This is a genomic window from Microbacterium sp. MTN4-26, from assembly GCF_042846595.1.
Classification (GTDB): Bacteria; Actinomycetota; Actinomycetes; order Actinomycetales; family Microbacteriaceae; genus Microbacterium; species Microbacterium luteum.
Window position 1 is genome coordinate 1 of the sequence record NZ_BTGO01000019.1, and the last position, 55,465, is coordinate 55,465.

Annotated in this window: 54 protein-coding genes and 1 pseudogene (1 of these 55 cut by a window edge); 24 read left to right on the forward strand and 31 right to left on the reverse strand. The window is 69.6% G+C overall.

Features of this window, described 5'->3' with window-relative positions:
* Positions 1–191: pseudogene (locus tag ACGG9C_RS14370) on the forward strand (HNH endonuclease); the annotation flags it as partial.
* 87 nt (positions 192–278) lie between these two features.
* On the opposite strand, the gene ACGG9C_RS14375 reads toward ACGG9C_RS14370, so the two are convergent.
* The 4 genes from ACGG9C_RS14375 to ACGG9C_RS14390 form a co-directional block, all read right to left on the reverse strand.
* Positions 279–677 carry a type II toxin-antitoxin system VapC family toxin gene (locus ACGG9C_RS14375; RefSeq protein WP_228480811.1) on the reverse strand — a complete coding sequence of 133 codons (399 nt, stop codon included), beginning with the start codon at positions 675–677 and terminating at the stop codon, positions 279–281.
* The gene (locus ACGG9C_RS14380) at positions 674–928 is read right to left on the reverse strand and encodes a type II toxin-antitoxin system VapB family antitoxin (protein ID WP_071045522.1); all 255 of its coding nucleotides are present in this window, start codon (positions 926–928) and stop codon (positions 674–676) included. Before ACGG9C_RS14380 ends, ACGG9C_RS14375 begins: the two co-directional genes overlap by 4 nt.
* Before the next feature lie 127 nt (positions 929–1,055).
* On the reverse strand, positions 1,056–1,634 hold the full coding sequence (locus tag ACGG9C_RS14385) for a hypothetical protein (RefSeq protein ID WP_071045523.1): 579 nt from the start codon (positions 1,632–1,634) through the stop codon (positions 1,056–1,058).
* Positions 1,631–1,951, reverse strand: coding sequence for a hypothetical protein (locus tag ACGG9C_RS14390; protein ID WP_194383702.1), 321 nt, complete (start codon positions 1,949–1,951; stop codon positions 1,631–1,633). The genes ACGG9C_RS14385 and ACGG9C_RS14390 overlap by 4 nt, the downstream gene beginning before the upstream one ends.
* 79 nt (positions 1,952–2,030) lie before the next feature.
* Here ACGG9C_RS14390 and ACGG9C_RS14395 point away from each other — a divergent pair, with 79 nt between their 5' ends.
* Positions 2,031–3,902 (forward strand): hypothetical protein, encoded by a 1,872-nt coding sequence (locus tag ACGG9C_RS14395; protein WP_194383701.1) that lies wholly within the window; start codon positions 2,031–2,033, stop codon positions 3,900–3,902.
* A gap of 237 nt (positions 3,903–4,139) precedes the next feature.
* Here the strand turns inward: ACGG9C_RS14395 and ACGG9C_RS14400 are convergent, their stop codons facing one another.
* From ACGG9C_RS14400 to ACGG9C_RS14410, 3 genes are all read right to left on the reverse strand, one after another.
* On the reverse strand, positions 4,140–4,607 hold the full coding sequence (locus ACGG9C_RS14400; protein WP_194383700.1) for a DUF805 domain-containing protein: 468 nt from the start codon (positions 4,605–4,607) through the stop codon (positions 4,140–4,142).
* Between the two features lie 291 nt (positions 4,608–4,898).
* Positions 4,899–6,002 (reverse strand): type II toxin-antitoxin system HipA family toxin, encoded by a 1,104-nt coding sequence (locus tag ACGG9C_RS14405; RefSeq protein WP_390178779.1) that lies wholly within the window; start codon positions 6,000–6,002, stop codon positions 4,899–4,901.
* Entirely contained in the window at positions 5,999–6,235 is a 237-nt protein-coding gene (locus ACGG9C_RS14410; protein ID WP_071045529.1) for a helix-turn-helix domain-containing protein, read from the reverse strand. Before ACGG9C_RS14410 ends, ACGG9C_RS14405 begins: the two co-directional genes overlap by 4 nt.
* Before the next feature lie 296 nt (positions 6,236–6,531).
* Between ACGG9C_RS14410 and ACGG9C_RS14415 the strand changes: the two genes are divergently transcribed.
* On the forward strand, positions 6,532–8,016 hold the full coding sequence (locus tag ACGG9C_RS14415; protein WP_194383699.1) for an HNH endonuclease signature motif containing protein: 1,485 nt from the start codon (positions 6,532–6,534) through the stop codon (positions 8,014–8,016).
* Between the two features lie 14 nt (positions 8,017–8,030).
* On the opposite strand, the gene ACGG9C_RS14420 is transcribed toward ACGG9C_RS14415, so the two are convergent.
* Together ACGG9C_RS14420 and ACGG9C_RS14425 are read right to left on the reverse strand one after the other, a co-directional pair.
* Positions 8,031–9,326 carry a cellulase-like family protein gene (locus ACGG9C_RS14420; protein WP_194383698.1) on the reverse strand — a complete coding sequence of 432 codons (1,296 nt, stop codon included), beginning with the start codon at positions 9,324–9,326 and terminating at the stop codon, positions 8,031–8,033.
* A complete protein-coding gene (locus tag ACGG9C_RS14425; protein WP_194383697.1) occupies positions 9,323–12,655 on the reverse strand; it encodes a DUF5107 domain-containing protein in 3,333 nt (1,110 codons plus the stop codon). Before ACGG9C_RS14425 ends, ACGG9C_RS14420 begins: the two co-directional genes overlap by 4 nt.
* A gap of 133 nt (positions 12,656–12,788) precedes the next feature.
* On the opposite strand from ACGG9C_RS14425, the gene ACGG9C_RS14430 reads away from it, so the two are divergent.
* Complete coding sequence (locus ACGG9C_RS14430; RefSeq protein WP_194383696.1) at positions 12,789–13,667, forward strand: AraC family transcriptional regulator; 879 nt, start codon at positions 12,789–12,791, stop codon at positions 13,665–13,667.
* A 386-nt stretch (positions 13,668–14,053) separates the two neighbouring features.
* Here ACGG9C_RS14430 and ACGG9C_RS14435 read toward each other — a convergent pair whose 3' ends face one another.
* The 4 genes from ACGG9C_RS14435 to ACGG9C_RS14450 form a co-directional block, all read right to left on the reverse strand.
* A complete protein-coding gene (locus tag ACGG9C_RS14435; RefSeq protein WP_071045534.1) occupies positions 14,054–14,944 on the reverse strand; it encodes a carbohydrate ABC transporter permease in 891 nt (296 codons plus the stop codon).
* Positions 14,938–15,855, reverse strand: a complete 918-nt coding sequence (locus tag ACGG9C_RS14440) for a carbohydrate ABC transporter permease (protein WP_228480810.1) — start codon at positions 15,853–15,855, stop codon at positions 14,938–14,940. The genes ACGG9C_RS14435 and ACGG9C_RS14440 overlap by 7 nt, the downstream gene beginning before the upstream one ends.
* An 82-nt stretch (positions 15,856–15,937) precedes the next feature.
* Positions 15,938–17,263: an ABC transporter substrate-binding protein gene (locus tag ACGG9C_RS14445; RefSeq protein WP_194383694.1), complete on the reverse strand. Its 1,326-nt coding sequence runs from the start codon at positions 17,261–17,263 to the stop codon at positions 15,938–15,940.
* 317 nt (positions 17,264–17,580) lie between these two features.
* The gene (locus tag ACGG9C_RS14450) at positions 17,581–18,327 is read right to left on the reverse strand and encodes a carboxypeptidase-like regulatory domain-containing protein (protein WP_071045537.1); all 747 of its coding nucleotides are present in this window, start codon (positions 18,325–18,327) and stop codon (positions 17,581–17,583) included.
* A 204-nt stretch (positions 18,328–18,531) separates the two neighbouring features.
* Between ACGG9C_RS14450 and ACGG9C_RS14455 the strand changes: the two genes are divergently transcribed.
* Positions 18,532–20,979 (forward strand): LuxR C-terminal-related transcriptional regulator, encoded by a 2,448-nt coding sequence (locus ACGG9C_RS14455; RefSeq protein WP_194383693.1) that lies wholly within the window; start codon positions 18,532–18,534, stop codon positions 20,977–20,979.
* A gap of 187 nt (positions 20,980–21,166) precedes the next feature.
* Here the strand turns inward: ACGG9C_RS14455 and ACGG9C_RS14460 are convergent, their stop codons facing one another.
* Positions 21,167–22,396, reverse strand: a complete 1,230-nt coding sequence (locus ACGG9C_RS14460) for an ROK family protein (RefSeq protein ID WP_071045540.1) — start codon at positions 22,394–22,396, stop codon at positions 21,167–21,169.
* A gap of 108 nt (positions 22,397–22,504) precedes the next feature.
* Between ACGG9C_RS14460 and ACGG9C_RS14465 the strand changes: the two genes are divergently transcribed.
* Genes ACGG9C_RS14465 through ACGG9C_RS14480 form a run of 4 tightly spaced genes read left to right on the forward strand, consistent with a single transcriptional unit; the run spans position 22,505 to position 27,412 of the window.
* Entirely contained in the window at positions 22,505–23,836 is a 1,332-nt protein-coding gene (locus tag ACGG9C_RS14465; RefSeq protein WP_390178780.1) for an ABC transporter substrate-binding protein, read from the forward strand.
* Positions 23,833–24,747, forward strand: coding sequence for a carbohydrate ABC transporter permease (locus tag ACGG9C_RS14470; protein WP_071045542.1), 915 nt, complete (start codon positions 23,833–23,835; stop codon positions 24,745–24,747). The genes ACGG9C_RS14465 and ACGG9C_RS14470 overlap by 4 nt, the downstream gene beginning before the upstream one ends.
* Complete coding sequence (locus ACGG9C_RS14475; protein ID WP_194383691.1) at positions 24,744–25,664, forward strand: carbohydrate ABC transporter permease; 921 nt, start codon at positions 24,744–24,746, stop codon at positions 25,662–25,664. The genes ACGG9C_RS14470 and ACGG9C_RS14475 overlap by 4 nt, the downstream gene beginning before the upstream one ends.
* Positions 25,665–25,711: 47 nt before the next feature.
* A complete protein-coding gene (locus ACGG9C_RS14480) occupies positions 25,712–27,412 on the forward strand; it encodes a glycoside hydrolase family 13 protein (RefSeq protein WP_228480809.1) in 1,701 nt (566 codons plus the stop codon).
* Between the two features lie 27 nt (positions 27,413–27,439).
* Here ACGG9C_RS14480 and ACGG9C_RS14485 read toward each other — a convergent pair whose 3' ends face one another.
* Positions 27,440–27,925, reverse strand: a complete 486-nt coding sequence (locus ACGG9C_RS14485) for a BLUF domain-containing protein (RefSeq protein ID WP_071045543.1) — start codon at positions 27,923–27,925, stop codon at positions 27,440–27,442.
* Positions 27,922–28,197 (reverse strand): hypothetical protein, encoded by a 276-nt coding sequence (locus ACGG9C_RS14490; RefSeq protein WP_071045544.1) that lies wholly within the window; start codon positions 28,195–28,197, stop codon positions 27,922–27,924. The genes ACGG9C_RS14485 and ACGG9C_RS14490 overlap by 4 nt, the downstream gene beginning before the upstream one ends.
* 107 nt (positions 28,198–28,304) lie before the next feature.
* Here ACGG9C_RS14490 and ACGG9C_RS14495 point away from each other — a divergent pair, with 107 nt between their 5' ends.
* The 3 genes from ACGG9C_RS14495 to ACGG9C_RS14505 all read left to right on the forward strand — a co-directional run bounded on the left by ACGG9C_RS14495 (position 28,305) and on the right by ACGG9C_RS14505 (position 29,461).
* Entirely contained in the window at positions 28,305–28,559 is a 255-nt protein-coding gene (locus tag ACGG9C_RS14495) for a hypothetical protein (RefSeq protein WP_194383689.1), read from the forward strand.
* 75 nt (positions 28,560–28,634) lie between these two features.
* Positions 28,635–29,138: a tryptophan-rich sensory protein gene (locus tag ACGG9C_RS14500; RefSeq protein WP_336510677.1), complete on the forward strand. Its 504-nt coding sequence runs from the start codon at positions 28,635–28,637 to the stop codon at positions 29,136–29,138.
* The gene (locus ACGG9C_RS14505; protein ID WP_336510676.1) at positions 29,135–29,461 is read left to right on the forward strand and encodes a hypothetical protein; all 327 of its coding nucleotides are present in this window, start codon (positions 29,135–29,137) and stop codon (positions 29,459–29,461) included. The genes ACGG9C_RS14500 and ACGG9C_RS14505 overlap by 4 nt, the downstream gene beginning before the upstream one ends.
* 59 nt (positions 29,462–29,520) lie before the next feature.
* Here the strand turns inward: ACGG9C_RS14505 and ACGG9C_RS14510 are convergent, their stop codons facing one another.
* The 3 genes from ACGG9C_RS14510 to ACGG9C_RS14520 all read right to left on the reverse strand — a co-directional run bounded on the left by ACGG9C_RS14510 (position 29,521) and on the right by ACGG9C_RS14520 (position 31,306).
* On the reverse strand, positions 29,521–30,462 hold the full coding sequence (locus ACGG9C_RS14510; protein WP_194383688.1) for a diacylglycerol kinase family protein: 942 nt from the start codon (positions 30,460–30,462) through the stop codon (positions 29,521–29,523).
* A gap of 90 nt (positions 30,463–30,552) precedes the next feature.
* Positions 30,553–30,723: a CsbD family protein gene (locus ACGG9C_RS14515; protein WP_194383687.1), complete on the reverse strand. Its 171-nt coding sequence runs from the start codon at positions 30,721–30,723 to the stop codon at positions 30,553–30,555.
* Between the two features lie 271 nt (positions 30,724–30,994).
* Positions 30,995–31,306 carry a hypothetical protein gene (locus ACGG9C_RS14520; RefSeq protein WP_194383686.1) on the reverse strand — a complete coding sequence of 104 codons (312 nt, stop codon included), beginning with the start codon at positions 31,304–31,306 and terminating at the stop codon, positions 30,995–30,997.
* 104 nt (positions 31,307–31,410) lie between these two features.
* Between ACGG9C_RS14520 and ACGG9C_RS14525 the strand changes: the two genes are divergently transcribed.
* Entirely contained in the window at positions 31,411–31,806 is a 396-nt protein-coding gene (locus ACGG9C_RS14525) for an ester cyclase (RefSeq protein ID WP_194383685.1), read from the forward strand.
* Positions 31,807–31,838: 32 nt separating this feature from the next.
* Entirely contained in the window at positions 31,839–33,662 is a 1,824-nt protein-coding gene (locus ACGG9C_RS14530) for a hypothetical protein (RefSeq protein WP_194383684.1), read from the forward strand.
* Here the strand turns inward: ACGG9C_RS14530 and ACGG9C_RS14535 are convergent.
* The 6 genes from ACGG9C_RS14535 to ACGG9C_RS14560 form a co-directional block, all read right to left on the reverse strand.
* On the reverse strand, positions 33,619–34,890 hold the full coding sequence (locus ACGG9C_RS14535; protein WP_237673306.1) for an MFS transporter: 1,272 nt from the start codon (positions 34,888–34,890) through the stop codon (positions 33,619–33,621). The genes ACGG9C_RS14530 and ACGG9C_RS14535 overlap by 44 nt on opposite strands.
* Positions 34,891–34,928: 38 nt before the next feature.
* Complete coding sequence (locus ACGG9C_RS14540; protein WP_194383682.1) at positions 34,929–35,396, reverse strand: VanZ family protein; 468 nt, start codon at positions 35,394–35,396, stop codon at positions 34,929–34,931.
* A 64-nt stretch (positions 35,397–35,460) separates the two neighbouring features.
* The gene (locus tag ACGG9C_RS14545) at positions 35,461–36,795 is read right to left on the reverse strand and encodes a HupE/UreJ family protein (RefSeq protein ID WP_194383681.1); all 1,335 of its coding nucleotides are present in this window, start codon (positions 36,793–36,795) and stop codon (positions 35,461–35,463) included.
* 65 nt (positions 36,796–36,860) lie between these two features.
* Positions 36,861–37,115, reverse strand: coding sequence for a DUF3500 domain-containing protein (locus tag ACGG9C_RS14550; RefSeq protein WP_194383680.1), 255 nt, complete (start codon positions 37,113–37,115; stop codon positions 36,861–36,863).
* Positions 37,060–37,629, reverse strand: coding sequence for a DUF3500 domain-containing protein (locus ACGG9C_RS14555; protein ID WP_194383679.1), 570 nt, complete (start codon positions 37,627–37,629; stop codon positions 37,060–37,062). The genes ACGG9C_RS14550 and ACGG9C_RS14555 overlap by 56 nt, the downstream gene beginning before the upstream one ends.
* A gap of 84 nt (positions 37,630–37,713) precedes the next feature.
* The gene (locus ACGG9C_RS14560; RefSeq protein ID WP_194383678.1) at positions 37,714–38,118 is read right to left on the reverse strand and encodes a four-helix bundle copper-binding protein; all 405 of its coding nucleotides are present in this window, start codon (positions 38,116–38,118) and stop codon (positions 37,714–37,716) included.
* Positions 38,119–38,228: 110 nt separating this feature from the next.
* Between ACGG9C_RS14560 and ACGG9C_RS14565 the strand changes: the two genes are divergently transcribed.
* Positions 38,229–38,531, forward strand: a complete 303-nt coding sequence (locus ACGG9C_RS14565) for a YrhK family protein (protein WP_194383677.1) — start codon at positions 38,229–38,231, stop codon at positions 38,529–38,531.
* Between the two features lie 48 nt (positions 38,532–38,579).
* Here the strand turns inward: ACGG9C_RS14565 and ACGG9C_RS14570 are convergent, their stop codons facing one another.
* Complete coding sequence (locus ACGG9C_RS14570; protein WP_194383676.1) at positions 38,580–39,470, reverse strand: SDR family oxidoreductase; 891 nt, start codon at positions 39,468–39,470, stop codon at positions 38,580–38,582.
* Between the two features lie 11 nt (positions 39,471–39,481).
* The gene (locus ACGG9C_RS14575; RefSeq protein ID WP_071045554.1) at positions 39,482–40,033 is read right to left on the reverse strand and encodes a Dps family protein; all 552 of its coding nucleotides are present in this window, start codon (positions 40,031–40,033) and stop codon (positions 39,482–39,484) included.
* Between the two features lie 192 nt (positions 40,034–40,225).
* On the opposite strand from ACGG9C_RS14575, the gene ACGG9C_RS14580 reads away from it, so the two are divergent.
* The 5 genes from ACGG9C_RS14580 to ACGG9C_RS14600 all read left to right on the forward strand — a co-directional run bounded on the left by ACGG9C_RS14580 (position 40,226) and on the right by ACGG9C_RS14600 (position 46,956).
* On the forward strand, positions 40,226–42,049 hold the full coding sequence (locus ACGG9C_RS14580; RefSeq protein ID WP_390178781.1) for a glycoside hydrolase family 15 protein: 1,824 nt from the start codon (positions 40,226–40,228) through the stop codon (positions 42,047–42,049).
* Complete coding sequence (locus tag ACGG9C_RS14585; RefSeq protein WP_390178782.1) at positions 42,039–43,052, forward strand: SMP-30/gluconolactonase/LRE family protein; 1,014 nt, start codon at positions 42,039–42,041, stop codon at positions 43,050–43,052. The genes ACGG9C_RS14580 and ACGG9C_RS14585 overlap by 11 nt, the downstream gene beginning before the upstream one ends.
* 32 nt (positions 43,053–43,084) lie before the next feature.
* A complete protein-coding gene (locus ACGG9C_RS14590) occupies positions 43,085–43,885 on the forward strand; it encodes an SDR family NAD(P)-dependent oxidoreductase (protein ID WP_286720513.1) in 801 nt (266 codons plus the stop codon).
* Between the two features lie 10 nt (positions 43,886–43,895).
* Positions 43,896–45,092 carry an NAD(P)/FAD-dependent oxidoreductase gene (locus ACGG9C_RS14595; RefSeq protein WP_390178783.1) on the forward strand — a complete coding sequence of 399 codons (1,197 nt, stop codon included), beginning with the start codon at positions 43,896–43,898 and terminating at the stop codon, positions 45,090–45,092.
* 241 nt (positions 45,093–45,333) lie between these two features.
* On the forward strand, positions 45,334–46,956 hold the full coding sequence (locus ACGG9C_RS14600; protein ID WP_390178784.1) for a sensor histidine kinase: 1,623 nt from the start codon (positions 45,334–45,336) through the stop codon (positions 46,954–46,956).
* 635 nt (positions 46,957–47,591) lie between these two features.
* Here ACGG9C_RS14600 and ACGG9C_RS14605 read toward each other — a convergent pair.
* Complete coding sequence (locus ACGG9C_RS14605) at positions 47,592–47,981, reverse strand: hypothetical protein (RefSeq protein WP_286720518.1); 390 nt, start codon at positions 47,979–47,981, stop codon at positions 47,592–47,594.
* A gap of 118 nt (positions 47,982–48,099) precedes the next feature.
* Here ACGG9C_RS14605 and ACGG9C_RS14610 point away from each other — a divergent pair, with 118 nt between their 5' ends.
* From ACGG9C_RS14610 to ACGG9C_RS14620, 3 genes are all read left to right on the forward strand, one after another.
* Entirely contained in the window at positions 48,100–48,657 is a 558-nt protein-coding gene (locus ACGG9C_RS14610; protein WP_336510675.1) for a MarR family transcriptional regulator, read from the forward strand.
* Positions 48,654–48,836, forward strand: coding sequence for a hypothetical protein (locus ACGG9C_RS14615; protein ID WP_286720519.1), 183 nt, complete (start codon positions 48,654–48,656; stop codon positions 48,834–48,836). The genes ACGG9C_RS14610 and ACGG9C_RS14615 overlap by 4 nt, the downstream gene beginning before the upstream one ends.
* Positions 48,837–48,927: 91 nt before the next feature.
* Positions 48,928–50,739, forward strand: a complete 1,812-nt coding sequence (locus ACGG9C_RS14620; protein ID WP_390178785.1) for a beta-galactosidase — start codon at positions 48,928–48,930, stop codon at positions 50,737–50,739.
* Positions 50,740–50,757: 18 nt separating this feature from the next.
* Here the strand turns inward: ACGG9C_RS14620 and ACGG9C_RS14625 are convergent, their stop codons facing one another.
* Positions 50,758–51,744, reverse strand: coding sequence for a TerC family protein (locus ACGG9C_RS14625; protein ID WP_286720523.1), 987 nt, complete (start codon positions 51,742–51,744; stop codon positions 50,758–50,760).
* A gap of 195 nt (positions 51,745–51,939) precedes the next feature.
* Between ACGG9C_RS14625 and ACGG9C_RS14630 the strand changes: the two genes are divergently transcribed.
* Positions 51,940–52,938 carry an NADP-dependent oxidoreductase gene (locus tag ACGG9C_RS14630; protein WP_390178786.1) on the forward strand — a complete coding sequence of 333 codons (999 nt, stop codon included), beginning with the start codon at positions 51,940–51,942 and terminating at the stop codon, positions 52,936–52,938.
* Between the two features lie 20 nt (positions 52,939–52,958).
* Here ACGG9C_RS14630 and ACGG9C_RS14635 read toward each other — a convergent pair whose 3' ends face one another.
* Together ACGG9C_RS14635 and ACGG9C_RS14640 are read right to left on the reverse strand one after the other, a co-directional pair.
* Positions 52,959–53,879 (reverse strand): hypothetical protein, encoded by a 921-nt coding sequence (locus ACGG9C_RS14635; RefSeq protein ID WP_390178787.1) that lies wholly within the window; start codon positions 53,877–53,879, stop codon positions 52,959–52,961.
* A 6-nt stretch (positions 53,880–53,885) separates the two neighbouring features.
* Positions 53,886–55,465: the 3' portion of a polysaccharide biosynthesis tyrosine autokinase gene (locus ACGG9C_RS14640; RefSeq protein WP_083336627.1), read on the reverse strand. 55 nt of this gene lie beyond the right edge of the window; the window shows 1,580 of its 1,635 coding nt (coding positions 56–1,635); its start codon lies off the right edge, out of view; it ends in the stop codon at positions 53,886–53,888.

Here is a 55,465-nt window from a genome sequence, read left to right on the forward strand (position 1 = left end):
CGTTCTGCAAACGACACCACACGATGAAACAGGCAGCCGGGTGGACGGTCGTGCAAGAACCGGGTGGCAGGTTGCGGTTCACCGCGCCCTCCGGGTTGAAGTACACCGACGATCCACCACCGCGCGTCGTGTTCATGCCCGACCCGCCACCGGCTCAGGACCCAGCCGATGAGGTCGTCGCGCCGTTCTGACCCGGGAGGTCAGCGGGTAGATGCGCGACCGGACGTTTCGTCTCACTCCGCTCGCTCGACGACCCGGCTAGGCGGGTTCGAGTCCGGTCAGAGGACCGGCGCGATATCGGTCTGCCTGAAGCCGTCGCCCTTGAAAAGCAGCGGGGCGCCCAAGTGTCGAGCGAGCGCGTAGGAGTAGCAGTCGCCAAGGTTGAGTGCGGCGGTATGGCGCCCTTTGCCGAAGCGGCGCCACGCGGCCGACGCGATCGACGCCTGCGTGGCATCGAGCGGAACGATGCGGATGCGCGTCTCCCGCAGCACGGCCGCGAGGTCTTGCGCGGCAGCACTGCCCTGGCGTGCTTCGGCGACGATCGTGGCCTCGACCAGCGTCGCAGCGCTGACACACGCGTCGCCGGTGTTCGCAGCGAGTGCGCGGGCGAAGGGGAGGGCGTCGCGCTCGCCGAGCACGATCGCCATGAGCGCCGAGGTGTCGACGGCGATGGTCACGTGGGCAGTCCGGCTTCGTCGTAGCCGAGGATCTCATCCGTGGTTCGGTCGTCGAGCGTCTCGCGTTCTCGCGCTCGCGCGATGATGCTCTCGAGCTCGGCGAGCACCTCGGGCGCGGTGTCTCGCGCCTGTACCCGTGCAAGGCGCTCGGCGAACGCGGCGCGTGCGGCGACGGTGATGCTCTCACCGGTGGCGGCGGCGAGCGCCCGGGCGAGGCGGTCGGCCTCCGGGTCTTTGATGTTGAGCGCCATATCCGCATACTATCTCGCGAGGAAGAAAGGTGGACGTAAAGGAAGAAAGCCTCGCCGCTCCGACGTCCTCGCCGTCGTGACGCATAGGCCACGACGCCCGGCTGATCGCATCACGCGGCAGCCGTCGTCACGTGGCGGCGCACGGCACGATGCGCAGCTCGCCGTCGACCACGACCGGTGCCGTGCCCTCGATGCGCACGAGACCGTCATCGGTGACGAGGCACGTGGTGGCGCCGGAACCGGTCGCCGGCGCGAACCACGTCACCACCACCGCCGTCCCAAGGCTCGCCGTGCCGACAAGTGTGGCGATGACCGCCGCAGTGAGCAATCGACGTGCGCGCGAGACCTCTGCGCGCACTGCCGCGTTCCAGTCCTCGTACGCGCCATCCACCTTCTGCTGATCGGCGCGACGCGACAGCTCGTCGTCGCCGAACGGATTTCCGTGCGCCGCAGCGTAGGCGCAGAAGACGCCGGTGCCCACGGCCACAGCACCGACGATCATCAGCGCGATGATCGTGAACTGGGTGGACGCGGGAGCCTTCGTGAAGGTCTCGGCACCCTTCACGACCACGGCCGTGGTCAGCACCCCGGTGACCGCAGCGAGACCCGGGATCCACTTCTCGGCGCGCGTGCGCACACGCGCCAGCTCGCCGGCGCGGTGGTCCTGCAGCTGCTTGAGGGCAGCGAGATCATGCGGGGCGGTCACGGCGCCCCCTCTCGAGGGACACGCACGAGGAAGGTGCGACCGCACGTCGGCTGGTGGTCCTTGCCGTGCGGACCACCGCAGCTGCACGCCGCGATGAACTCCCTCGTCGTCGGCCCGCTGTCTGTGTCGGCGTCGCTGTCGGCTGTATCGCTATCGGCACCGAGGAGCGGTGGGCCATACGCGGGCCCGAGACACCACGGACAGGGGCCGCTTCCGGCGACGTGGCCGGCAGCATCCGCGGTGAAGGTCCATCCGGAGGGGAGGTCGACCTCGAGAGGCGGCCCGGGCACGTAGGGCGTCGTCAGGTCGTGCGCCATGGGAACCCTCCGCTCCGCGTGTGCTGGAACCATAGCGGAGGCCGGCGCGTTCGCGACAGAGGCGCGATACCGTCGTCGGGTGAGCAGCCGTCGCCCGAAGAACCGTCGTCCGCAGCAGCGGCGCAGCCCGCGCCCTCCGTCGCCCGCCGGCGCATCCTTCGGGCTCGGTCGGCCGCCGGAGCCGCTCGAGCCGCCGGAGCCCGCGGCCGACACCGGAATGCTCGTGCTTGAGACCGAGGTCGCCAAGACGCTCGCCTCGCCGCATCCGGTCGACCTGCTGATCTACGCCAGCACGTTGCTGGCGGGCATCCCGTCGGCGGACGAGCCTTCGCCGTTCGAGAAGCGACCCGACGACGACGTCGACCTGCCGAGCGTGGACGAGCTGATCGTCATGTTCCGCGAGGCGGCGCGGATGCCGACCGACGCGCTCCTGCTCGTGCTGACACGGCTCGCCGGCGACGAGGTGAGGCAGCGCCGTGTCGATCGGGAGGTCGCCGCGCGGCGGCATCCCTTCCCGTCCTGGCTGACGCGGCTGGATGAGATCCGCCCGGTGCGGGCCGTGCAGATGGGGCACGTGCTGGGTGACGGCGAGAACGTCGCGCTCGGAGTGCACCTGCCGGCGGGCGATATGACGGTGCTCGTCTACGTCGACCACAACATGGGCACGGTGGTCAAAGACGCGTTTGTCATCGACGCGCCGATCGCCGAAGTCGTCGCCCACCTCGACAGCCTGCTGGGCGCGGAGTCGCCGGGCGAGACCTTCACGCGTGAGATCACGCTGGCCGACGCGCGGGCGAAGATCGACGACGCGGTGCGGTTCGGGCGCATCACGTATCCACCGTTCGAGACCGAGACGTGGCCGGCGGTGCGTCCGCTCGTCGAGTGGATGCTGCGCCTTCTGCCCGCCGGTGGCAGTGGGTACGCAACGGAGGAGATCGAGAGCGACCAGATCGAGGCGCTCGCCGAGCGGATCATGGCCTCTCCGCACGGGCGCGGCCTGCGCAGGAGGAAGGGCTCGGACGATGCCGACATCGTCGAGACGCTGCTGTGGCTCGGGGCGCAGCAGCTGGGCGGAGACCCGCTGCGGTGGTCGCCGGTCACGGTTGAGATCGCGCTGCTCGACCTGGTGCCGCGCAAGATCGTCGCCGACGCGGCTTATCTGCGGCGGGTGCCCGAGGTGATGCGGCACGTGGTGACGTTCGCGCACGCTGAGCGCAGCATCCCCGAGCACCTGACCACCGCCACCATTGCAGCCGTCGACGAGTTCGAGCCGCAGTACCTCGACGCGATCTCGTCGCCGCGACGACAGGGGCCCGAAGCGCTTCTCGAGCAGATGGGGATGCTGCCGCCGCTCGACGGCGCTGCCGACGACGATGCGGAGTTCCCCTCGTTCGACGACGCGGACGTGTCGTTCTTCATCGAGCTCGTCGAGAGCGCCGTCGGCGGACCCGAGGCCATGGAGGCGCTGGATGACACACCGCTGCCCGACGAGCCGCTCGACCTCACGGGCACTGCCGACGACGTGGGCGAGCGGGTGCGCGGCGTGGGCGCACTCGCGGACGACGCCGTGGCGAATCTCTTCGCGGATGACGCGAGGCGAACGGAGCTGCGCACGGCCGCGCGGCGGATCCTCGCGCGGATCGCGGCCGCCGACCCAGCGATCTTTCGCCGCAGATCCAGCGATGCGGCAGCCGCGGCCGCCGTGCTGTGGATCGCCGGATCGGTCAACGACGCCTTTCGGGCCTCGCGCGGAGGGGTGACCGTGAGCGCGATGATGTCCGCGTTGGGCTTGAAGGGGTCGCCGTCGCAGCGGGCGCAGCCGATGCTCCGGGCCCTGGGCGTGCCGGTGCCCGAGGACTGGAGCAGGTCGCTCGGAGACCCGCTGCTCCTCGTCTCGGACAGGCGCCGCACACTGCGCGAACGGTGGGAGTCGCTGCAGGCGATGAGCTGAGGGCACTTGCCGGGAAGGGGCATCGGTGCGACGGCGATAGAACTCATCCGTCGCGACCGCTCTCCTGGCTCGTCCCGGCCATTTTCTCGTCGACGCCGCCAGCGCACTGCGCGGCCGCGCGCATTCCCGGCGCCACCTGCGTCATGCGGGTGCTCTGATACCGGCTGGCTCGGGACCCGCGGCCCCCGCCACGCGAGGCTGACCACCCCACCGATCTCCTGATACTCCGGCGGGCGATCAAGCTGGCTGCGGGTTCGCGTCGAAACGCGATCCTCCGGGACGTTGCGAGAGCAGGGTGAAGACAAGCAGAACCATGGCACCGGCGAGCGGGATGAAGACAATGAAGAACCATGCCCCGGATCGGTCGACGTCGTGGAGCCGGCGCCAGGTGAGGGCGAGAGCCGGCAAGAGTGTGCCGAGGGTGTAGATGAGGAAGAGGGCTCCGGTGACAGTCGTGATCGGGGATGTCGGGCCGGGTGAGAACGGCGAGAGAAGGTTCACGGAGACCGTGTCGAATTCCTCGCCGGCGAGACTGCCTGTGAGGTTGAAGGCGACAACGACCAGGAAGTTCGCCAGAACCCACCACCAGTACTCGCTTCGGCTCGCCCGGCCACTGAAGGTGGCGTACTTGGCGAAGAACCGCATGACGGCTTGGGGAAAGGTTGCGCCGTACAGCGGCGCTGCGAGGGCCTTCTTGTCGGTCATCTCGGGTCCTCTCGTCGGCACGCCAGTCGCCCACGATAGTTCCCAGCGCACGAGAGAGACATGTCATCTGAGCGGCGAGCGAAGACCGACTCCCACCTGCATCGCTTTCTCCGCCGGCGGTGACGCATCGCATCGTGACGCCCCGGTGCTCCGCCGCGCGTGGGCCGCGGTCAGGGTGCCTCGCCGACGCGATGACCCGTGATGAGGTTCCCGACGTACGTCCGAACGCGGTCGTGCAGATGAGATGCCGCACCGTCGAGCGGGGTCTCCGCATCGATCAGGGCACGGAGCTCATCGAGCGTGGATTCGACCACGCGGTCGGCGCGGCGGACGCCCCACGTCGATGCTTCGGCGACGAGGTCGGCCGCCGTCAGTCGCGCGTGCACGTACTGACCGTTGACGGCCAGCGCGACGCGCCCATCCACATCCATCCGGTGGGCCATCGGAACGACGTCGTACGCCGGTGCCAGCGTCACGTCGCCGTCTCTTGCGTGCAGCAGGGCGAGGTTCTTCGTGCAGGTCGAGGTTGCCGACCGCGACGGTGAGCACCAGCATCCGTGCGAGCGTGTGAAGATTGTCGGAGCGCGCATGTCGCGCCAGCACGTCCGCCACGCGGGCAAGGCTGACGACGCCGCCGATCTCCTGATACTTCTGGTTCCCGGCCGCTCCGAGCGCCTGGCTGAAGTCCTCCTGGTGGATGCGGGTGCCGGTCGCTCGATCGAAGCGTTCGACGACAAGGGTCGGCAGGCCATCGAACGACGTGACGTGTGTGTCGAACGCGGCGAGCTGCAGCCCGCGAGCCAGGCGCGCTCCATACTCCTCGTCGAAGATGACGGTCGGCAGCTGGGAAAGCTGCGGTTTGAGAATGTGCGTCGAGGGGAAGCCGCCGGTGACGCGGGCCCAGCCGTCGTCGGTCCGCGCGAGTACGACCTTCGGTTGAACGCCTCCGAGCGACGACTTTCCGGCGAGGGGGTCGTTGCCGAGCGGTGCGGAGATCGGGTCTTCGAGCAGTCGCCTGATCTGCGCCGCATCGACCGGGATGGCGCGCCCGGTAGGGGGCTCGGTCGGGTCATCGACATCCCAGATCTGGAGGGCTCCTGCGACGTCGCGGCCGTATGCCGCGAGGAAGGCCGGCACATCGCCACGCCGGAGCCCGCGGCGAGAGAGCATGTGCTCGAGCTGGTCGCCCTCGGGCAGCAGCTCGGCGAACCAGTTGCGACGGCGGCCCGCATGATGACGGGGCGGGCGAGGCGATAGGGGCACCGCCGTCGACAGAACGCGGCTGTTCGTGCCGAACCGGGCCATCGCGTCGCGGGAGATCTCGATGTCGAAGGTCCGCGCGTCGCCGACGAGGTGTCCGATCACCTCGTCGTACAGCTCGACGGCGAGTCTCATTCGTCTTCGGGGGGCAGCTCGGCGGACAGTTCGACACCGGTCGCGCGGAGGAGATCGAACACCTTGCGCATGTATATCGTCGGCTTGCCCGATTCGATCTCGCTCACGGATCGCTGCGACAGCCCGAGCTGGTCGGCGAGAGCGGTCTGCGAGAGGCCCCGCGCAAGGCGCGCCTGCTGAATCACGAGGCCGATGTCGCTCGGCGATTGGATGCGGGTTCGTGCCGTCGACATGGCGCCTTCCTTGCTTCGGGTGATGCTGTCTGCGGCCCCGCGCTATGCGGATTTCCGGATACCTTCGGCCTATTACATTTTCCGGATAGGAAGCGGGTATGTCAATATCCGGATAAGGGTGGCGGCGGAGCGGGGTGGCTTTCGGCGCTCGCTGGTGGGGAAAGGGGTGGCTCGGCGGGAAACGGGCTGGCTCGAGAAGAAGTTTGTCGATTTCCCGTACGGTCGGCGGTTTTTCGGGTGGAATGTCGGTGGCCCTCCCTAGTCTCGAAGTAGTCAGAGATCGAACCGGGGGCGTGATGAGCGACGAGAAGCAGCGGGAGGCAGATGCCCTCCGCACGCGGGAACTCGTCGCCGAGGCACGTCGGCTCCGGGTGATGATTGCTGCTGCGGAGGCGGAGTTGGCGCGGACGCATGCTGACGCGTATGCGTTGACCCAGGAGCAGATGGCGCGGTTGCGTGATGCGTCGACGCGGGAGCGGGAGATGCCGTTGCGGTCGATGGCGGCGGAGCTCGCGGTCGACGCTCGGGTGAGTGATCGCACGCTGCAGACGCAGCTGTTCGAAGCGCACCGTACGATGACGGAGTTTCAGGCGTCGTGGGAGGCGTGGCGTGAGGGGCGGGTGTCTCGCGCGCATGTGCGGGTGATCGTCGATGCCGGAGCGGATCTTTCCGACGATGAGGCGCGTGCCGCGTATGAGGCTGAGGTGCTCGCTTACGCGGAGAAGACGTCTGCTGGGCGTGTGAGGTCGTTTGCGGAGCAGGTGGTGGAGAAGCACAACCCGAAGACCATGCAGGAGCGCCACGATGTAGCGGTCCTGGACCGGCGGGTGTGGGTCGAGGATCTCCGTGACGGGATGTCGATGCTGGGTGTGATTGGGCCGTCGGTGGAGGTGCGCGGGGTGCATGATCGGCTCACCCGGCAGGGGAAGGCCATCAAGGCCGCCGACCGTGCGGTCCGGCGCGAAGCAGCCGCGCGTGCCGCTGCCGACACCGCCGCCGCCGCCGGACGCGACGCCAAGCAGCCGGACCCTCCGCAAGGCGACGGCGAGATAGCGGCGACGGACGTGGGCGTGAGTTTCGGACTGGCCGAGCCAGGGGAGTCGTGCGCGGCGGGCGGAAGCGACGCGACGGAGAACCTGTGGTTCGATGAGCGGACGCTGGATCAGATCCGCACCGACGTGCTGTTGGACATGATGCTGACCTCCTCACCGTCGGTTGACCCGACCGCGGTCGAGGGTGGGTTGGGTGCGATCCGAGCTCACGTGCAGGTGACGGTGCCGGCGACAACGCTCGCGGGAACCACGACCGGTGGGGCGGAGCTGGACGGGAAGTGCGCGGTGGACCCCGAAACGGCGAAGATCCTTGCGGGCAATGTCCCCAGCTTCGACCGGGTGTTCCTCGACCCCGTCACCGGTGCCGTGCTCGCGGTTGATCGCCGGTTCGTGACGGCGGAGCAGAAGCGGTACCTGGTGGCGCGGGATATCCGGTGCCGGTTCCCCGGGTGCCGACGGCCCGCGCGGGATTGCGACTGGGATCACCGGGAAGACTGGGCGCTGGGTGGAAAGACCGACGTCGACAATGTCGGGGCGTTCTGCAAACGACACCACACGATGAAACAGGCAGCCGGGTGGACGGTCGTGCAGGAACCCGGCGGAAGGTTGCGGTTCACCGCGCCCTCCGGGTTGGAATACATCGACGGTCCACCACCGCGGGTGGTGTTCATGCCCGACCCACCACCACCGGGCTTTGATCCGACCGGTGAGGCCGTCGCACCGTTCTGACCCTGGAATCGGGGTCAGGCGGTGAGGATGCGCTCGTTCACCTCGCGCTGCCAGTCGCGCAGCTGCCACATCGGGTGATGCGGGGCCGCGTTCGAGCAGAGCACCAGGCCCCACACGCCGTGCTCCAACGCGGTGTCGATGCCGTGCTCGGCGAGAGAGCGACCAATCGGCCCCTCTTCGAACGTGCCGTGCAGGGGCGTATACCCGACCCACCCCTCGCCCACGACCGCCGGCACATCCTGCCAGCGCGCCCACGCGGCGATCGCGATCGTGCGTGACTCGATCTCGCGTCGCATCACCTCGTCGAACCGCGGATAGTGCTTCTCGAGCCATGCATCCCACAGCGCGGGATCCAGTTGGTCATACCCGTAGAACATCTGATCGGTCACGACCGTCGCGCGGTATTTCCACTCGGCTGCCCGCCCGTACGCTGCGACCGACGGGGCGTCGGAACGCAGCATCCGCTCGAACGCCTCGTTCGGAAAGACCGCACTGCCCTCGGAGCGGATATCGACCAGCCTCTGCAGCTCGTCGAGTACCCCGTAGCTGTACACGTGGAACTGTGCCGCACCGAGTCCGGCGGGCACGCGGTGCATCGCCAGGTGGGGAGGCTTGCCGTAGCTGGCTGTGACGAGCAGATCAGGATGCGCCGCGCGCAGGCGCGCGACCTCGGCGGCGCCGCCGTCTTCGAGCGCTGGGAGGATCGAGAAGTCCACCTCGTTGTGCAGCTCGACCATCGCGATGCGGTCGCGGTGACCGGCGTCGGTGAGCTCTCCCAGGAGGCGATCCCACGCATCGGCCAGCAAGCGGTAGCGGTCGGCGAGACGAACGGCGTCGATGGCGTCGAACCACGCCGACGACGCCGCGAAGGCTGGGGACTGCTGGTACTCCCAGCTCGCGAGGAGCACCACAAGGCCGTGCCGCTCGGCCGCATCGAACAGCTCGAGCAGGCGTGCGCGTACATCAATCTCGTAGCCGCCTGGGGCGTCATACCACCGGGTGCGCTGTCCGAAGAAGCCTCCGGCGGGTGAGACGCCCATTCCCTCGATGGTGATCGTGCTGTCCAGACCCAGCCCGCCGGCGATGAGCAGCGGTGCCGCACAGATGCGCACGGCGTTGTAACCGAGGGAGGCGGCGTCGGCCATGGCTGCGTCGATGTCGGCGTACGGCTCACCCCCTCCGGCGCGGGTGTACCAGGAGAAATCCCACAGGGTGATCGTCAGCCGCTGGGGGAGGTGGGCGGGAACGGGTCCGGTCAGCGCCGTCTCGTCGCGGGCGACGGATCCTGCGCCGAGATAGCGCTCGGTCATGCGGATGCCTCCTGTCGATTCGTCTCGAGTGCGGCGGCCCGCGTGAGGGCGCGACCGCGGGTGGCCAGCTCGTCGAGCTCGTCGGCAGTACGCCGTCGCGCGGCGGCGGTGCCGGTGTCGAAGACCGTCAGCTCGGGCAGGGAGGTCGCGAAGTAGTCGACCGCGTCGGGGGCCTCGTGCAGCGCCTGTGCGCGCTCGCCGAGCACACGCCATGCGGCCTCTGCCGCATCGGCATCACCAAGGCGAAGGTGCGCGATCCCGCGCCAGAACGTGAGCGCATCGGCTGGCCGCTCGGCGACCGCGAGCGGCGTCGGCGCTACCGCGCTCGCCCACGTGGCGCGCGCGGCATCCGCGGCGCCCTGGGCCGCACGCACATCGCCGAGAAGCACGATGCGCTCGAGCGCCGGTTCCGCGGGGTGGCGACCCTCGCCGAGATGCGCCGGCACGGAGAGCGTGAGCAGCTGTGCAGCCTCGACGAGCGCGTCGGGGGTGCCGTCGGCGAGGAGCGCACGCGCCTGGGCGCAGATCGCCCGGTCGAAGGCTGCGATCACGCGACCCTCGCCGCCTTCGAACGGGCGGAACTCGCGCGAGGTGAGCACCCGCCACGCCTCCCAGATGCGGTCGAGGTCGAGCAGCAGGGACACGTGCCGCAGCGCGAGGTCATCCCGAGTGCCGATGAGAGGGGCGTGCTCGTTGAGCAGGGCGAGGCGGGCACCCGCATCGAGGCCGCGTCGCTCCGCCAGCAGGTCGCGTTCGAGCACGAGGCGGGCATCGGCGCGCAGATGCAGGGCGTGACGCAGCGCCGCGTCGGCGCCTTCGTCGTCGCCGGTCGCGGCGACCCGCGCCAGCGCAAGGTTCCGCCACATGACAGGGTCGGTCGAACCCGCATCTGCGGCGGTCTGCAGTGCTGTGACCGCGTCGGTGTGTCGCCCGGCGTCGAGGAGCCACATGCCGAGCAGTCCCGCGGCGGTCGCGTCCGTGCTGTCAGCGCGTACGGCTGCGCGGAGCGCGTCGTACTGCTCTAGTCCGGCGGGGAACGCCAGCGATGCGTCGGCGGCCGCTCCCGCGCGCCGCTCGGCGCTCGCGGCTGCAGGCTCTCCGGCACGGTCGAGCCAAAGCGCGCGCAGGTAATGACGCAGCGGGCCCGCCCGTCCGGCCGCCGGTGTGCTCGACGCGGGCGCCTCGGTTGCCGCCAGCGCGACATCCAGGCGCGCCGCGCGTTCGAACTCCGCCCCGACGTCGAGCGCGGTGCGCTCATCGAGCGGGGTGAGGGAGTCGGCCTCCGGCGCCTCGTCGGCGGTGCCGGGCGCCGGCGCGGCGAGTGCGCGCACCAGCGCAGCGGATGCGGCATCGAGCGGGTCGTCCCGGTGCAGGTGCCTCGCGAGCGCGAGCGCGCCCATGGCGTCCGGATCCGCCAGGGCGACGAGGCGCCGCGCCTCGGGCACAGCGCCGGCCGTCTCGGCAAGGTAGCGCGCGTCGACGGAGCGCCCGGCGCGCAGCGCGATGCGGGCCCGCGCGAGAGCAGAGGGAACGGACCACGCCGCGTTCCACCCGGCGCGGGCGAACGCGCGGTCGGCGGCAGCGTCATCGCCGAGGCGCTCGTGCACGAGGCCGAGCAGGTACAGCGGCTCGCCGTCGCGCGGGCTGAGGTTACGCGCGGTCGCCCGGCTGACGGCGGTCTGGAGTGCCTCGAGCGCAAGCGCGTACTCGCCGCGGCGGAGGTGCCATGCGCCGAGAGCGGTGGCGGCGCGGGTGTCACCCGGGTCACGCCGGAGCGCCTCGCGCAGGTAGGGGAGGGCATCGCGCGTCGGGTGCCGATACTGCTGCAGGTGCGTCGCGGTGACCAGAAGCTCATCGGTCGAGGCGATCTCGGTAGGCGCCGAGGGCTCGGTCGCCACCCACGGCTCCCCGTGGGTCGAGTCACGCGCCCGCCACTCGACCAGCACGACGTCGCCGTGGCGCAGCGTCACACGATCGACGTCGGCGGAGCACGCCGATCGTGCATCGACCACCTGCACGAGGGGCGTGGCGGGGGAGAGCGTGCCGCTCCACTGCCACACCTCGTCTTCGCCGATGGCGGCCGACACCGTGAGCCCGTCGTAGGCGCGGGTGACTGCGACGCCGATCCGCGTGCCGCCGGGCTTCGCATCCACGGAGATCGCCGCATCCGTCGTCGCCTGTCGCACGGGGCCCGTTCGATGGATCGGGTACCAGTACTGACGGAAGCGCTTGGTCTCACCGGGCAGCAGCCAGGCGAAGTCGGGCTGATTGTCGGTGAAGACACCGGCCATGAGCTCGACGTAAGGACCGTCGGTGTCGGTCAGCTGCGCATCCCATGCGCGGCCGATCTCGCCGTCCCCCCAGGTCCACTGCTTCTTGCCGGGCGAGATCGCCGGATCGGCCCAGTGCACGAAGCCGGCGTCGGCGGCGTGATCGTATCCGCCGAAGAACGCGTCGTCGGTGTCGGTGATCATGTACGACGTGGGCACGGGAATGTTGCTGTACACATCGATGCGGTCGGCGTCGGCGCGCTGCGCGGCCAGCGCCGGGTAGTCCACGCCGTAGTACGGCCGATCCGCTCGCGGGAACGCCGATATCGCGCGTCGCGCGTGATCTGCGACGTAGGCCACGTCGTCGGGGAAGAATGACTGGTACCGCTCGTGGGAGGCCGCGGCGACGTTCGCCCACCACAGGAAGGTCTGCGTCCCATCGGTGCGGTTGTGCAGGTGCACGTCGGCTTCGATGAGGGACGAGCCCGGCCGCACGCGGATGCCGTGCGTTCCGCGCATCCGCTGCAGGGGATCGAGATCGCTGTGCCAGACCACGACCGCGCCGTCGTCTTCGCGCTCGATGCGTGCATCCACCGGCAGGAACGTCGCCGGGCGATGGTGCTGCGGCCAGTTAAACTCCACGCCGCCCGAGATCCACGGGCCGGCGAGGCCCACCAAGGCCGGTTTGATGACGTTGTTGCGGTAGAAGAAGTCGTAGCCGGCGACCTTGTCGAACCCGATGTGGATGCGCCCGCCGATCTCGGGGAGCAGCATCAGCCGCACGTAGGCGTTCTCGAGGTGGATCGCGTTCCACCGCCGCGGCTTCTTCTCCGCCGAGACCGCGTCGATCATCGGCAGCGGGTACACCCGCCCGCTCGAGCCCTGATAGACCCTGCGATCCAGGAACAGTGGGTAGGGGTCGGGGTCGCCCGGTTCGTACGTGTCAATCCACACCGGCTCACTCCAGCAGGCGACGCCGCCGTCGGCGAGGATCGCGGCCTGGTCGGCGGGGGCGTCGGGCAGCAGGATGCGGCTCGGGGCGTCGTCGTTCCGTGTCACCCGTGAACGCTAACCCGCCTGGAACGGGTGCCACCATGGTCGAAGGGCGCTCCGACCTGGACGATCCGCTGGCCCGGATCCGTTGCGGCCTCCATCTGCCCCGGGCTTGGCGCGTCGGTGCGACAATGGCGCGATGGACGCGGGACACGTCGAACGGCCCGACGGGTTCGAGCACCAGATGCTCAGCGTGGTGCCTCGCCCGCTGGTGGAAGCGTCGCTCGCGCGTGGGGTCACCCGCCGCATGACAGTGACCGATGCCGGGTACTTTCCCCGCGCGGAGCATCACGGTCGCCATCGCCCGAGCGGTATTCCCGAGACGATCGTCATCGTGTGTGTCGCCGGCGCGGGATGGGTCGACGTCTCGGGCGTTCGCACGCGGGTGGGGAGTTCGACGGCGATCGTCATCCCGGCGGGCACTCCGCACGCCTACGGCGCGGCGGGCGACGACCCCTGGACCATCTGGTGGTGTCACGCACGGGGAACCGATGTCGCGGAGCTCGTCGACGCGTGCGGCGTCGACGGCGGACACGTCACTCTGTCGCTGCGGAGCGTGGAGAGGGCGACCGCGCTGCTGGATGAGATCTCCCGCTCTCTCGCGCGCGACACCACCCCCGCGCGGCTCGTGGCGACATCCGGCATGGCCTGGCGCCTGTTCACGCAGCTCGCCGTCGACCGGCGCCTGGCCGTCGATGGCACGCCGCTCGAACGCGCGATGCGCTACCTCGAGGAGCGGATCGACGGGCGGGTGCAGGTTCCGGAGCTGGCGGCGATGGTGGGGCTGTCGCCCTCGCACCTGGCCGCGCTGTTCCGCGACGCCACCGGGGGAGGAGTGCTTGCCCACCACAATGCGCTGAAGATGGCGCGGGCACGCGTGCTGTTGGACACGACCGACATGACGGTCGCCGAAGTCGGTCGCGCGACGGGCTTCGACGACGCCTTCTACTTCTCCCGGCAGTTCCGGCGCGTGCACGGCGTAAGCCCCCGCGCCTACCGCGAGCACCGCAAGGGCTGATCCATCGCGTCTCGTCCCGCGCGATGGCTTGCCCGCGCCGCCGCGTCGCTCCGCCCCGCCCGGCCCGCGCCGCCGCCCCACTCTGCCGCGTCGCTCCGCCCCGTGATGCCTTTCCCGCTCCGCCCCGTGATGCCTTTCCCGCTTCGCCCCGCTCTGCCCCCCTCTGCCCCGTGATGCCTTTCCCGCTCCGCAGTCACTTTTTGTGGGTTCTCGTGGAGATGACCCGCGGAAAGTGACTGCGAAACAGACCCGACCCGCGGAACGGACCAGACCGGCGTGACTGCGGGACGGACCAGACCGGCGTGACTGCGGAACGGGCGAGTGCGGAACAGACCCGACCCGCAAAGAGTGACTGCGGAACGGGCGAGTGCGGGACGGCAGCGAGGTCAGCCCTTCGTGGCGCCAGCGGTGAGGTCGGCCCGCCAGAACCTCTGCATCGCGACCATGAGGACCACCAGGAGCACCGCCGACACCGCGGATCCGGTCACCACGAGCTGATAGAACATCGGATCGCGCTGGGTCTGAGAGTTCCAGAGGGTCAAGCCCAGGGTGACGGGGAACGTCTTCGTATCGTTGAGCATCACAAGAGGCAGCAGGTAGTTGTTCCAGATGGTCACGAACTGGAACAGGAAGATCGTCACCAGTGCCGGGCTCATCATGCGCACGGCCATCGTCGCGAAGATGCGCAGGTCGCCGGCACCGTCAATGCGCGCGGCTTCGATGATCTCGTCGGGCACGCTCGCATTGGCGTGGATGCGCGCGAGATACACCCCGAACGGGCTCACCATGCTCGGCAGCAGCACGGCCCAGTACGTACCGGTGAGACCCACGGTGTTCAAGAGGAAGTACAGAGGAAGGGCGATCACGGTCGCCGGCACGAGCACGCCGCCGAGGATCGTCGAGAAGAGGGCCTCTCGGCCCCAGAAGGAGTATTTCGCGATCGCGTATCCGCATGCCGCCGACAGCACCATCGCCACCAGCGCGCCGGCGCCCGAGTAGAGGATGCTGTTGAGCACCCAGCGCGTGAAGATGCCGCCGTCCTGTGTGAACAGCGTCACGAGGTTCTCCCACGCCTGCGGGCTATCGGAGAACCACAGGCCGAACGAGCTGAAGAGGTCGCCCGGCGATTTCGTGGCCGCCACCAGCACCCATACCAGCGGCAGCAGGAAGTAGATCGTCGCGACGACGAGGACGACGTTGACGGCAGTCGCACCGCTGACGGTGCCCTCCCGACCGCCACGACGGCGGCGCGGTGCCGACACTTGCGTGGTCACCATGCGCGGTTCCCCTTCCGGTTGACCAGGCGGAGGAATCCGAACGAGAACACGAACCCGATGAGTGCGACGATGACCGCCATCGCCGCCGCGAGATTCGGGTTGCCCTGTGCGAACGCCTGGTTGTAGGCCGCCATGTTGGGGGTGAAGGTAGAGTTGATCGCCGTCGTGAGTGGAGCGAGCACGAGGGGCTCGACGAACAGCTGCAGCGTGCCGATGATCGTGAAGACGGTCACGAGGATGATCGAGGGCCGTACCAGCGGCAGCTTGATGTTCCATATGATCGACCAGGCCGACGCGCCGTCCATTCGGGCCGCTTCATAGAGCTCGGTGGGGATCGCATCGAGCGCGGCGAGCAGAATGACCATGTTGTAGCCGGCGAAACCCCACAGGGCGATGTTCGCGATCGCGAACAGCACGTTGCCGCTGGACAGCGGATCGACGTCGAGGCCGAGGCTCGACAGCACCTGCAGCACGGGGCTCGTGGCCGGCACGTACAGGAAGCCCCACAGCAGGGTGGCGATGACGCCCGGCACTCCGTAGGGCGCGAAGTAAAGCACGCGGAAGAAGCGCGGTGCACGTGCGCGGCCGCTGTCGATCAGCAGGGCGAGTGAGAGGGCGGTGAACACCATGAGTGGTACTTCGATGACCGAGAACACCAGCAGGCGACCCAGGCTCGCGAGAAACGCGGGATCGTCGAACGCGCGAGCGTAATTCTCGACGAAGACGAACACCGTCTCCGGCGCCCCGAGTCCGAGCCCGGAGTTGCGGGTGGCGAACATGCTCTGGACGAGCGCGAAGACGATGGGCGCGACGAAGAACAGTACGAACATGACGACGAACGGGAGAACGAGAACCCACAGCGCCGTGCGTGGACGCGCGCGGCGGCGGGTGATTGAGGGTGCCGTGGTCACGGAGAGCCCTTCGATCGGAGGGGTCGGGGAGGGATGGCGGGAGGGGCGGGCGCCGGGGAAGCGCCCGCCCCTCCCGGCGGTGTCAGTCGATGGCGATGCCGCGCTCTTCGAGCGCATTCACCATGTCGAGTTGCGTCTGCTCGTACGCCTCCGGCAGCGGTGTGCCGGCATCGACGGCGGCCTTGACGTTGTCGGTGAGCGAGGCGAACAGCGTTGACGACAGCGGCGGCCACACCCACGACGTGTCGACGTTCGCGTCGGACTCGGCGAAGACATCCCAGATGTCCTGGCCGCCGTAGAAGTCGAACACCTCCGGGTCGTCCTGGAGCGCCTCGATTTGGCTCGTGTCGGCGATCGCGGGCCATCCGGCGCCCACGTTGGTGAGGATGTTCACGCTCTCCGGGTCGGAGTTCAGCCACAGGGCGAACTCCGCGGCCGCCTCTGGGTTGTCCGATCCCTTGAGCACTGCACTCGCCGAGCCTCCGGCCCACGTGGCCGAGACGCTCTCGCCGGCCTCCCACTGCGGCATCGCGCCCACACGCCAGTCGCCGGCGGTGTCGGGGGCGGTGCCGCGCAGGATCGCGTCGGCCCACGAACCCGAGATCCATGTGACGACGTTGCCGTTCTGCATGTCGGCGTTCCACTCGTTGGAGAAGTCCGCCTCGATCTTCACGAGGTCTTCGTCAAGGAGCTTCTGCCAGAACTCCGCGACGGTCATCGTGTCTTCGCCGTCGATGTCGACCGTCCATGCGTCGCCCTCGATGCCGAACCACGTCGCGCCGCCCTGCTGGGCAAGGCCGATCAGCCACGGCGCCTGGTTGAAGGCGAAGGCGGTGATGTAGCGGTCCGGGTTGGACGCGCGGATGACCTTCGCGGCCTCGTAATACTCGTCCCACGTCTCGGGGTAGGCGATCCCGAGCTCGTCGAAGATGTCGGCGCGGTAGAACTGGCCGAGCGGGCCGGAGGCCTGCGGCACGGCGTAGACACGGTCGTTGAACTCGCCGGTCTGCCACTGCCACGGCACGAACAGGTCCTCCGAGTCGCTCACGTAGTCGGTGATGTCTTCGAGCGCGTCGTTGATGAGGAAGTCGGGGATGGCGTCGTAGCCGAGCTGGACCACATCCGCGGGGTTGCCCGCCTGAACGGCGGACAGCATGGTGGCGTAACCGCCGTCCGGGCCAGCGGTGATCGTCTCGAGCGTCACTTCGATGTCGTCGTGCGACGCGTTGAACGCGTCGACGGCACGATCGATGTTCGGCACCCACGACTGGAAGGTGATCTGCGCGGGATCGTCGGCGGTGTCGCCGCCATTCCCCGATCCCGAGCAGCCGGCGACCGCCAGCGAGAGCACCGCGGCGCCGGCGACGATGCCTGCGACGCGTTGTCGGGAATGAGAAGTGATGGACATACATGCTCCCTTGCGATGCGGACGAGACGTCCTCGTCTGTTCTGGTGCGCACCGAGACTATGGGCGTGAAGGGGGCCTGCCACATGGGCGAACCTGTGTCAGACCTGGACGATTCCGCGGGTCTGGAGAGGAGGTGAGTGGGTCGGGCTGTCGCTCGCACGACTCGCTCGACGATCGGGGCGGTGCGATGGGGCTTGCGTGCCGGTTTGACGAGCCCATGCGGTGAACAACGCAGGAGATTCGGGGACTCCGAGGCTCCCGCCGCGGGTCTGCGACGGTTTCGTCGGCAGATCTCCTGCGTTGTTGACGGGGTCGTGTCAGCCGGTGGCGACCAGGGGCGGCGCTGCGACGACAGTGACAGTGATCGATGCGGTGCGGCCGCTCTCGCCGATGAGGACAACCTCGTGGCTGCCCGGGGTCGTGTCGGAGGGCACGGCGATCGTGCCGGAGAGGGCGCCCGCGTCATCGGCGGCGAGGGTGCCGAGGCTCACCGGCGTCGAGTGCAGTTCGACCTCGACCTGCTCTTTCCCGAGGAAGCCTTCGGCGTCGAGCTGCAGGCTCTCGCCGGCGGTCACCGTCTGTCGATCCAGGCGGAGGCTCACGTTCGACAGCGACATCTCGACGTCGACGGTCGTGGTCAGCCCGATCCGCACCTGGGCGGTTCGCGTCACGGTTTCGAATCCCGCCAGCGAGAAGGTGAAGGTGTACTGGCCGGGAGCAAGCTCACGCAGGTGAAAGGCGCCGTTGGCTTGCGTGACGGTTTCCTGTCTCACGCCCGGCTGCGTCGGCTCGGCGACCACGGCCACTCCGGGCAGCGCGGCTCCGGATGCGGCGATCACGACCGACCCGCGCACGTCTCCCGTCTGAAGGTTCTCGTCCGAGGGTGCGGAGGTGGCGGACGGTGCCGGGGTCGTCGCGGGGGAGGAGCTCGACCCCGGGCTGGGGACGGTCTCGGCCGAGGCCACCGAGGTGCCGATGAGCGCCGCGAATGCGGCGGTGACAAGGGCGGCGATCAGTGCCGTGAAGCGGGAGCGGAGTGGTGTTCGACGCGCGGGCGTGGCCACAGGCGGATCCTTCAGTCGGGTGCGGAGAAGTTCCCCAACGCTATCGCCTCACCCTCGTGTCGGCCCCGGCGAGGGTGAGGCGCGCGCTTCGGGGATCACCCTCGCGGTGTTCGACGCGGGCTTCCCCCACGTGGAGCGCAATAGAGTGTCAGCAAGGTCCGCGGCACCCGAATCCGTGGGAATCCACTCCAGCGGAGGATGTCGTTGACGAACACCGTTCCGGGGCTCGACGCCCGGCCGCTTCGCCACGCACCGCCCCGCCGCCGGCCGCACACGCTGCAGCGGCCACGCGTGGAGGACGCGATCGAGCGCAGCGTTCATGCGAACCGCATCACCGTGGTGTGCGCCCCCAGCGGATTCGGCAAGACATCCGCGGTCGGCGGGTGGAGCGCGCAGCACCCCGGCCGGGTCGCGTGGCTGTCCCTCGGGTCATGGGATGACGAGCCCGCGCGTCTGGGTGGGCGGGTCGTCCGCGCCCTCCACGCGCTCGCCGCATCCGAACCGCGGCTCGGTGCCGTCGCCGGCGTCGACCCCGCCGAGATCGACAAGCCCGTCGTCTTCGACGCCCTCCAGGATGCGCTGGACGCCCTCGACGAGCCGGTGCACCTCGTCATCGACGATGCTCACCGCGCGGGTGACGCCCTCGCCGAGGGGCTGCTCGGTGCGCTCATCGAGTCCGGTTCCGACCGGCTGCGGCTGATCGTCGTCGGCACCGGCGGCGTCGACGCGAGACTGTCCCGGTGGATCGCGGGAGTACCGGACGCCCTCATCGGCGACGATCAGCTCGCCTTCGACGTCGACGAGATCGCCCGCGTGCTGGCCGACGACGACGGTAGGGAAGCCCCCGACGCGCAGGCGGTGTTCGCCTCGACCCGCGGATGGCCGATCGCGGTGCAGTTCATCCGCTTCGCCGGCCGGGCTGGTCGTGACGGCGACGGCATGGGGGTCGAGGCCTTTCTGCGCGACTACGTTCGCGACAACGTCTTCCGCGACCTTCCGGACGAGCTGCGCCAGCTCATTCTGGAGACGGCCGTGTGCAAGGAGCTCACCGTGCCACTCGCGGAGGCGGTGACCGGCCGCGCGGACGCGGGAGCGCTGCTGTCGCGCGCGTTGCGAATGGGCCTGTTCCTCGACGCCTTCGACGGTGGAGAGGCCACGATCTATCGGTGGCATCCCCTGTTCGCGCGGCTGTGTCGAGCCATCTCGGACGAAGAGGATCCCGGGCGCAACGAACGATCGCACCGCGCCGCCGCACGTCATCTCGAGCAGGATGACGCGTTCGCGGCGATCTTCCACTGGCGGCTGGCCGATGATCCGCGCGCCATCGTTCGGGTGATCACCGAACGGTGGGTGCGCATCGTGATCGGAGCCGACGCGGCAGCGCTCGACCGCATCTGCGCGGCCCTCCCCGCACCCCACCAGAACGACCCCGCGATCCTCCTGGTGCGCGCGTGCGTGCACGACGTGCTGGGGGCACCTCATGCTGCCCGGACCTTCCTCGCGCAGGCGGTCGCCGTCGCCGGCGACGAACCCGACCGGCGTGGGCGGGCCGCCTTGCTGTTCCTGGTGGGCTGGGCGGGCATGCGGCACCGGCTCACTCCGCGCAAGACCATCGACCATCTGCGCACCGCGGCACGCGAAGCGGATGCGCTCGGCGACGACGTACTGGCCGCTCGCGCGCGCCGGCTGCTGGCATTCGTGCTGGCCTGGGCCGGTGCCCTTCGCGACGCCCGCGGTGTGCTCGAGGAGCTCGGCGAGGCCGCCGACGATACCCGACCTTGGCTGGCTTCCGGCGGCGGCGCCGTGACGGTCGCTGCGGGGATGATCGCGTACTGGGCCGATGACCACGAGGCGGCGGTGCGCGATCTGCGTCGGGCGCTCGCGGGAGAGCGGGCGGCGTCGTCGTTTCGCGGCGTCGCCGGCGTCATGCTCGCCCTCGTCGCCGCGCGCTCGGGCGACGACGTCGCGACCGCACGGGCGGTGCTCGAGCTCGACGCGCTCCCGGGTGGCGACCGCCAGGGGGTGTCGTGGGGAGCCTTCCGGGCGATGGCCGACGCGGCGCTCGCCGACGCCGAGGGGCGCGCGTCCGAGGCGCTGGCGATCGCGCGCAGCCATCGGTCGGGCGATCTACCCCTGGTCAGCGTGGTCTTCGCGGAGCTCATCCGGCGTTCGGGCGACGCGCCGCGCGCACTGGAGATGCTGCGTTCGCTGGGGCCCTATCGCGAGGTGTCGTACGTGCGCTGCGCGACGCTTCTGACGGCGGCGCTCGTGCACGCCGAACGAGGCGCTCACCGGCTCGCCCACGAGTACGGCGAGCAGGCGCTGGAGATCGGCACGAGAGAAGGGCTGGCGCGACTGTTCGTGGGCGCGGAGCCCGCCATGCGCGACCTGCTCCGTGCGCACCTCGCACGGGGGACCGACTACGAGGATCTCGCCGCCCGAGGGGCGCGCGATGTCTCGGCGTCGGGCCCCGTTGCGACCCTGTCGCCGCGTGAGCGCGCGGTTCTGGACCTCTTGGGCACGAGCCGGTCGGCGAGTGAGATCGCCGACGCGCTGCAGCTGAGTGTCAACACGCTGAAGACGCACACCCGCTCCATCTACCGCAAGCTCGGGGTCAACTCCCGGCGGGAGGCGGTGCGCGCCGCGCGCTGAGCCGCCGCGCCTCGGTCTCACCCCGCCGCCGCCCGCGCCTCACCCCACGACGCGAGCGGGCCGCGGGTCGCCCCCTTAGTGTCGACGACGGTCGCCTTCGAGGGACGGCCGCGGCCGTCTCACCCGCGTTGGGGGCTGGTGAGCCCGCCGCGGCCGCCGCTGGATCGGCCGGGACGCCGACGCCAGGTCAGGCGTGAGCGCGAAGAGGCCACACGTCGAGTGCGTGCCGGCGCGCCGACGCCGACGCGGCGGCGACGGCGCCGCGGGCGACGACCTCGGCACCCAGGCTCGAGACCACGAGGTCGGGCGCGGGGAGATCCAGTCCCGTCGGCAATGCTCGCCGGGCGGAGGCCACCACCGTCTCGATTCCCGAGGCGATGGCACCCGACACGAGAACACGCTGGGGATCGAACATGCTCCCCAGCACGCTGACGATCTCGGCGAGGATCGTGCCGACCTGCTCGGCGATCGACACGGCGGCGGGATCCCCGTCTGCGGCGAGGGCGAGCACCGTTCGCGCGTCAAGCTGGTTCGGATCGACGGCGGCCAGGGCGCTGCCTTCCGCCGCCTCGCCGCGCTCGATCGCGTCGGCGGCGAGGCGAGCGATTCGCACGCCGAGCCCGTCGGCACCGCCCACGCCGAGCACGTGGTCGAACGCCACCATCTCGCCGACCCCGCCGTGGGCGCCGCGCAGCAGCCGGCCGTCGACGACGATCCCCGCCCCCAGCCTTTCCCCGGCCAGCAGCGTCACGTAGTCGTCGCACCCGACCGCACCGCCGGTCGCGCCCTCGGCTATCGCGGCGAGGGATGCATCGTTGTCGACCCTCACCAGCGGCGCCCAGGACAGCTCGTCGACGAGGTCCGGGTTCATTCGCGCCCAGAAGCCGTTGCGGTGCTGCGGTGACCGTCCGGCGGCATCGACCGGGGCGGGCACGCCGATGCACAGCGAGATCACGTCGTCGCGATCTCGGCCGGCGGCGGCCAGTGCCTCGTCGATGAGGGCGGAGATGAGGTGTCGGCGCCCGTGAGCGTCATCGCCGTCGACCGCGAGGGTGGTGCGGCGGTGGAGGAGGGTCTGTGATCGAAGGTCGGTGACGGTGACGGCGACGTGGGAATTGCCCGCATCCACCCCGACGAGAACGGCCGCGTCGTCGCGGAGGGCGAAGCGACGAGCGGGTCGCCCCTTGCGGTAGTCGCCCGCCTCGCGCGCGTTGGGGAGCTCGGAGACCAGGTCGAGTTCGCGCAGCGCCTCCAACGCTTCGATCGTCGTCGACCGGGTGAGACCGGTCGCCAGCATGGCGTCGGTGGCGGTGAAGTCGGCCGAGTCCCATGCGTAGCGGAAGACGGCATCCAGGCTGGCCGGTCGCGACGCCGTATCGCCGGCGGCGAGCCGCGCCTGAGCGGAGGGTGGGGACATGCCTCTTGACCTTTCGGGATGACTCTTGCCATACTGCCGTAACGGGCTTGATTTTTCGAGTAAATCTAATCAGCGATGATTTTGGAACCGTTCCAATGGAGGACGACGGTGTCACAGAGGACGACGACAGGGCTGCGGATCGCCGCGGCAGCGACCGTGGCGGTGACCAGCGCCGCGTTGCTGGCAGGATGCTCGAGCGACGGGCGCGAGACGATCCGCTTCACCTTCAGCAAACGAGAGGCGCTCGATTTCATGGGCGCACTCGTCCAGGACTACAACGCCTCGCAGGATGACGTGCGCGTGGAGATGGACACCTCCGGCGTCGATGTCGTCTCGGCGAGCTTCGTGCGCGGAAACCCGCCCGACATCATGCTCGCCAACTACAACTACGAGGTGGCCCGCTTCGTGCAGCGCTGCGCACTCAGCGACCTCTCGGGCACCGAGGCCGCCGCCGGCATCCGCGACGATCTGCAGCCGCTCATGGACCAGTACGGCGCGTGCCCGGGGCGCACGAGCGCGCTGCCCTACTCGGTGATGGCCGCGTCCGTCATCTACAACCTCGAGATCTTCGATGATCTCGGTCTCGAGGTCCCCGAGACGTGGGACGAGCTGCTCGAGGTCTGCCAGCGGCTGCAGGACGAGGGGGTCACCCCGTTCTATGCGACGTTCAAAGACGACTGGACCGTCGGGCAGGGCTGGTACGACTACTCGGTGGGCGGCTCGATCGAGGTCATCGAGTTCTTCGACGACCTCGCGGCGGAGGGGGCCGACGTCGGCCCGAATTCACCGGTGTCGTTCCAGGCGGACTTCGCCGACCCGATGGACCGGATGCTGCAGCTGACGAGCGAGTACGTGAACCCCGACGCCGCCAGCCGCGGCTACGGCGACGGCAACCTCGCCTTCGCGCAGGGTGAGGCGGCAATGTATCTGCAGGGACCGTGGGCGCTGGGGGAGATCGCCAAGACCTCGCCCGATCTCGACGTCGGCACCTTCCCGCTGCCGATGACCGACGACCCGGACGACCTCGCGGTGCGGGTGAACATGGACCTGGCCGCCATGATCCCCGAGGGGTCGCAGCACCAGGAGGCCGCGCGAGACTTTCTCGAGTTCCTGTATCAGCCGCAGAACATCGAGGCCTACAACGCGTCGCAGCTCGGCTTCACGCCCACCGACGACGCCGCGCCGCCGAGCGACCCCCGCATCGCCGGTATGCAGGAGTACTACGACGGCGGTCAGGTCTACCAGGGGCCATCGGTGCTCGTGCCCAAGACGATCCCCGTCTTCAACTACGCCCAGGCCATGGTGCTCGGGTCGGCGCCCTCGGCGATCCTCGCCACCATGGACGAGGACTGGTCGCGTCTGGCGTTCCGTCAGCCGGCACCCGTCGTCGACGAATCCGACGCCCGTGCGCAGACCGAGACGAAGGAGTCCGGACGATGAGCGCCACCTCCACCCTGCTCACCGGGGCCGATCGACGGGGCCGCCGGAACAGCCGCCGCGTCGAGCCGATCTACTACCTGTTCCTGCTGCCGACGCTGGCGCTTTTCACCCTGGCCATCACGGTGCCGGCGATCACCGGCATCTTCTTCAGCTTCACCGACTCCATCGGGATCGGGGAGTGGAGCTTCATCGGCTTCACCAACTACATCGCCATGTTCGGCGACCCTGCGATCCTGCAGAGCTACCTGTTCACCATCGGCTTCTCCATCGCCACGGTGATCGTCGTGAACGTCGTGGCGTTCCTCCTCGCGGTCGGCCTGACCTCTCGGGTTCGGCTGCGGATGGGGCTGCGAGCGGTGTTCGTGATCCCGATGGTGATCTCGGGCATCATCATCGCCTACGTCTTCAACTTCCTCTTCTCCAACTCGCTGCCCTCGATCGGCGCCGCCGTCGGCATCCCGGCGCTGGAGACGAGCCTGCTCGCCAATCCCGACCTCGCATGGGTCGCGATCGTCATCGTCACCGCATGGCAGGCGATCCCCGGCACCCTTCTCATCTACATCGCCGGGCTGCTGTCGGTGCCCGGCGACGTCTACGAGGCCGCCGACCTGGATGGTGCATCCAAGACGCAGCAGCTGCTGCGCATCACGCTCCCGCTTGTGGCCGGATACGTCGTCATCAACGTGATCCTCGGATTCAAGGGGTTCTTGAACGCGTACGACATCATCGTCGGGCTCACCAACGGCGGTCCGGGCACCGCCACCCGCAGCGTCGCGATGACCATCATCGCGGGCTTCAACGGCGGCGACTACGCCTATCAGATGGCCAACGCGACCATCTTCTTCCTCGTCGCCGTGCTCATCTCCCTCTTCCAACTCTCCCTCACGCGGGGAAGGAACCAGCTCTCATGACCACGCAGCCGGCGCTCTCCTTCGAGCAAGCAGACGTCTCCCTCCGCCGCACCGACCGTGGCGCCGCGCGCGACGCGGTCCGCCCGAAGGAGCGCAAAGAGAAGGTCAACTGGTCCGGAACGGTCATCCTGCTGCTGTGCAGCGTCACGGTTCTCCTGCCGCTGTACGTGACGGTGACCATGGCGCTGAAGACGACCGGACAGGCCGTCGACGGCAACGCCTTCTCGCTGCCGTCGCCGATCAGCTTCGACGGCTTCGTCGAAGCGTGGACCCTCACCCGCTTCCCCGTCGGTGCCGCCATGTCGGTGCTCGTGACGGCCGGCACGGTGGCCGCCACGATCGTGCTCGCCGCGTTCGCGTCGTACGCCATCGTGCGCAACTGGGAGCGGCGGCTGTTCCGCTACTCGTTCTTCTACCTGCTGGCGGCGATGTTCATCCCCTTCCCGGTCGTGGCTCTGCCGCAGATCCAGCTGACCGGTCGCCTCGGCCTGGACAACCCGTTCGGGGTCATCCTGCTGGCCACGATGTTCCAGCTGAGCTTCAGCGTGCTGCTGTTCACCGCGTTCCTGCGCTCGATCCCGATCGAACTCGAAGAGAGCGCGCGCATCGACGGCGCGACCACGTGGCAGACCTTCTGGAAGCTGATCTTCCCGCTGCTGGCACCGATGAGCGCCACCGTCGGCATCTTCGCCTTCCTGTACGCGTGGAACGACTTCATGATGCCCTCGCTCATCATCTCCGACCCGGCGCTGCAGACGCTGCCGGTGCGACAGAACCTCTTCCAGACCCAGTTCAGCAACAACTACAACGTGTCGTTCGCGTCGTACCTCATGGCGATGGCGCCGGCGATCGTCGCCTACCTCTTCGCCCAGCGATGGGTCATGGCCGGCGTCACCCAGGGGGCAGTCAAGGGCTGACCGGCCCGACGCCCCGTTCCGCACCCCAGACCCCGAAAGGACTCACCTTGTCACTGTCTCCGACCGCCGAAGACGTCCGCCTCGACGGCAGCACCGCGCCGTGGTGGCGTCAGGCCGCGGTGTACCAGATCTACCCGCGCAGCTTCGCCGACACCGACGGCGACGGGCTGGGCGACATCCCGGGCGTCACGTCGCGAGCGGACTACCTGGCCGCTCTCGGCATCGACGCGGTCTGGCTCAGCCCGTTCTATCCGTCCGACCTCGCCGACGGGGGCTACGACGTCGCCGACTATCGCGACGTCGACCCGCGGCTGGGAACGCTGGAGGACTTCGACCGCATGCTGGTCGCTCTTCACGAGCGGGGCATCAGGGTCGTCGTCGACATCGTGCCGAACCACACGTCCGACCGACACGCCTGGTTCCAGGAGGCGCTGGCGGCGGGCCGGGGATCGGCGGCGCGTGAGCGATACATCTTCCGCGAGGGGAGCGGACCGGATGGGTCGGAACCGCCCACCGATTGGGTCTCGGTCTTCGGGGGGTCTGCCTGGGAGCGGGTCGCCGACGGCCAGTGGTACCTGCACAACTTCGCCCGCGAGCAGCCGGACCTGAACTGGGACCATCCGCAGGTGCGCGACGACTTCGTCACCACACTGCGCTTCTGGTCCGACCGCGGTGTCGACGGCTTCCGCATCGACGTCGCCCACATGCTCACGAAAGACCTCACCGAGCCGCTCCCCTCCAAGGACGAGCTCGCCCTCATCCCGCAGGACGGCAACCACCCGCTCATCGACCGCGACGACGTCCACGAGATCTACGCCCAGTGGCGCGAGGTGTTCGACTCCTACGATCCGCCGCGCACCGCCGTCGCCGAGGCGTGGGTGCACCCGTCGCGCATCCACCTGTACGCCCGCCCCGAGAGCCTCGGCCAGGCGTTCAACTTCGACTTGCTCGAAGCGGACTTCGACGCCCGGAGCTTCCGGTCGATCATCACCGAGAATCTCGCGCTTGCCGCCGGGTCGGGGTCGTCGAGCACCTGGGTGCTGTCGAATCATGACGTCGTCCGGCACGCGACGCGGTACGGGCTGGTCACGCCGACAGCCGACACCGGGATGCCGACGCGTCACGGCGGTCAGTGGCTGATCGACGGGGGAGCCGAAGAAGGGCTCGACCGTGAGCGGGGACTGCGTCGCGCCCGTGCGGCGACGGCGTTCATCCTCGGGCTTCCCGGGTCGACCTACCTCTACCAGGGCGAGGAGCTCGGCCTGCATGAGGTCGCCGACATTCCCGCCGGGCAGCGCCAGGATCCGACGTACTTCCGTACCCACGGGGCCGAGATCGGCCGAGACGGATGCCGGGTGCCGCTACCGTGGACCGCGGAAGGTGCCTCGCTCGGTTTCGGTGACGCCGCACCGCACCTGCCGCAGCCGGAGTGGTTTGCACAGCACGCGGTCTCGAGGGAGGAAGCGGATCCCGACTCGACTCTCCACTTCTACCGCCGGGCGCTCGCGCTGCGGCATGCGCTGCAGACCGACGAAGGCCTCACCTGGATCGAAACCGGTCGCGACGATGTGCTGCACATCGCGCGGCCGAACGGGTGGCAGGTGGTGACGAACTTCGGCGGCGAGCCCTACGCGCTCACCACCGAGGCCGCCGACGAGGTCGTGCTCGCGAGCGGGGCGACGCCCGACGGCGTGGTCGCGGGGGAGACGACGGTGTGGATCGCGACGGGGGACGCCCTGCCTGCGTGAGCGGGGGTGGCGGATGTGGCGGCCGCGTCAGGCCGCCTCATCCGCCCCAGACGCAGAGCGGACCCGGAACCAGAGGCTGATCTCGCGCACCGCGCGCATGATGCGGGTGCTCTCGGCCGAGGCGTCGAGATCGGCGAACGTGTCGCGGAAGCCGTCGGGCAGCGCCGTGCGCGGTGTCGACATCGGCTGGAAGCCCATGCTCCAGTCGGAGAATTCGCGCGCCTCGATCGGTTCGTCGAGGATGACGCTCATGTCGGTGTGGCGCGGATCCGCCCGGATCTCATCCGCCAGATCGTGCACCGCACCGCTCGCGCCCTCGAGGATCTGTACGAACTGGCCCTCGCGGTACAGCAGCATCCCGGTCACGTCGAGGCGGGCATTGTTTTCCCGAGCGCGAGTGAGGATGCCGTGAAGGGCGGCATCATCCAGCGGCGCGGTCGCCGTGCTGATGTAGACGAGCGAGATGAGCTGGTCGCTGTCCGGCGTCGACGGAGTCGCTTCCGGCGGAGTCATACGGCCGCCTCGAGGGGTGCGTCGGTGTGGTGGTCGATGAGCACTCTCATCGCCTCGAGACGTTCCGTCGCGGCGCCCACACGCTGCGACCGTCCGTTGAAGACGAGGTAGGTGCCGTCGGCTTCGCGGTCGAGGTATCCGAGGAACACCCCGTCGCGGTTGGCCACGTAGAAGCCCTCCTCGACGCGCGACCACGCGATCCCGTAGCCGCGTCGCTGAGGAGCGGGGAGGTCTCGGACAGGCGGGCGGGAGGAGATCCGGCGATCGGGCATGCATCCATGCTCGCTTGGAACGTCGTCCGGTGACGGCCCTTGCGTCGCGGCGGAACTTGTGCCATCCCGGTGGGCGTGTTGTCGTCGCCCGCACGTAGAGTCATGCCGTGAGTGACTTCGAGGGGCTGCCGCTTCCCACCGCCGAGGAGAAGGAGGTGTCGTTCCTCTCGCGCCGAGGTAACGAAGTGATTCTCCGTCTGATCGACACGGACCGGTTCGAGGTGAAGGTCACCGAGCATCCCGACTACACGGCGGTCCTCACACGGCACGCGCCCGATGACTTCGAGCTGCAGCCCGTTCGCGACGTCGACGGGGTCGCCGACGACGGCATCACGGCGCACGAGCTCTGGGAGAGGTTCTGACGAACGTGCATCCGGCGGGCGCCCGTCGTCGGAAGACACTGATGACCGCATGCGTCGCAACCTTGGAGGTAGACCGTGTCCACGTCGACGACGACTCGAACCGATCCCACCACGCGCGGGCGTGACCTCGCCCGGCAGATCATCATCCTCGTCAGCTCCGTGCTGGCGATCATCGCGGCCTTCATCGGGTCGGGGGCGTTCTTCGGAACCCCGATCCAAGAGGCCGCCGGCGGTTTCCTCGACGCTGACTCGACCCTCACCGCCCCAGGAACGGGAGCGTTCCGCATCTGGAGCGTCATCTACACCGGCATGCTCGCGTACGCGATATGGCAGGCGCTGCCCGCGCAACGCCACGACACCCGCCAGCGCATCGGCTGGTGGGTCGCGGCATCCCTGATTCTCAATGCGGTGTGGATCGGCGTCGTGCAGGCCGACCTGCTGTACCTCAGCCTGCCGGTCATCGTGCTGCTGCTGGTCGTGCTGTGCCGCATCTTCGTCACCCTGCGCCGCACCGCGCCGAAGAACCGGGTCGAGGTCGTGGTCGCCACGGGGCCATCGGGCTGTATCTCGGATGGGTGATCATCGCGACCGTTGCGAATGCCACCGCGATCCTCGTCGCCGCCGGGTTCGACGGGTTCGGCATCGCTCCCGAGATCTGGTCGTCGCTGGTGCTGGCCGCCGCCGCAGCGGTCGGCATCGCGCTGGGGTTCTGGGGCGGCGGCCGTATCGCGCCGGCGCTGTCACTCAGCTGGGGGATCGCGTGGGTCGCCGTCGCCCGATTCACCGACGAGCCGTACTCGCCGGCGACCGGTGTCGCCGCGATCGTCGCGGTGGCGCTCATCGTCATCGCCACGCTGTTCGCGCGCTTCCGCCACGCCCGTCGCGCACACGCCGATCGCTGAGCGAGCCCCGTTTCGTCTCGTCGCTGCGCTCCTCGCTCAACGAACGGGGGTGGCGGCGGTCAGCGCACGCGGAGGGCGCCGGGTTGCATCGACACCCGGAAGGCGCGGGCCTCGCCGATCTCCTCGCCGTCGATCTGGAACACGCGAGGCGCCGGCAGTGACACGTGGATGCTGTGGGCGCGGCCGTGCGTGATGTCGTCCGTGTCCGTCGAGCCGTCGTCATCGTCGCGGCGGATCATGCGACCCAGATTGCTGTCCCACAGCATCGTCGTGAGAGTTCCCAGCCAGGGGGCGAGCCCATCCGCGCTCAGCATCAGGAAATCGAGCTCGCCGTCGCCCGGGTCGGCATCAGGCAGCAGGGCGAAACCCGCCTGCAAGGTGCCGCAGTTGCCGATGAGCAGGGTGTGCCCGGTCTCGTCACGACCGGGCTCGTCGTCCACGGTGAGTTCGAACGAGACCAGGTCGCTGGCGCGGAGCGCCCGCCCGAGGGATTCCACGTACGCCAACCAGCCGGCCTTGCTCTTCAGCCCCTCATCGGTCTCGGCGATCATGTTCGCGTCGATGCCGAATCCGATCATCACCACGAAGGCGTGCCGCTCCGCCCCCTCGGCCAGATCGACCTCGACCCACCCGACGTCGATGCCGCGTGGCGTGCCGGTCGCGGCTCGCTCCACGGCGGCCGGCACGTTCCGCAGCGGCACGTCGAGGTTGCGGGCGAGCAGGTTTCCGGTGCCGAGAGGAACGAGACCGAGGTCGACGTCGGCCCGCACATCCGCGAGATGCTCGGCCACCGCGCGCACCGTGCCATCGCCGCCCGCCACGATGACCACCTCGGGCGCCGTTGCCAGAGCCTGGGCCGCGACGCCCTGGCCGGGGTCGTCCACGGTCGTCTCGAACCACGCGATCTCGTCAGCGTCGAAGACGCGCAGCAGTGGCTCTTCGAGCGTCTCCCGGTCGGTCTTCGATGGATTCCACACCATGGCGGCGCGCACAGCACTCATATGGCGAGCGTAGGGGTATCGATGAGCATGTCTGTCCTCACACGAATGCCCCGTCGATCGACGGGGCATTCGGTCGGGATCGCAGGCGCCTTACTTGAAGGCATCCTTCACGTTCTCGCCGGCCTTCTTCAGGTTGGCCTTGGTCTGGTCGGCCTGGCCTTCGCGCTCGAGGCTTTCGTCGTCGGTGCTCTTGCCGGCCGCCTCCTTGCCCTTGCCCTGAAGGTCTTCGGCGGCGTTGCTGATCTTGTCGTCAAGTCCCATGACGGCTCCTTTCGACGTGGTGTCACCGCGACGCTACGCTCGGACACCGCCGCGGAGAGGGGCCTCGTCAAGTGCGGCGATCTCTGCTAGTGATCGCCGCACGAGGCCTGGCCGTCACCGTCGAGACGCGTTATCGTGCGCAACGAGATCGTCCCTTCCCTCTCCGGTTGGGCGGGAGGGAAGGGACGGTCGCACCCGTGGGGTGCTTGCATCAACGCTAGCGCCGCTCGCCTGAGATTGTCCCCCGAAAGGGGGACATGATCGCCGGGTGTCAGATGCCGTCGATCGCGCTGCGACCGTCGTGTCCGCCGTCGAACAGTCCGCCCCACGGCGTGTCCGTGTCGCCCGTGTCACGGCTGTCGTAGGGCACCGTCTCCACGGTCAGGGCGATCCGCTCGCGGCCCGTCATGAACAGGCTCACCGTGCGGTTGCCGACGACGACGAAGGTCACAAATCCTCCGCCGTCCTTGATCGCCGTCGCGATCCGGTGTTGCAGGTCCTCGAGGTCTTGATCCTGCGCGAGGCGGAACGGATCATCGCCCAGCGTGAGAGTGCTGCGAACCATCGTCTTGGCGTCGGTCATGGTCAGCCATGCTAGTCCGGCCATATCCGCGGCACGGTGGGGGTGTCGGCGCTGGTGGAGGGTCGCTACCATACCGACCAGATGGGCCGGGATGAGGGCGCGTGATGGCAGACATAGGTGCGACGGTCGCGGCGGATTCGGACGCGGCGCGTCGCAACGCCGAGGTCGTGCAGCGATTCTTCGACGTCGTCCTCACGCCACCGCACGACCTCGACCGGATCGACGACCTCATCGCCGACGACTTCGTCGATCGCACTCCCGACGACGGCGACACGACGCGCGCGGGAGTCATGGCGAAACTGGCAGCGCTGTTCACCCAGGATCCGGCCGCGTCGTTCGCGCTCGAGGCGCTGGTCGCCGCCGGCGACGGTGTGGCCGCGTTCTCGGTGCTGCGCACGGGCGGCGCGGCGACGCGTTTCGCCGACCTGTATGTGCTGCGGGATGGGCGGATCGCCGAGCACCGGCACGTGGTCGAACCGCTGAGCGGGGCGCTTCGCTAACGTAAGGGGTACCCGCTTGGAAGGTCACCCGAATGCCTTACCCCGAGCTCCTCTCCGCACGCGTGCGTCTCGCCGGCGAAACGCGTGTCCGTCGTGCCCGGAGAGCAGTGGCGATCTGGGCGGATGCGGTCTCCGGCGGCGCGTTCTTCAACCGCTGGAGCACAGGGCTGTCGTTCGTCCTCGCGACGTTCGTGGGCGTGCCGACCCTCGACAACGCCTCGCTCGAGGGTTACGCGAAAGCCGTCGTGGTCGCGGCGCTCGGCTGGGTCGTGCTGGCCGTGCTGCTCGTGCCCGCGGCGATCGCTGAACGCCGCATCCGTGCGCGTGCGGCGCGGGGCATGACGGTGGTCGCCGCGCTCCTGCTCGTGACCTGCATCCGGACCCCGCTGAACGACTGGCTCGGGGTGCAGCTGTGGGGTCTGAGCAGCGCCGGCCACTTCGGCCCCCGCACGGTGACCAACCTCATCTCCGCCATCGTGCTGTTCTCGCTCGTCGCCGTGACCCACGCACAGTATGCCGAACGCCGCGCTACGAGCGCCCGCCTGCGCAATGCCCTCGCGACGATGCAGGTGCGCCTCTCCCGTGCCCGCCAACAGGTCGCGCTCACGCGGCAGACGCTCGGTGACACCGCCGGCCGGCTGCGTGCGGAGCGCGACCGCATGCTCGCGGGACCGCTCGATTTCGACGCCGTCCGCTCCTACGCCGACGAGGTGCGCTCGAGCAGCCACGCGCTCGAGCGCCTCGCCGTCGAGGTCGCCGAGGCGATATCCGAGCCGGAGGTCATCGACACGACCGTGCGGGTGCGGCGCTCGCTGTCGGAGCGACTCGTCGCGACCCCCTGGCTCGTCGTGGCGATGGTCTACGTCATCGGCACCCTTCCGTTCTCGCTCGCGGCGGGCGGTCTGCCGGTGGTGGTGCTCGGGATGCTCGGGGTCGCCGCGATCGATCTGGCCGCTGGAGCCGTGGTGCGGTGGGTCATCCCGGACCGGCAGGGTCCGCTGCGCCCCATCCTCTTCGTCGCGGTCTGGACGGCGGCCGGCGTTGCGGTCGCTGCCCTCTCGCTCACGCTCCTGCCCGACATCGGCGTCGTGGGACTCGTCGGCGTCATCGCCGTCCCGGGGCTCGTGATCGTCCTCTCCCTCTGCATCGACGCGGTGCGCCAGGCGCGCGCCGTGGCGCGACGGGCCGAGACGCTCCTCGCCGATGTCGCGCGTGACCTCGCCGAGGAGACGGCCCGCGCTCACGACCCGCTGCCCCGGGCGGTGAGTCTGCTGCACGGCCGGGTGCAAGGACGCTGCGTGGTGCTCGCCGCGCACGTCGACGAGGGCCACGTGCGGGAGAGGCACCTGGCGGACTTTCGACGCGAGACCGACGACGCTTTCGACCGCATGCTCGGTGTCGAGGACCGTGAGCACCCCGCCGCGACCCGGGTCGGCGAGCTCGGGGATGCGGGTGCGGGCCCGATCGAGCGCATCCTCGGTGCCTGGGGTGCCGTGCTGGAGGTCACCGTGAAGACCTCCGACGGCGCAGCCATCGCGATGATGGATGCCGACATCGCGCGGCAGGTGGTCGAGGTCGTCAACGAGGCGCTCGTGAACGCGGTCAAGCATTCCGGCGCGCGGTCGGCCGTCGTCGACCTCGATGTGGCCGACGACGGCCGGATGCGCGTGCGTGCCATCTCCAACGGTCGGCTGCGCGAGCAGGCGAGTCGAGCCGAGGGCCTCGGCACGCGGGGCGTCGATGTGACGGTCACGCAGTCCGGTGACGACGTGGTCTTCGACGCCCTGCTGCCGGAGGCCTCAGGCCACGGTGTCAGGCGGTCGCGCGCTCCCGAGTCTGCTCCGGTGCAGCGTTGAGGGAGCGGTGCAGCGTCTCGGGCAGGAAGGCGATGCCGATGATGCCGATCACGCTCAGCGCGACGAGGTAGCCGGCGACGAGCCAGGGTGCGCCGCCGGCGGCACCGACGAGGGCGGCCGCGACGAGGGGAGCGGTGCCGCCGACGAGCGCGGCCGGGATCTCGCGCGAGATCGCGATGCCGCTCCAGCGCACCCGCGTCGGGAACAGCTCGGCCAGCATCGCCGCAGAGACGCCGATCGTCGCGCCCTGGATGATCGCCAGCCCCAGCACGAGCGCGAGGCCCACGAGCCACGAATCCTCGGTCTGGAACAGCAGGAACATCGGGAAGGCGAACAGCACCGCGAAGATCGCCGCGCCCATCAGCACCGGCTTGCGGCCGATGCGGTCGGCGAGGCGGCCGAACAGCAGCGTCGCCGGGATGGTCAGCAGCTCGGCGACGACCACGCCGATGAGCGCGTGGGTCGCGTCGACCGACAGCGTGCCGGTCGTGTACGAGATGGACCAGGTCTGCACGACGTACACCCACGGCAGGATGAAGACGAACAGTGCCATGCCGGCGAGCAGGTAGCGCCAGTGGGTACGGACGGCCTCGGTCAGCGGCGCGCGCTGCACGGTGCCCTCGCGCTCGGCGGTCTCGAAAGCGGCGGTCTCCTTCACCCGCAGGCGGAAGTACAGGGCGAACGCGACGATGACGATGCTCGCGATGAACGGGATGCGCCATCCCCACGCCTGGAACTGCTCCAGCGGCATGACGGCGGTGATGATCGCGAAGGCCGTCGTCGCCAGCGCCATCCCGACGTACACCGACGCGCCGGGGAAGCCGGCCGTCCACGCACGGTTGGTCGACGGCGCCGATTCGCTGGCCATCGTCATCGCCCCGGCGAACTCCGCACCGGCCCCGGCGCCCTGGAACAGGCGCATGAGGATGAGCAGGATCGGCGCCCGGATGCCGATCTGCTCGCCGGTGGGCAGCAGACCGATGAGGGTCGTGGCGGTGCCCATCATCAGGAGCGTCGCCAGCAGGGTCGCCTTGCGGCCGATGCGGTCGCCGAAGTGGGCGAAGATGAGGCCGCCGATCGGACGCACCGCGAACCCGACGGCGAACGTCGCGAACGCGCTCAGGATGCCGGCGAGATCGCCCGCTCCCGGGAAGAAGAGCGGTGCGAACACGAGCGCCGACGCCAGCCCGTACAGGGTGAAGTCGTACCACTCGATGATGGTTCCCACCGAACTGCCGATGACGGCCCGCCGGCGCTGGAGCTCCATCACACTCGGGCGGATGCCGGTCCCTGACGCAGGCGGCGACCCATCCATCTCGCGACCGCGACGGCGGCCAGCCCGAGCATCGCACCCAGCGCGTTGGCCACGAGGTCGCGAGGATGCGAGATCCGGCTCTCGAGCGGGATCTGCACCACCTCGATGAACACCGTCAGCGCGAGCGGCGCCAGCACGCGCATCCCGCCGCGGAGAAGAAGTGCGCTGAAGACCCCGGCGGGTAGGAACATCACGACGTTGGCGACGATCTCGGCCGACGGGCCGTCGACCCATGCCGCCGTGTCGAGCCACGCGGCGGGGTTGAGCACGCCGAGAGGCGTCTCATTCGTCTCGGTCACCCAGGGCAGGGGGCGCACCGTCAGCCACAGCACGGCCGCGAGGTACGCGGTGGCCAGGGCGGCGATGATCGGCAGGGTCGCGCCGCTGCGTGGCGTCGCACGGATCGTCGATGTGCTCACGAGGGCTCCTGTCGTCGCGTCGTCTCGTCACCATACGAGCGGTCTGGGCCGTCATCCGTGAGCTTCAGCCAGCCCTGAGGACACTCCCGGTCTCCACAGGGGCCGCGCATCGGCGGTCGACAAGATGGCGACCGCGCGCACGCACCACCGTGAGGGCGGCGGCCACCCACAGCGCGCCGGCGATCCACGGGCTCAGCGCACCGATCCCATCCGCGATCGTCGCGATGGCGTTCGCGACGCCGAGGCGGTCGAGAACCCACCCGATCGCCGCGAGGGCGATGAGGCCGGCGGCGACGATCCGCAGCGGCGTGTAGACGCGCGTTCGGGCGAGCACGACCAGCGGCGGCAGCACGAGGGCGACGACCGCGAGCTGCATGAGCTCGATCACGAGGTTGAAGCCCAGCAGGCTCAGCATCAGCTGCCAGCCGGTCAGATCGAGAGCCGTGAGCGTGAGCGAGAAGGCCATCCCGTGGATGAGCCCGAAAAGCGCGGCCACGAGCGCTTCCCGCCCGGGGAAGATCGGACGGATGGCATGGACGGCGGCGACGATGATGCTCGCCGAGATGAGCGCCTCGACCAGCGGCACCGGCACCGGCAGCCCGAGGGTGCCCAACGCCAGCGTCACCGAATGGCCGATGGTGAACGCGATCGTGACGCCCAGGATGCGCCGGACGGTCGTGCGCACCGGTGCGTTGCCGCGCCAGCGCCCGGCGGCCGCGAGGAGGGGTGCGGGGAGGAGGAGGGTCAGCAGGAACAGCTGATGGTCGGTGCCCTCGGCGATGTGCGACAGGCCGAGGCCGACCATGCCGGTGAATCCCTGCCACAGGCTGCCGTCGTCGAGGTCGATCGGCAACGGCGAGACCGTCCCGGTGACGGTGTCGACCTGAATGGTGCCGAGGTCGCGGGTCGATTCGAATTCGCCCGTGACCCAGTCGTTCTGCAGAGTCACGAAGATGTCGGCGGTGACCACCTGATGGATGATCGCGTCGTAGGCCAGCACGAAGCTGCGGGCGTCGGCCGCCGTCGGAGCGGTCAGCTCCGCCGTCGCGGTCACCGCGAGGAAGGCGCCGGTACCCCACTGCTCCACGTCTGCCAGGGCGATGTCCGCGACCGCCACATCCCACGAGCCGGAATCCGACGTCGCGGCGATGTGCTCCTCGAGGTAGGCCTCGACGGCGTCGGCGGTGTCGGCGTCGATCACCGCTCCGGCGTCATCGGGCACGTCGATGCCGGAGGCGAGCTCGAGGTCGGCCGCGGGAAGCGTCAGGGCGGCCGTCACGCCATCGTCGTGGGCGTCGAGGGCGATGACCGTCGAGGGTACGACATGGGCCGATGCCGGGGCCGCGACGACGAACACACCGACGAGGGCGACGAACATGCCCGCGATCAGCGGGATCATGCGGCGACCGAGCCCGCGGCCCCGTGTGGGGGGAGGCACGGGACCGCGGGCGATCTGGGGGTGGGTCACGAGGTGAGCCCGCCGTAGTCGTTCTGCTTGTCGCGCCACACCGCGTGGGGATGCGCGCCGGAGAGCACGATGCCGTTCTGCATCGAGAACTCGATCCACACCGACGGGCCGTCGATGCGGATGTAGTCGCCGACGGCGTCCATCGCGGTGCCGCCCGAGAAGGCGACGTAGGTCTCATCCAGCTCGGCCTCGTACTCACGTTCCCGAGTCCGACGGGGTGCCGAGGAACGCGACGAAGAACTGACCCTCACCGTAGTCCGACCCGCCGCCGTTGTCGGCGAGGTAGTCGTCGCCGGCGAGGTGCTGCACGATCTCGTCGAAGCCCTCGTTCTCGGCCGAACCGGTCACCGCGCGCAGGAGATCCTCCAGGGCGGTCCACTGCTCGTCGGTCAGGCTGTCGGTCTGCAGGCCGACGCGGCCGCCCGACGAACTCTGCGCGCCCGGGCCACCGCCGGCCAGCAGGGCATTGGGGAAGTTCGACCAGTTGGCGGCGTTGTCGAAGGTGTACTCCTGGAAGAGCGACGCCTGCTGATCCGCGTCGAGGGTCGCCGCGAACGCCTCGGCCAGCGCGACGACGTCCGTCGTCGCTTCGGCGGTCGCGCTCGGCGTGCTCTCGGCCGTTGTCGTCGGCTCGGCGGTTTCGGTGCTCGTCGTCTCAGCGGTGCACCCGGCGAGGGCGAGGCCGACGGTGACCAGCGTCGCTGTTCCGATCGCGGCGGGGGTGCGGGTGATCGCCCGTCGTCGGGGCATTGCGGATTTCTGCATGCCCGCGACGGTAGGCGTCGCCGTGATGTCGATCCCCAGAGAAATCTGTGCTCAACCTATGAGACCGAGCCGCCGCGTGCGGCGTCAGAGAGCGGCGAGCAGGTCGGTGCAGGCCTGCTCGCAGCGCCGGCACGACTCCGCGCACACGCGGCAGTGGTCGTGCATGTCGGCATGGCTGCCGCACTCGGCAGCGCACGCGGCGCACGCCGTGCGGCAGGCCTCGAGTACGGCCCGCACGACGGCGAGGTCGGGCTGGGTCTGTCGAGCCAGCACGGTCGACGTCGCAGCGCAGATGTCCGCGCAGTCGGAGTTGAGGCGGATGCAGCCGACCAGGTCGGCCACCATCTCTTCGCCGAGGCAGGCATCCGCGCACACGGTGCACACCTGCGCGCACTCCACGCACGCCTCGAGGCAGCGGCGCACGAGCTCGCTCGTGTCGCCGCCGTCCACCTGCGGGTGGGAGGACCACATCTGGTCGATCACCGTCATCGTCTTCTCCTCGCTTGTCGGGTCCGGGTCGATCTGACCAGCCCAACAGACCTCGTCAGGATGCGGCACCGGGTTGACAGAGCGATCGGGCTCGCCGAGATGATGGTCTGATGACCTCAGCGAGCCGCCGCGACCGCAACACCGACATCGACGTCCCGGTGGGACGTGACGAACTCGTCATCCGCAACCGCTACGAGACCCTCAGCATTGTCAACGACGTGCTCATCGGCGTGCTGTTCGTGGTGGGGAGCGTGCTGTTCCTCTGGGAGTCGACGTCGATCGTCGCCACATGGTTCTTCATCGCCGGCAGCGTGCAGTTCCTCGTGCGACCGGGCATCCGTCTGGCCCGCAGGGTGCACCTGAAGCGGTTCGGCGCGGGCCGTGACCGCACCGACCAAGTCGGAGACTATTGACACGGCGAAGGCCCCGCCGGAGCGGGGCCTTCGCGACGTGAGGCGCGGTCAGTGGATGGGCACGCCGCCGGTGACCGCGATCGTCTCGCCCACGACGTAGCTCGACTCCTGCGATGCGAGGAAGACGAACGCCGGCGCGAGTTCGACCGGCTGGCCGGCCCGCCCCATCGGGGTCTGCTCGCCGAAGTGCTCGATCTTCTCGTTCGGCACGTACGCCGGCTGCAGGGGCGTCCACACCGGGCCCGGGGCCACGCCGTTCACCCGGATGCCGCGCCCGATGAGCTGCTGTGCGAGCGCCCGGGTCCAGTTGGCGATCCCGGCCTTCGACACGGCGTACTCCGCGAGCGACGGCGAGGGCTGGAAGCCCTGCTCGCTCGAGGTCGTGATCACCGCGGCTCCGGCCGGCAGGTGGGGTGAGGCTGCCTTGGTCAGCCAGAACAGCGGATAGATGTTGGCCTTCATGACGTGGTCGAGCGTGTGCGTGTCGAAGTCGTCGATGCTGTCCACCGTCGGCATCGCGCCGGCGTTGATCACCAGGATGTCGATGCCGCCGAGCTCCCCGACGGTCTTCGCCACCACGTCGACGTTCGTCTGCTCGTCCTGCAGGTCGCCGGGGAGAAGGAGGGCCTTGCGCCCCTCCTTCTCGATGAGCGCCGCGACCTCCTCGGCCTGCTTCTGCTCCTCGGGCAGGTAGCTCAGTGCCACGTCGGCACCTTCCCGGGCGTAGGCGATGGCGACCGCGCGGCCGATGCCGGAGTCGGCTCCGGTCACGAGTGCCCTGCGACCCGGAAGTCGGCCCGTGCCGACATAGCTCTGCTCGCCATGGTCGGGAGCAGGGTCCATCGCGTGGACCGTTCCGGGCGCGCCCTGCTGCTGCGGCGGGAAGGGCGGACGCGGGAACTGCGTGGTCGGGTCCTGCATCGTGTACATGTTCGCCATGACGACTCCCGTCAACGCTTCTTCGGAACGCGATTCTCGGCGCTGACCATCCAGGCCAGCTGCTCGAGACGCTCGAGCACCTCGTGGAGGAGATCCGCGGTCGTGGGGTCTTCCTCGTCGATGCCGTCGTGCACATCGCGGACCGTGCCGGTGACCGCATCCAGTCGCTCGGTCATGAGGTCGATGACTTCCGCGGTGTCGATCTCGCCCTGCGGGAACTCCGGCAAGGTGGTCGTCTCGGCGATCACGTCGCTGCGACCGTCCGGGAGCGCGTGGAGGGCGCGCATGCGCTCGGCGATCGTGTCGGTGAACTCCCGTGCGGCGTCGATGATCTCGTCGAGCTGCAGGTGGGTGTCGCGGAAGTTCTTGCCGACGACGTTCCAGTGGGCCTGCTTGCCCTGCAGCGACAGTTCGATCAGATCGACCATCACCTTCTGCATGCTCTCGCTGAGCTGCTTCGACGCGGTGAAGCCCTTCTCCGCGTTCTGCTCGTCCGTCAGTCCTGCACCCGAGCCGCCGCGGGCGGGGCGGCGCTTGTTCTTCGTCGAGGTCGAATCGGCCATGGGAAACCTCCCTTTCGTGAGGAATGAACGGGAGAGACGCTAGGCCCCGTGCCGGGGTGCGCGAACGGGCTTGCAGGATCGGGCATCGGTTGCTACTTTCCCCGCGCCGCGCAACGCGGCGGCGCGTACTCCGAAGCGGGCGATGATGCAAGCCTCCGTCGACGGTCGGGTTCGGTTCCTAGCGTGGGGCCCATGCACGACACCTCGCCGGACCGCCCCGCGCCGGCTCCGGGCGTCGACCTGCGCACCTACGCGCCGATCGGCGACGGGCGCACGGTCGCCCTCGTCGGCCGCAACGGGCGCGTCGATTGGATGCCGTTGCCCAACCTCGACTCCACGCCGGTGTTCGCCCGCCTGATCGATGACGTCACCGGCGGGTGCATCGACCTGGAACCCGTCGAGGCCTACACCGTTCGCCGCCGCTACGTCGCGAACACCAACGTGCTCGTCACGACGTTCGACACCGCATCCGGTCGAGCCCGTGTCACCGACACGATGGTCACCGGCGTCGCCGGCCGCCTCCCGTGGGCCGAGCTCGCCCGCCGCATCGACGGCGTGAGGGGGACGGTGGAGTTCGCGTGGGCCGTGACCCCCGGCACCCGGCTGCAGACCGCGGGGCCGTGGCTGGAGCACGTGCGGGATCGGCGCATCCTGCGCGTGGGTGCGACCTCCCTCGCCGTCGACGGCGAGAACCACGACCCCTCCGATGCCGACGACATCGACGGGCGTCCGGCGATCTCCGGCCGCTTCACGACCGGCGAGGGATCCCGCCACCTGCTGGTCATCTCGGCCACCGACGGCGAGCCGCTGCACTTCCCGGTGCCCGGAAACGTGCAGCGAGGCATCGATCGCACCGTCGATCAGTGGCGCCTGTGGTCGCGCGAATTCGGCTACAGCGGCCCGTGGGCGGGCGACGTGCAGCGCAGCGCCCTCGCCTTGAAGCTCCTCGTCTACGCTCCCACCGGCGCCATCGCGGCGGCGGCGACGACCTCGCTCCCCGAGAGCGCACGCGGCGGCAAGAACTGGGAGTACCGGCTCGCGTGGGTGCGCGACCTCGCCTACACCGCCCGTGCGCTGGTGCGGTTCGGGCTGCGGGAGGAGACGCACGCGTCGATCTCGTGGCTCGTGCGCACCATCCGCGAGCAAGGGCCCGACCTGCACGTGATGTACGACCTGCGCGGCGGCATCATCGACGGCACGCAGACCTTCGACGTGGCCGGATGGCGCGGCATCGGCCCGGTCGTCGCCGGAAACCCCGCCAACGACCAGCTGCAGCTCGGCGTCTACGGCGACCTCTTCTCGATCTGTCGCACCTACGTCGACGCCGGCAACGTGCTCGACACCGCGACCGGCCGGCTCCTCGCGAACATGGCGGACCGCACCTGCGACGTGTGGCGCAATCCCGACTCGGGCATGTGGGAGCTCGACGACGTGCAGCACTACACGTCGTCGAAGATGGGCTGCTGGCAGGCGCTCCGCGACGCGGTGCACCTGGCCGAGCTCGACGTCATCCCCGGAGAGCCCGAGCGCTGGCGCACCGAGATGGCCCTCATCGAGGCGTGGGTGCACGAACACGGCTGGTCCGACGATGCCGGGGCGTACGTCATGCATCCCGGCACCTCCGACCTCGACGCGTCGGTGCTGCTGCACGCCGAGAGCGGCTTCGACCGCGGCGAGCGGATGTCGCGCACCATCGACCGGCTGACCGCCGAGCTCGGTGCCGGCCCGCTGCTGTATCGCTACACGGGAATGGACCGCGAAGAGCACACCTTCGTCGCGTGCGCGTTCTGGCGCGCGAGCGCGCTCGCCTGCGTCGGACGCCACGAGGAGGCGCTCGCCGCGATGGACGACCTGGTCTCCCGCGGCAACGACGTCGGCATCTTCGCGGAGATGATCTCTGAGGACGACGGAGCCTTCTGGGGGAACCTTCCGCAGGCGCTCAGCCACCTCGCGCTCATCAACGCCGCTCTCACGATGGAGCAGCTCATCCCCGCGGAGGTGCTCGGTGACCGCTGAGATCCGGGGTGAGGTCGAGGTGTTCCGATCGCTGAGGTCGGTGCTCGTGGAGAGCATCTTCTGGGATGACCGCACGGGCGAGGTCGTGTGGGTGGACATCACCGCCGGAACCCTGCACCGCGGCCACCTCGACGGTGCGGTGGACGGCTCGGACGACGTCGTCGTCGCGCTCCCGGTGCCGGTGAGCGCCGTGCAACCCGCGCAGGGCGGGGGCTTCGTCGCGGCGCTGAAGGATCGCGTCGTGCTGCTCGGGCCCGGCGGCACCGTGGTGGATGAGCTCGCGAGCGTGACGCATGCCCATGGCGGCATCAGGTTCAACGAGGGCAAGGTCGACCCGTACGGGCGGTTCGTGGTCGGCGCGATGGACGTCTCCGTGGGCGACCCCGATGCCGGTCTGTATCTCGTCGACGCCGACGGCCGGCTCGACGTGCTGCTCGGGGGATTCGGGGTGGCCAACGGGTTCGAGTGGTCTGACGACGCACGCGAGATGTACGTCACCGACACCGCGACGCAGACGGTGTACCGCGGGTCGTATGCCGCGGGTACCGATCCGCTCGGCGAGCTGGAGCCGTTCCTGGTCGGGCACGCCTCCGACGGGCTCGCCCTCGACACCGACGGGCGGTTCTGGAACGGCGTGTACGGCGGGGGCGAGGTGCTCTGCTGGTCGCCGGACGGCGAGGTCCTCGCGCGCATCCCGATGCCGGCGCCGAACGTGACGTCGGTCGCCTTTGCGGGCCCGGATCGCGACCAGCTGCTCGTCGGCACGGCGCGCGAGAACCTCACGGAGGAGGATCTCGAGGCGTCGCCGCTGAGCGGATCGATCCTGCGGATCCGCACCCGCGCGACCGGGCGTCCCGTGCACACCTTCGGCGCCCCGATCCCTGAGCGAGCGGAGCCCGTTCCGATGCTTGAGCGAGCGGAGCCCGTTCCGGTCGTTGAGCGAGCGGAGCCCGTTCCGGTCGTTGAGCGAGCGGAGCGAGACGAAACGCACCCCGCACCCTGACCTGCCACACCATCGACAGAAAGGCATTCGACATGGACCTTGGAATCACCGGCAAGAAGGCCCTCATCACCGGCGGAGACTCCGGCATCGGCTGGGAGACGGCGCGCATGCTCCTCGCCGAAGGCGCGATCGTCGTGCTGAGCGACAAGGATCAGAGCTCCCTCGACGAGGCGGCGGCGAAACTCGATGCACCCGACGGTGCGCTCTTCGCCTACGCCGCCGACGTCACCGACACCGCGGACCTGGCCGAGCTGCACCGCAAGACCTCGGCGGCGGTCGGCGCCATCGACATCCTCGTCCAGTCGGCCGGGGTCACCGGCGCGCAGGGCCTGTTCCACGAGATCGACGACGAGGGGTGGACCTCGACCATCGACATCGACCTCCACGGACCTGTGCGTCTCGTGCGCGAATTCCTCCCGGATCTCCGCACGGGCGGATGGGGCCGGCTGATCTTCCTCGCGTCGGAGGATGCGGTGCAGCCCTACGACGACGAGCTCCCGTACTGCGCGGCCAAGGCCGGCATCCTCGCCCTGGCGAAGGGCCTTTCGCGCTCGTACGCCCGGGAGGGGCTGCTCGTGAACGCGGTGTCGCCCGCGTTCATCCACACGCCCATGACCGACGCGATGATGGAGAAGCGCTCCACGGAGCTCGGCACGTCGTTCGACGAGGCCATCACGTCGTTCCTCGACGAGGAGCGTCCCTACATGGAGCTGAAGCGCCGCGGTGAGCCGGCCGAGGTCGCCGCCGTGATCGCCTTCCTGTGCTCCGAGCACGCGTCGTTCGTCAACGGCGCGAACTACCGGGTCGACTCCGGCTCGGTCGCCACGATCTGAGGAGGTACCCATGGGCGATGACATCCAGACCTACGACTACCTGATCATCGGCGGCGGGATGGTCGCCGACGCGGCCGCGCGCGGCATCCGCGAGCGCGACACCGCCGGCACCATCGGCATCCTCAGCGCCGACTCCGATGAGCCGTACACGCGGCCGGCGCTGTCGAAGAAGCTGTGGACCGATCCTGACTTCACCTGGGACCAGGTGCCGCTGAACACCGTCGCCGACACCGGTGCCGAGCTGCGCCTGAACACTCTGGTCACCCGCATCGACCGATTCTCGCGAGCCGTCGAGACCGGCGACGGGGAGCTGGTCGGCTACCGGCGGCTGCTGCTGGCGACGGGGTCGACCCCGCGCACGATCCCCGCTCCCGAGGGCGATGACCGCATCCTCGCATTCCGTTCCGCCGAGGACTACCGACGCCTGCGCGAGCTCGCCGAACGGGGCGGGCGCATCATCGTCATCGGCGGTGGATACATCGGCACCGAGATCGCCGCGGCGCTCGCACAGAACGGCGTCGACACCGAGCTCGTCTTTCCCGACGCGACGCTCGGCGCCTCGCAGTTCCCGCCCGCGCTCGCCGAGCGCTACGAGAAGCTGTTCGTCTACGGCGGAGTGGACCTCGTGCCCGGGCGGCGCGTCGAGGAGATCCGCGCCGAGGGCAACGTGCTGCACGCCGTGCTCGACGACGGGCAGGAGCGCGCCGGCGACGCGGTCGTCATCGGGCTCGGCGCCGATCCCGTCGTCGACCTCGCGGTGGCGGCGGAGCTCGCCATCGACGACGGCGTGCTCGTCGACGAGCATCTTCTCACCAACGACCGCTCGATCTGGGCGGCGGGTGACATCGCCGAGTATCCCGATCCGATCCTCGGGCGCACGAGGGTCGAGCACGTCGACAACGCCACCGAGATGGGGGAGGCCGTGGGGCGGTCGATGGCGGGTGAGGAGACGCCGTACACGCACACGCCGTACTTCTATTCGCAGGTATTCGGCACGCGCTGGGAGGCCGTGGGCACTGTCGACGCCTCGTGCGACCCGCTGACAGTAGACCTCGGCGACGACCGCGCGGTCGTGTACTACCGCGACGAGTCCGGCGCGCCGGTGGGCGTGCTGCTGTGGAACGTCGAGGATGCCCGCGACCTCGCGCGCGCGGTGCTCGTGGACCGGGAGACCTCAGAGGAAGCGCTGCGCGCCCGCATCCGCTGACGGCTCGTTTCGTCTCGCTCCGCTCGCTCAACGACCGGGATGGTGGCGTCGTTTCGTCTCGCTCCGCTCGCTCAACGACCGGGGGCGGCCGCCTCTCTCGGTCGTTGAGCGAGCAGCGCAGCGACGAGACGAAACGGGGGTGGGGTGGCGCCTGCTGGTCGTTGAGCGAGGAGCGCAGCGACGAGACGAAACGGGGCGCAGAGGCTGGGAAATCGGAACGTTTCACGACAGAGTGGTCGCTATGCACCCGCTGCCCGACGATCGTGACGTGCGGTGGCGCTTCCGCGCGCTGGCGCGCGGGCAGTTGCCCTTCCTCCTCGCGGTGCTCTACCTCGTCGTCGCGCTCGCCGTCGCGGCTCCGCACCTCCTGGGTGCGCCCTGGGTCGACGTCGGCTTCGGCATCATCATCGTCGCCACGATCGCCGGGGTCGCGATCCCGTGGGAGCGGCTCGCCGCCTGCTGGCTCGCGGTCGTGCCCATCCTCGACATCGTCGCCGTCGGTTTCCTCCGGGCCGATCTGATCGCGACTTTCGGCTGGGTCGGCGGCCTTGCCCTGCTGCCGATCCTGTGGCTGGCCTACGGGTTCGCGTGGTACGCGATCTTCGGTGCCGTCATCGGAGCGGTCTTCATCACGCTGTTGCCGTATCTGCTCGACCAGGCGCCGCCGGGGACCGCGCAGGAGTGGTTCAACGTTCTCGGCCTCCCGATGCTCAGCGTCGGGATCGGCGTCGTCGCGATGCTCGCCTCGCAGCGCCTGCGGCGGAGCGCCCGGGCGACGCGCGAGGCCCTCCAAGCATCGCGAGACGGGGAGATCCTGCTCGCCGACGTACTCAACACGGTCAACGCCGCGGTCGTCCACTTCGACGCCGACGGTCGACTCGTCGCCGCCAACGGCCACGCGGCGCGGCTTTCGGCGCTGGCCGGCATCGACCTCGCCGCGCCGCCATACATCGCCAGCGCCGTCTTCGACGCTGATCGCGTCACGCCCGTGCCGCCCGACCGGCAGATCGTGCCACGCGCCCTGCGTGGCGAGGAGCTCGACGACGGCATCTCGTGGATCGGCCCTCCCGGTCAGCAGATGGCGGTCGTCGCCTCCGCCCGTCGCGTGCGTCGAGACAACGGTGAGCTGCTCGGCACGGTCTTCATCGCGTACGACGTCACCGACATCGCGCACGCCGCCGAACTGCGCGAGCAGTTCCTCGAGACCGTCTCGCACGAGCTGCGCACCCCGATGACCGGCATCCTCGGGTTCCTCGACCTGCTCGAAGAGGAGACACCATCCGATGCCGACAAGCAGCGCGAGTATCTGGCCGTCGTGCGTCGCCGCAGTGCCGACCTCATGGACCGCGTCCGGGAGATGCTCGCCGCGGCCGAGTCCGACGCGCCTCTGCGACTGGGCACGGTGGATGTCGCCGCACTCGTGGACCGCGCCGTCGCCGTCGTCGAAGACGCCCACCCCGAGGCGGGACGCCGCATCACCGCGGCGGCGCCGCAGGAGGTGCTTGCCACCGTGGACGGTGCCCGCCTCAGTCAGGCGGTGCGGGAACTGCTGGTGAACGCGGTGAAGTTCGGTGACCCGGAAACACCGATCACCGTCGAGCTCGCCGTCGACGGTGACCACGCCCGCATCGCCGTCGCGAACACCGGACCGGACATCTTGCCCGAGGAGCAGACGCGACTCTACGACCGCTTCTACCGAACCCCGCAGGCGATGTCGCGGGCTATCCAAGGGTTCGGGCTCGGGCTCACCGTCGTCGCCGCCACAGCGCACGCGCACGGGGGAGAGGTGCACGTCGCGAGCGGCTCCGGTCGCACCGTCTTCATGCTCGAGGTGCCGATCGCACCCGCGCCACCGTCGACGTGAATCGAGCGGTCGGGGGACGCCGGGCAGCGAGCAGATTGCTAGCGCGATTCGATCGACCCGTCAAGGCCCTCTTGCTTGCCCATGGGCGGTCGGATCATAGAAGAGCAGGGCACGAAACGATCTCCATCGGCAGTTCGGGACGTCGCCGGCGCATCCGATTTTCTCCCAGTGCTCGGATGACGGCGACGAATCTGCCGCCTGCGGGAAGCCGTGGTCAGCGACCTTGGGGAAGGCACGCGCACATCACGGATTCCGGGCTCCTCGTCATCGGGTAGGCGAGGAGCCCCTCCGTGCGCGCATCGGGAAGGGTGATCCCCTCGGTGCCGCTGCTGGGGGGAGGGGGTGGCGACGTCGCCGAGGGGACCACCACCCAAACGCCGGCCATCCCCAGAGTTGGGCACGGGTTTGGCGAGAACCGCTCCGCCGTGGTGCGCGGTGGAGAGTGCGAGGTTCGGGCGATCGACAATCTATCGAGTTCGCGGGCCGCCATCAATACATTCGTGTATCTCGTTTTCGCCGATCGTTGCCGCGTGGGGGCGGTAGACGAAAGCGGCCGGCGCGGGGAGTGGGGAACTCCGCCGCGCCGGCCCGGAGGGGCACCCGAAATCAGGGTGCCCCGGCGTCGGGTCGAGGTGTCAGGCTGCGACCGTGGTGCGGGCGCGCACCGGGGTGCGCCGTGCCGCGGAGCGCATCTGCGCCGGCGCGGGGGTTTCGGTGACGGAGGGGATCTCGTCGTCGATGTCGACGGTGAGGCCGGCCGAGGAGTTGGCCATCTCGGCCATGTGCTTCAAGACGGGCTGGTTCAGCTTCTCCGGCTCCGCCGAGTCGAAGACGAAGCGGAGCGGAATGGCCGGCTGCAGCCACAGCGTCGTGCGCCCGGGCTGCTGCCCCTGGCCGTGCTTCCACGACAGGGTGAAGCTCTCGCCTCGGCGCAGCTTGGTGCCGACGATCACCTTGATGTGAGCAAGGAGACGGTCGGGGAGCTCGATCGGATCGACGGCGTTCGAGTAATAAAGGTGTCCCATGAGATTCCCCTCCAGGCTCGTGTGGATTACTATGTGAGTAACTCTTACGTATTTTTACTAGTTTGTCTAGTTACTTCGCAAGGAAGGACCCGATCGGTCGCACGGAGAGGAGGAAGCGGTGAAGACAGCACGAGACATCGAGCGGAGCGAATCCGCTCCCGTCCGACCAGCGGTGAGATCGACGGTGGACCTCGCCGGGTACTGGTACGAAGCCGACCTCGCCGAAGCCAGAGCGAGGTCTCGAGCGGTGCTGGAGGCGCTGCGTCTGTATCGCGCCGCAGAGATGGCGATGCGGCGGCGCACGCGCGAGTCCATGGCGATGGGCGAGAACGAGCTCCTCGTCCTCAGGTACCTCATCCGCAAGGGCGACGCCCTGGTGCGGCCCGTCGAACTCGCGACGTATCTCGGGGTGTCGACGGCATCGATGACCGCTCTGCTGGACCGGCTGGAGAAGTCCGGACACATCACGCGGGTCGCCAATCCCGAAGACCGGCGCAGCATCTTCGTGCGCGCGACCGCGGTGACCGATGACGAAGTGCGCGGCACGCTCGGTGAGATGCACGAGCGGATGTACGCCGCCGTCGAGGGCATGACCGCCGCGCAGGCCGATGCCGTGATCGGATTCCTCACACGCATGTCCGCGGCGGTCGACGGCGTGGCGGTGGAGGCGCGGTGATCTACGTGCTCGTCGGAGGACCGCGCGACGGCCAGTACGTCGACGACGTGCCGCGCGGCTACCGACCTGACCCGGCGGAGGCGTCGAGCTCGCCGTACGACGCGATCGAGGGGTTCGATCTCATCCGAGCCGTGTGGTACCAGTCCGACCCGGCTCGACTTCGCGCGCTTCTGGACTGACCTCGCGGCGGTATCCGCTCGGCGGCGATGAATCGATATGATCGCCGGGGCCGCGGCGTCCGCCTCGTCGCGCGGGAGGCACCACACAGCGATGACGACGTTCGAGATCGGCGACACCGACTTCCTGCTCGACGGTGAGCCCCACCGCATGCTCTCGGGCACCATTCACTACTTCCGCGTGCACCCCGACCAGTGGCGTGACCGCGTGCGCAAGGCGCGTCTCATGGGGCTGAACACCATCGAGACGTACATCGCCTGGAACGCCCACGAACCGGTGCGCGGCAGGTGGGACCAGACCGGAGCACTCGACGTCGGTGCCTTCCTCGACATCGTCGCCGACGAGGGGATGCACGCCATCGTGCGGCCCGGCCCCTACATCTGCGCCGAGTGGCACAACGGCGGCCTGCCGGTATGGCTCACCCGGATGCGCGATGTGCGGCCGCGTTCGAGCGACCCCCGCTACCTGGAGCCGGTGGTGGACTACCTGCGGCGCGTCTACGACATCGTCACGCCCCGGCAGATCGACCGCGACGGCACGGTCGTGCTTGTGCAGATCGAGAACGAATACGGCGCCTACGGCAGCGACGAGGCCTACCTCGCCGAGCTGGTGCGGATCACGCGCGAGGCCGGGATCACCGTGCCGCTGACCACCGTCGATCAGCCGCAGCCGCACATGCTGCGGGGCGGAAGCACCCCCGGCGCGCACCTGACGGCGTCGTTCGGGTCGCGCAGCGCCGAACGCCTCGCGACACTGCGCCGGCACCAGCCCACGGGCCCGCTGATGTGCTCCGAGTTCTGGAACGGCTGGTTCGACTGGTGGGGCGGTGTGCATCACACCACCGCCACCGCCGCGAGCGCGCACGACCTCGACGAACTGCTCGCCGCGGGAGCATCCGTGAATCTCTACATGTTCCACGGCGGCACCAACTTCGGCGCAACCGCGGGTGCGAACGACAAGGGTCGTTACAAGCCTCTGGTCACGTCGTACGACTACGACGCACCCCTGGATGAGAGCGGTCATCCGACGGAGAAGTATCACGCGTTCCGCGAGGTGATCTCCCGGTATGCGCCGGTTCCCGACGAGCTGCCGCCGGCGCGTCCGGCCGCGCCGGAGATGACGGTGGCGCTCGCTCCGGCCGGCGTGCGGATGCCGTGGATCGACCCGGTGCCGTCGGCGCAGAGCGTGAGGCCGTTGACCTTCGACGAGATCGACGCGCTGACGCCGGTCGTCGCCTACGAGACGGTCCTGCCCGATGACGCGTTCCTCGACGCCGACGCACTGCCGCTCGTGTTCGACGAGGTGCGCGACCTCGCGTGGGTGTCGGTCGACGACCGCCCGGTCGGACGCATCTCCCGCACGCTCGGAGAGCGGGCGCTGGCGATCCCGGCCGGCCGCCGCCTGCGCGTCGTGGTCGAGGACCAGGGACGCGTGAACTACGGATCGCGTCTCGGCGAGGCGAAGGGGCTCATCGGCTCGGCCCGCCTCGGGGCGACCGAGCTGACCGGATGGGCCGCCACCGCCGTCGATGTCGACGCGCTCGCGTCCGCGGCCGCATCCTCGTTCCTCGTCGGGGCGGAGGCGGGCGATATCGCCGCATCCGTTTCGCCCGGTGAGGCGGGTGCGGCATCGCTGGCCGGACCGATCGTGCTCGTGGGAGAGTTCGACGCCGTGGGCGGGGTCGACCTGTTCCTGGACACCGCCCCGTGGGGCAAGGGATTCGCGTTCGTGAACGGATTCCCGCTCGGTCGCTACTGGCAGGTCGGCCCGCAGCGCACCCTGTATGTGCCGGGATCGGTCGTGCGGAACGGCCGGAACGTCATCGTCGTCATCGAGTGGGAGCAGGTGGTCGCCGCTGAGGCGCGCTTCGTCGCCGAGCCCGGCCTCGGTCCGCTGGAGGAGTGACGACGCCGGAGGCGCGCGTCACCCCGCGTCGATCTCGGCGCGGCGGTCGGCGCGGGTCTTCAGCAGGCTCGCCGCCGTCGCCACGGCGATCGTCGTGCCGATGAACACCAGGGAGAACCAGATGGGGATCTCCGGCGCCCACTCGACGCCCTCACCGCCGTTGATGAACGGCAGCTCGTTGACGTGGAGCGCGTGCAGCAGCAGTTTCACGCCGATGAAGCCCAGGATCACCGCCAGCCCCTGCGCCAGGTAGACCAGGCGCTCGAGCAGGCCGCCGATGAGGAAGTACAGCTGGCGCAGCCCCATCAGGGCGAAGGCGTTCGCGGTGAACACGATGTACGCCTCTTCGGTCAGCCCGTAGATGGCGGGGATCGAGTCGACCGCGAAGATCAGGTCGATGAAACCGATCGCGACGATGGTGAGGAACATCGGCGTGACGAAGCGGCGCCCGTCCTTGACGACGGTGAGGCGATCCCCGTCATAGGCGTCGCTGACCGGCAGGTGGCGCCGCACGAAGGTCATGAAGCGCCCGTTGGCGGGGTCGTGGTCGTCGCCGGCGAACGCCTGGCGGTAGGCGAGCACCAGCAGCAGGGCGCCGAAGAGGTAGAAGATCCACGAGAAGTTCGCGATGAGGCCCGCCCCGATCGCGATGAACGCCCCGCGCAGGATGAGGGCGATGACGATCCCGATCATCAGCACCTTCTGCTGGTAGATCTTCGGCACAGCGAAGCTCGTCATCAGCAGCAGGAAGACGAACAGGTTGTCGATCGACAGGGCCTTCTCGGTCAGGTACCCGGCGAAGTACTCGCCGCCGTACGTCCAGCCCGCCACGGCGCCCAGGCCCACGCCGAACAGCAGCGCAAGACCGATGTAGAACGCCGACCAGCGCGCGGCTTCGCCGATCGAGGGCTCGTGAGGCTTTCGCACGTGGGCGTAGAACTCGTACACGAAGAACGCGACGGTCACCGCGAGGGTGATGATCCAGACGAGCGGAGTGACGGACATGGGGGCTCCAGACGAGAGACGACGGCTGACGGGCCAAGGTCTCTTCCGGTCCGATCGGACCCGGTGGATGCGGAACGCACCGTCGCGTCCGTCATGACGCACCCACCGCAGACGGGAGTACTCCCCTTGCGTCCGACCATCATACGGGTGCATCCGGTCGCGGGCGTCATCCGGAATACCTCTGCGGAGGTCGCCATGAAAACCAAGAAGTCTCCCACCGCATTCGCCTACCGCTACACCCGCTACGGGGACGCCGACGTGCTCGCGCGGCATTCGTTCCCGCTGCCGGGGCCCGGCCCCGGCGAGGTGAGCGTCGAGGTCATCGCCGCGGGCATCAACCACATGGAGGTGTTCCTGCGCAACGGCCGCGAGGAGACCTGGGCCGACGACCCCTGGCCGCGCGGCTCGGGAAGCGACTTCGCGGGTATCGTGACCGCGGTCGGCGAGAACGTGTCGTCGATCCGCGTCGGTGCGGATGTGATCGGCCACGTGCGCACCGGCGCCCATGCCAGCCATCTCAACGTTCCGGCGGACCGGGTCGTGCCCAAGCCCGGCGGCGTGGACTGGGAGACGGCCGGCGGACTCTACCTCGCTGGTGCGACCGCGCTGGAGATGCTCGAGGACCTGAGGATCGGGCCCGACGACACGCTGGTGGTCACCGCCGCCGCCGGCGGCGTGGGAAGCATCCAGGTGCAGCTCGCGGCGCATCGGGGCGCGCGCGTGATCGGCACGTGCGGTTCCCGCAACTTCGACTACCTGCGACAGATCGGCATCACGCCGGTCGAGTACGGACTCGGCATCGTCGAGCACATCGAGAAGGCCGCTCGCGGCGCGAGGGTCACGGCCTACATCGACAACTTCGGCAAAGAGACCGAAGACGTCGCCGGAGCGCTGGGCGTGCCCGCCGAGCGGTATCGCTCCAGCGAGGACCGGCGCGAGGTCGAACTCGCGCTGCTGCGCGATGACCCCGACTCCGTGGCGCACGGCACCGAGCGGCTGCGGCAGATCACCCGTCTGGCCGGTATCGGCGCCTTCCGGCTCCTCGTCTCAGGTCTCTATCCGATCGAGGACATCGTCGAGGCCTACGAAGACCTGCACAAGCTCCACTCGCGGGGAAAGGTCGTCCTCGCTGCGCATCCGGTCACGACCGCTCGCACCCTGCGTGCCCGCGAGTTGCACGAGTCGATGCCCTGACCGGCGACGGATGCGTCCGGTCAGCCGCTGATGGTCGTGAGTGTCTCGCCCGCCCACACCGCGGTGCCCTCGCCGGTGACGGCGATGGCCGTCGGTGCGGTCACGTCGGCCTCGTCGGCGCATCCCGCGGCGACCGGCTGTGCGGGGTCGGCGCCGGCGAAGCGGGTCAGCGCGATGCCGGCGCAGTCGGCGGCGACCCCCGCCACGATGACGTCGGCTCCGTCGACGGCGACAGCGGCGGCGCCATCGGTCTCGAGCGTCGCCCAGGTCACTCCGTCGGGGTCGAGCACCCAGGCCTGCGCGTCGCACACCAGCGCCACCACGTCACCGGCGGCGCGAAGGCCGCGTGCGTCGGCGCACGGCGCGTCGATCGCACCCGACGGCAATTCCACCACTCCGGCGTCGGCGGGGGAGATGTAGCGCGCCGCCGACAGCACGAGATCGTCGTACGGCTCCCAGAACGCCCCCTGCGTGAAGGTGCGCCAGCCCTGGGTCTCGCAGCCCTCGCCCACGGCGACGACCATCTCCGCCTCGGTCTCGGCGAACGCGTCGAGTGCCGCCACCGCGGTGATGTCCCGGTAGCGGCCGGTCACATCCGTCCACGACTGACCGCCGTCGTCGGATCGTTCCACGAGCGGCTCATCGCCCCCGCAGATCCCCGCGGTGGAACGCCACCAGACGCCGGAGCCGATCGACAGGAAGCGATCGTCCTCACGCGCGGCGACGGCGACGTCGGGCGAGGTCTCGGTCGGCGTCGGAGACGCGGACTCCACGCCGAGGCTGAACGTGGGGACCGGCGCCGCGCTCTGAGCGCCGCCGTCCGGGTTGGCCCGGTCGTACGCGATGTAGGCGACGGCGCCGACGACGATCGCGAGTACGACGACGAGCGCGACCGCGCCCCACTGGGCACCCGCCGGCGTGCCCGATCTTCCCCCGGCCATCGCAGGCTACGGGGCGGACGGGCGCCAGGCGGAGTCATCCTCCGGCGCTTGCTCGGGCGCGGCGTTCGCGGCCTCGGCGCGCGTGGCCGGAACCGGGGGCGTGGCCGTCGATCGGCGGCGCGGCGCGGCGTCGGCGGTGGCATCCGGCGCGGTCTGGTCGGCGGCATCCGGTGCCGCGAGCCCGAAGAAGCTCTCGTCCATCGGAGCCGCCTCGGTCTCGGGCTCGACGGGAGCGGGACCGGGGGTACGGCGCGTGCCGCGCTTCTTCTCGGGCTGCTCGCGGTAGCCGTACCCGTAGCCGTATCCGGCGCCGTAGGCGTAGTACGAGTCCGGGCCGCGCGTCGGGACCATGGTCAGCGCGACACCGGCGATCTTCGCCCCGACCGTGCCGAGGGCGTCGACCGCGCCGCCGAGCTGGTGGCGGTTCGTGCGTCCGGCGGCGACGATCACGATCGCGCCCGATGTGGATTTGGCGAGGATGGCGCCGTCGGTCACCGGCAGGAGCGGCGGCGCGTCGCACAGCACCACGTCGAAGTCGCGCTCCAGCACGCTGAGGAGGGTCTCCATCTGCTTCGATCCGAGCAGCTCGCTCGGGTTCGGCGGGATCTTCCCGGCCGGCAGCACGTACATGCTGCGGTGACCCCACGGCAGCATGACGTCGCCCACCCGCGCCCGGCCGATCAGCACGTCGGTCAGGCCCGCGCCGCCCTCGATGCCGAGGTACTCGGCGACCTTCGGCTTGCGCAAGTCGGTGTCGAGCAGCGCGACGCGCTTGCCGGCATCCGCGAGGGCGATCGCCAGGTTGATGGTCGTGGTCGACTTGCCCTCGCTCGGCACGCTCGAGGTCACGACGAAGCTCGAGCGGCCCTCCATGTCGAGGAACTGCAGGTTCGTGCGCATGGTGCGGAACGACTCCGCGCGCGGGCTGAGCGGGTCGGCGTGCACGATGAGCGGACGCTCTTTCGCCTTCGGGTCGAAGGCGATGGCGCCGATCAGGGGCGTGTCGGTGACCAGCTCGACGTCGCGCGGCGTGCGGATGCGCGTGTCGACGACCGAGCGGAGCACGGCGACACCGACGCCGATGGCCAGGCCCACCAGGGCGCCGAGCGCGAGGTTCAGCGGCACGTTGGGGCTCGAGGGGCTGAGCGGCGGGATGGCGTCTTCGACGCGCGTGAGGCGCACCGGACTCGTCTCGGCACCGGTGGTGTTCTCGATCGACTCGACCGCCGACGACAGGCTCGCGCCGAGCGCGTTGGCGATGTTCGCCGCCTGCACCGGGTCGGGATCGGTGACGGTGATCGTCACCAGCTGCGTATTGAGCGGGTTCGAGGCGGCGACCTTCGACGACAGGGAGTCCGACGTGACACCGAGGCCGAGCTCCGCGATCACGGGGTTCGTGACGATGGGCTTGGTGACCAGTTCGGCGTAGGTGGTCATGCGGGACTGCGTGAAGTTCGCGCCCTGCTGCAGCTCAGACACGCTGAATCCCGACTGCGTCGACACGAAGACGGTGCTCGAGGCCTCGTACTGCGGTTCGCGGGTGAGGGAGTACGCGGCGGCGGTGCCGACGCCCAGGAGCGTCGCGA

Coding starts and splice junctions, on each gene's coding strand:
- ACGG9C_RS14625 (WP_286720523.1), bottom strand. CDS start 51,744: ATGTCCGTCACTCCGCTCGTCTGGATCATCACCCTCGCGGTGACCGTC.
- ACGG9C_RS14490 (WP_071045544.1), bottom strand. CDS start 28,197: ATGCCCGATCGCCGGATCTCCTCCCGCCCGCCTGTCCGAGACCTCCCC.
- ACGG9C_RS14630 (WP_390178786.1), top strand. CDS start 51,940: ATGAAAACCAAGAAGTCTCCCACCGCATTCGCCTACCGCTACACCCGC.
- ACGG9C_RS14515 (WP_194383687.1), bottom strand. CDS start 30,723: ATGGGACTTGACGACAAGATCAGCAACGCCGCCGAAGACCTTCAGGGC.
- ACGG9C_RS14390 (WP_194383702.1), bottom strand. CDS start 1,951: ATGGCGCACGACCTGACGACGCCCTACGTGCCCGGGCCGCCTCTCGAG.
- ACGG9C_RS14435 (WP_071045534.1), bottom strand. CDS start 14,944: ATGGTGACCACGCAAGTGTCGGCACCGCGCCGCCGTCGTGGCGGTCGG.
- ACGG9C_RS14460 (WP_071045540.1), bottom strand. CDS start 22,396: ATGTCCCCACCCTCCGCTCAGGCGCGGCTCGCCGCCGGCGATACGGCG.
- ACGG9C_RS14410 (WP_071045529.1), bottom strand. CDS start 6,235: ATGTCGACGGCACGAACCCGCATCCAATCGCCGAGCGACATCGGCCTC.
- ACGG9C_RS14565 (WP_194383677.1), top strand. CDS start 38,229: ATGACCTCAGCGAGCCGCCGCGACCGCAACACCGACATCGACGTCCCG.
- ACGG9C_RS14590 (WP_286720513.1), top strand. CDS start 43,085: ATGGACCTTGGAATCACCGGCAAGAAGGCCCTCATCACCGGCGGAGAC.
- ACGG9C_RS14380 (WP_071045522.1), bottom strand. CDS start 928: ATGGCGCTCAACATCAAAGACCCGGAGGCCGACCGCCTCGCCCGGGCG.
- ACGG9C_RS14525 (WP_194383685.1), top strand. CDS start 31,411: ATGGCAGACATAGGTGCGACGGTCGCGGCGGATTCGGACGCGGCGCGT.
- ACGG9C_RS14470 (WP_071045542.1), top strand. CDS start 23,833: ATGAGCGCCACCTCCACCCTGCTCACCGGGGCCGATCGACGGGGCCGC.
- ACGG9C_RS14600 (WP_390178784.1), top strand. CDS start 45,334: ATGCACCCGCTGCCCGACGATCGTGACGTGCGGTGGCGCTTCCGCGCG.
- ACGG9C_RS14400 (WP_194383700.1), bottom strand. CDS start 4,607: ATGACCGACAAGAAGGCCCTCGCAGCGCCGCTGTACGGCGCAACCTTT.
- ACGG9C_RS14545 (WP_194383681.1), bottom strand. CDS start 36,795: ATGATCCCGCTGATCGCGGGCATGTTCGTCGCCCTCGTCGGTGTGTTC.
- ACGG9C_RS14580 (WP_390178781.1), top strand. CDS start 40,226: ATGCACGACACCTCGCCGGACCGCCCCGCGCCGGCTCCGGGCGTCGAC.
- ACGG9C_RS14475 (WP_194383691.1), top strand. CDS start 24,744: ATGACCACGCAGCCGGCGCTCTCCTTCGAGCAAGCAGACGTCTCCCTC.
- ACGG9C_RS14520 (WP_194383686.1), bottom strand. CDS start 31,306: ATGACCGACGCCAAGACGATGGTTCGCAGCACTCTCACGCTGGGCGAT.
- ACGG9C_RS14530 (WP_194383684.1), top strand. CDS start 31,839: ATGCCTTACCCCGAGCTCCTCTCCGCACGCGTGCGTCTCGCCGGCGAA.
- ACGG9C_RS14405 (WP_390178779.1), bottom strand. CDS start 6,002: ATGAGACTCGCCGTCGAGCTGTACGACGAGGTGATCGGACACCTCGTC.
- ACGG9C_RS14415 (WP_194383699.1), top strand. CDS start 6,532: ATGAGCGACGAGAAGCAGCGGGAGGCAGATGCCCTCCGCACGCGGGAA.
- ACGG9C_RS14420 (WP_194383698.1), bottom strand. CDS start 9,326: ATGACCGAGCGCTATCTCGGCGCAGGATCCGTCGCCCGCGACGAGACG.
- ACGG9C_RS14605 (WP_286720518.1), bottom strand. CDS start 47,981: ATGGGACACCTTTATTACTCGAACGCCGTCGATCCGATCGAGCTCCCC.
- ACGG9C_RS14570 (WP_194383676.1), bottom strand. CDS start 39,470: ATGGCGAACATGTACACGATGCAGGACCCGACCACGCAGTTCCCGCGT.
- ACGG9C_RS14555 (WP_194383679.1), bottom strand. CDS start 37,629: ATGCAGAAATCCGCAATGCCCCGACGACGGGCGATCACCCGCACCCCC.
- ACGG9C_RS14510 (WP_194383688.1), bottom strand. CDS start 30,462: ATGAGTGCTGTGCGCGCCGCCATGGTGTGGAATCCATCGAAGACCGAC.
- ACGG9C_RS14485 (WP_071045543.1), bottom strand. CDS start 27,925: ATGACTCCGCCGGAAGCGACTCCGTCGACGCCGGACAGCGACCAGCTC.
- ACGG9C_RS14620 (WP_390178785.1), top strand. CDS start 48,928: ATGACGACGTTCGAGATCGGCGACACCGACTTCCTGCTCGACGGTGAG.
- ACGG9C_RS14595 (WP_390178783.1), top strand. CDS start 43,896: ATGGGCGATGACATCCAGACCTACGACTACCTGATCATCGGCGGCGGG.
- ACGG9C_RS14635 (WP_390178787.1), bottom strand. CDS start 53,879: ATGGCCGGGGGAAGATCGGGCACGCCGGCGGGTGCCCAGTGGGGCGCG.
- ACGG9C_RS14575 (WP_071045554.1), bottom strand. CDS start 40,033: ATGGCCGATTCGACCTCGACGAAGAACAAGCGCCGCCCCGCCCGCGGC.
- ACGG9C_RS14430 (WP_194383696.1), top strand. CDS start 12,789: ATGGACGCGGGACACGTCGAACGGCCCGACGGGTTCGAGCACCAGATG.
- ACGG9C_RS14560 (WP_194383678.1), bottom strand. CDS start 38,118: ATGACGGTGATCGACCAGATGTGGTCCTCCCACCCGCAGGTGGACGGC.
- ACGG9C_RS14445 (WP_194383694.1), bottom strand. CDS start 17,263: ATGTCCATCACTTCTCATTCCCGACAACGCGTCGCAGGCATCGTCGCC.